At 44.3% G+C, this 57671-nt stretch carries 53 protein-coding genes and 1 other RNA gene (2 of these 54 running past the window's edge); 35 read left to right on the forward strand and 19 right to left on the reverse strand.

All coding sequences use genetic code 11. From position 1 onward, the window contains the following. A protein-coding gene (gene dinB, locus QZX97_RS06405; protein WP_295655527.1) for a DNA polymerase IV crosses the window boundary here: on the reverse strand, window positions 1–404 show its 5' portion. Its footprint begins 781 nt before the window's first position; only the first 404 of its 1185 coding nucleotides appear in the window; its start codon is at window positions 402–404; its stop codon lies off the left edge, out of view. A 74-nt stretch (window positions 405–478) separates the two neighbouring features. On the opposite strand from dinB, the gene QZX97_RS06410 reads away from it, so the two are divergent. From QZX97_RS06410 to QZX97_RS06455, 10 genes are all read left to right on the forward strand, one after another. Then, window positions 479–1069 carry a 2'-5' RNA ligase family protein gene (locus QZX97_RS06410; RefSeq protein WP_295655528.1) on the forward strand — a complete coding sequence of 197 codons (591 nt, stop codon included), beginning with the start codon at window positions 479–481 and terminating at the stop codon, window positions 1067–1069. Between the two features lie 98 nt (window positions 1070–1167). Continuing rightward, the gene (locus QZX97_RS06415) at window positions 1168–1797 is read left to right on the forward strand and encodes a sigma-70 family RNA polymerase sigma factor (RefSeq protein ID WP_295664473.1); all 630 of its coding nucleotides are present in this window, start codon (window positions 1168–1170) and stop codon (window positions 1795–1797) included. Further along, a complete protein-coding gene (locus tag QZX97_RS06420; protein ID WP_295655531.1) occupies window positions 1794–3089 on the forward strand; it encodes a hypothetical protein in 1296 nt (431 codons plus the stop codon). The genes QZX97_RS06415 and QZX97_RS06420 overlap by 4 nt, the downstream gene beginning before the upstream one ends. Before the next feature lie 6 nt (window positions 3090–3095). Continuing rightward, the gene (locus tag QZX97_RS06425) at window positions 3096–3638 is read left to right on the forward strand and encodes a YceI family protein (protein ID WP_295655533.1); all 543 of its coding nucleotides are present in this window, start codon (window positions 3096–3098) and stop codon (window positions 3636–3638) included. Between the two features lie 20 nt (window positions 3639–3658). Beyond that, complete coding sequence (locus tag QZX97_RS06430; RefSeq protein WP_295655535.1) at window positions 3659–4579, forward strand: DUF5777 family beta-barrel protein; 921 nt, start codon at window positions 3659–3661, stop codon at window positions 4577–4579. 131 nt (window positions 4580–4710) lie between these two features. Further along, an RNA gene (gene ffs / locus QZX97_RS06435) (signal recognition particle sRNA small type) lies at window positions 4711–4810 on the forward strand. A 106-nt stretch (window positions 4811–4916) separates the two neighbouring features. After that, window positions 4917–5876 carry a YpdA family putative bacillithiol disulfide reductase gene (locus QZX97_RS06440; protein ID WP_295655538.1) on the forward strand — a complete coding sequence of 320 codons (960 nt, stop codon included), beginning with the start codon at window positions 4917–4919 and terminating at the stop codon, window positions 5874–5876. Between the two features lie 77 nt (window positions 5877–5953). Next, window positions 5954–7027: a DUF3667 domain-containing protein gene (locus QZX97_RS06445; protein ID WP_295655540.1), complete on the forward strand. Its 1074-nt coding sequence runs from the start codon at window positions 5954–5956 to the stop codon at window positions 7025–7027. A 65-nt stretch (window positions 7028–7092) separates the two neighbouring features. Beyond that, complete coding sequence (locus QZX97_RS06450) at window positions 7093–7308, forward strand: hypothetical protein (RefSeq protein WP_295655542.1); 216 nt, start codon at window positions 7093–7095, stop codon at window positions 7306–7308. Window positions 7309–7387: 79 nt separating this feature from the next. Then, on the forward strand, window positions 7388–7924 hold the full coding sequence (locus tag QZX97_RS06455; protein ID WP_295655544.1) for a DUF1572 family protein: 537 nt from the start codon (window positions 7388–7390) through the stop codon (window positions 7922–7924). Between the two features lie 52 nt (window positions 7925–7976). Here the strand turns inward: QZX97_RS06455 and QZX97_RS06460 are convergent, their stop codons facing one another. Beyond that, complete coding sequence (locus QZX97_RS06460; protein ID WP_295655546.1) at window positions 7977–9185, reverse strand: acyloxyacyl hydrolase; 1209 nt, start codon at window positions 9183–9185, stop codon at window positions 7977–7979. 137 nt (window positions 9186–9322) lie between these two features. Further along, window positions 9323–10294 carry a YafY family protein gene (locus QZX97_RS06465; RefSeq protein WP_295655548.1) on the reverse strand — a complete coding sequence of 324 codons (972 nt, stop codon included), beginning with the start codon at window positions 10292–10294 and terminating at the stop codon, window positions 9323–9325. A gap of 94 nt (window positions 10295–10388) precedes the next feature. Between QZX97_RS06465 and QZX97_RS06470 the strand changes: the two genes are divergently transcribed. From QZX97_RS06470 to QZX97_RS06485, 4 genes are all read left to right on the forward strand, one after another. Further along, window positions 10389–10598: a hypothetical protein gene (locus QZX97_RS06470; protein WP_295655551.1), complete on the forward strand. Its 210-nt coding sequence runs from the start codon at window positions 10389–10391 to the stop codon at window positions 10596–10598. A gap of 587 nt (window positions 10599–11185) precedes the next feature. Continuing rightward, a complete protein-coding gene (locus QZX97_RS06475; protein WP_295655552.1) occupies window positions 11186–11662 on the forward strand; it encodes a (2Fe-2S)-binding protein in 477 nt (158 codons plus the stop codon). Then, window positions 11659–13773, forward strand: a complete 2115-nt coding sequence (locus tag QZX97_RS06480) for a xanthine dehydrogenase family protein molybdopterin-binding subunit (RefSeq protein WP_295655554.1) — start codon at window positions 11659–11661, stop codon at window positions 13771–13773. Before QZX97_RS06475 ends, QZX97_RS06480 begins: the two co-directional genes overlap by 4 nt. A 35-nt stretch (window positions 13774–13808) precedes the next feature. Beyond that, on the forward strand, window positions 13809–14390 hold the full coding sequence (locus tag QZX97_RS06485) for a hypothetical protein (protein WP_295655555.1): 582 nt from the start codon (window positions 13809–13811) through the stop codon (window positions 14388–14390). Window positions 14391–14409: 19 nt separating this feature from the next. On the opposite strand, the gene purU is transcribed toward QZX97_RS06485, so the two are convergent. From purU to QZX97_RS06500, 3 genes are read right to left on the reverse strand one after another with little or no spacing between them, the layout of a single operon-like run. Further along, on the reverse strand, window positions 14410–15237 hold the full coding sequence (gene purU, locus QZX97_RS06490; RefSeq protein WP_295655557.1) for a formyltetrahydrofolate deformylase: 828 nt from the start codon (window positions 15235–15237) through the stop codon (window positions 14410–14412). Window positions 15238–15296: 59 nt separating this feature from the next. Then, window positions 15297–15977 carry a DUF6250 domain-containing protein gene (locus QZX97_RS06495; RefSeq protein ID WP_295655559.1) on the reverse strand — a complete coding sequence of 227 codons (681 nt, stop codon included), beginning with the start codon at window positions 15975–15977 and terminating at the stop codon, window positions 15297–15299. A gap of 11 nt (window positions 15978–15988) precedes the next feature. Next, entirely contained in the window at window positions 15989–18736 is a 2748-nt protein-coding gene (locus tag QZX97_RS06500; protein WP_295655560.1) for a hypothetical protein, read from the reverse strand. 239 nt (window positions 18737–18975) lie between these two features. On the opposite strand from QZX97_RS06500, the gene QZX97_RS06505 reads away from it, so the two are divergent. Continuing rightward, window positions 18976–20256, forward strand: a complete 1281-nt coding sequence (locus QZX97_RS06505) for a PAS domain-containing protein (protein ID WP_295655562.1) — start codon at window positions 18976–18978, stop codon at window positions 20254–20256. On the opposite strand, the gene QZX97_RS06510 is transcribed toward QZX97_RS06505, so the two are convergent. The 3 genes from QZX97_RS06510 to QZX97_RS06520 all read right to left on the reverse strand — a co-directional run bounded on the left by QZX97_RS06510 (window position 20251) and on the right by QZX97_RS06520 (window position 22766). After that, a complete protein-coding gene (locus QZX97_RS06510; protein ID WP_295655564.1) occupies window positions 20251–21120 on the reverse strand; it encodes a flavin reductase family protein in 870 nt (289 codons plus the stop codon). The two genes, QZX97_RS06505 and QZX97_RS06510, sit on opposite strands and share 6 nt — an antisense overlap. After that, the gene (locus QZX97_RS06515; protein WP_295655566.1) at window positions 21114–22121 is read right to left on the reverse strand and encodes a fumarylacetoacetate hydrolase family protein; all 1008 of its coding nucleotides are present in this window, start codon (window positions 22119–22121) and stop codon (window positions 21114–21116) included. The genes QZX97_RS06510 and QZX97_RS06515 overlap by 7 nt, the downstream gene beginning before the upstream one ends. Before the next feature lie 471 nt (window positions 22122–22592). Then, window positions 22593–22766 carry a hypothetical protein gene (locus QZX97_RS06520; protein ID WP_295664475.1) on the reverse strand — a complete coding sequence of 58 codons (174 nt, stop codon included), beginning with the start codon at window positions 22764–22766 and terminating at the stop codon, window positions 22593–22595. A 174-nt stretch (window positions 22767–22940) separates the two neighbouring features. Between QZX97_RS06520 and QZX97_RS06525 the strand changes: the two genes are divergently transcribed. From QZX97_RS06525 to QZX97_RS06535, 3 genes are all read left to right on the forward strand, one after another. After that, complete coding sequence (locus QZX97_RS06525; protein WP_295655568.1) at window positions 22941–24098, forward strand: homogentisate 1,2-dioxygenase; 1158 nt, start codon at window positions 22941–22943, stop codon at window positions 24096–24098. 131 nt (window positions 24099–24229) lie between these two features. Beyond that, a complete protein-coding gene (hppD, locus tag QZX97_RS06530) occupies window positions 24230–25354 on the forward strand; it encodes a 4-hydroxyphenylpyruvate dioxygenase (RefSeq protein ID WP_295655570.1) in 1125 nt (374 codons plus the stop codon). A gap of 19 nt (window positions 25355–25373) precedes the next feature. Next, window positions 25374–27161: an aromatic amino acid hydroxylase gene (locus tag QZX97_RS06535; RefSeq protein WP_295655572.1), complete on the forward strand. Its 1788-nt coding sequence runs from the start codon at window positions 25374–25376 to the stop codon at window positions 27159–27161. Window positions 27162–27197: 36 nt separating this feature from the next. On the opposite strand, the gene QZX97_RS06540 is transcribed toward QZX97_RS06535, so the two are convergent. Continuing rightward, window positions 27198–27539 carry a hypothetical protein gene (locus tag QZX97_RS06540; protein ID WP_295655573.1) on the reverse strand — a complete coding sequence of 114 codons (342 nt, stop codon included), beginning with the start codon at window positions 27537–27539 and terminating at the stop codon, window positions 27198–27200. Between the two features lie 992 nt (window positions 27540–28531). On the opposite strand from QZX97_RS06540, the gene QZX97_RS06545 reads away from it, so the two are divergent. Beyond that, window positions 28532–29563: an acyltransferase gene (locus QZX97_RS06545; protein WP_295655575.1), complete on the forward strand. Its 1032-nt coding sequence runs from the start codon at window positions 28532–28534 to the stop codon at window positions 29561–29563. A gap of 48 nt (window positions 29564–29611) precedes the next feature. Here the strand turns inward: QZX97_RS06545 and QZX97_RS06550 are convergent, their stop codons facing one another. Together QZX97_RS06550 and QZX97_RS06555 are read right to left on the reverse strand one after the other, a co-directional pair. After that, window positions 29612–31144, reverse strand: a complete 1533-nt coding sequence (locus QZX97_RS06550; RefSeq protein WP_295655577.1) for an ATP-binding protein — start codon at window positions 31142–31144, stop codon at window positions 29612–29614. 7 nt (window positions 31145–31151) lie between these two features. After that, entirely contained in the window at window positions 31152–32288 is a 1137-nt protein-coding gene (locus QZX97_RS06555; protein WP_295655579.1) for an FIST N-terminal domain-containing protein, read from the reverse strand. A 496-nt stretch (window positions 32289–32784) separates the two neighbouring features. Here QZX97_RS06555 and QZX97_RS06560 point away from each other — a divergent pair, with 496 nt between their 5' ends. The 6 genes from QZX97_RS06560 to QZX97_RS06585 all read left to right on the forward strand — a co-directional run bounded on the left by QZX97_RS06560 (window position 32785) and on the right by QZX97_RS06585 (window position 38070). Further along, window positions 32785–34026: a nucleotidyltransferase family protein gene (locus tag QZX97_RS06560; RefSeq protein WP_295655581.1), complete on the forward strand. Its 1242-nt coding sequence runs from the start codon at window positions 32785–32787 to the stop codon at window positions 34024–34026. Window positions 34027–34105: 79 nt separating this feature from the next. Further along, a complete protein-coding gene (locus tag QZX97_RS06565; protein ID WP_295655583.1) occupies window positions 34106–35014 on the forward strand; it encodes a serine kinase in 909 nt (302 codons plus the stop codon). Continuing rightward, window positions 35004–35423: a lasso peptide biosynthesis B2 protein gene (locus QZX97_RS06570; RefSeq protein ID WP_295655585.1), complete on the forward strand. Its 420-nt coding sequence runs from the start codon at window positions 35004–35006 to the stop codon at window positions 35421–35423. The genes QZX97_RS06565 and QZX97_RS06570 overlap by 11 nt, the downstream gene beginning before the upstream one ends. A gap of 10 nt (window positions 35424–35433) precedes the next feature. Next, complete coding sequence (locus tag QZX97_RS06575) at window positions 35434–37326, forward strand: asparagine synthase-related protein (RefSeq protein WP_295664477.1); 1893 nt, start codon at window positions 35434–35436, stop codon at window positions 37324–37326. 250 nt (window positions 37327–37576) lie between these two features. After that, window positions 37577–37717: a hypothetical protein gene (locus tag QZX97_RS06580; RefSeq protein WP_295655589.1), complete on the forward strand. Its 141-nt coding sequence runs from the start codon at window positions 37577–37579 to the stop codon at window positions 37715–37717. A 200-nt stretch (window positions 37718–37917) separates the two neighbouring features. Then, complete coding sequence (locus QZX97_RS06585; protein WP_295655591.1) at window positions 37918–38070, forward strand: hypothetical protein; 153 nt, start codon at window positions 37918–37920, stop codon at window positions 38068–38070. A gap of 13 nt (window positions 38071–38083) precedes the next feature. On the opposite strand, the gene QZX97_RS06590 is transcribed toward QZX97_RS06585, so the two are convergent. Further along, the gene (locus QZX97_RS06590; protein ID WP_295655593.1) at window positions 38084–38362 is read right to left on the reverse strand and encodes a PqqD family peptide modification chaperone; all 279 of its coding nucleotides are present in this window, start codon (window positions 38360–38362) and stop codon (window positions 38084–38086) included. 78 nt (window positions 38363–38440) lie between these two features. Then, entirely contained in the window at window positions 38441–38965 is a 525-nt protein-coding gene (gene cysC / locus QZX97_RS06595) for an adenylyl-sulfate kinase (protein WP_295655594.1), read from the reverse strand. 241 nt (window positions 38966–39206) lie between these two features. Between cysC and QZX97_RS06600 the strand changes: the two genes are divergently transcribed. Then, window positions 39207–42038, forward strand: coding sequence for a hypothetical protein (locus QZX97_RS06600; protein ID WP_295655596.1), 2832 nt, complete (start codon window positions 39207–39209; stop codon window positions 42036–42038). A gap of 87 nt (window positions 42039–42125) precedes the next feature. Here the strand turns inward: QZX97_RS06600 and QZX97_RS06605 are convergent, their stop codons facing one another. Next, window positions 42126–42929 (reverse strand): polysaccharide deacetylase family protein, encoded by an 804-nt coding sequence (locus QZX97_RS06605; RefSeq protein WP_295655598.1) that lies wholly within the window; start codon window positions 42927–42929, stop codon window positions 42126–42128. Window positions 42930–43250: 321 nt separating this feature from the next. On the opposite strand from QZX97_RS06605, the gene QZX97_RS06610 reads away from it, so the two are divergent. The 3 genes from QZX97_RS06610 to QZX97_RS06620 all read left to right on the forward strand — a co-directional run bounded on the left by QZX97_RS06610 (window position 43251) and on the right by QZX97_RS06620 (window position 46048). Then, window positions 43251–44453 carry a cytochrome c peroxidase gene (locus tag QZX97_RS06610; protein WP_295655600.1) on the forward strand — a complete coding sequence of 401 codons (1203 nt, stop codon included), beginning with the start codon at window positions 43251–43253 and terminating at the stop codon, window positions 44451–44453. Window positions 44454–44564: 111 nt separating this feature from the next. Further along, window positions 44565–44972, forward strand: a complete 408-nt coding sequence (locus QZX97_RS06615; protein WP_295655615.1) for a hypothetical protein — start codon at window positions 44565–44567, stop codon at window positions 44970–44972. 62 nt (window positions 44973–45034) lie between these two features. Then, the gene (locus tag QZX97_RS06620) at window positions 45035–46048 is read left to right on the forward strand and encodes a phytanoyl-CoA dioxygenase family protein (protein WP_295655602.1); all 1014 of its coding nucleotides are present in this window, start codon (window positions 45035–45037) and stop codon (window positions 46046–46048) included. A gap of 76 nt (window positions 46049–46124) precedes the next feature. Here QZX97_RS06620 and QZX97_RS06625 read toward each other — a convergent pair whose 3' ends face one another. Next, on the reverse strand, window positions 46125–46928 hold the full coding sequence (locus QZX97_RS06625; protein WP_295655603.1) for a WecB/TagA/CpsF family glycosyltransferase: 804 nt from the start codon (window positions 46926–46928) through the stop codon (window positions 46125–46127). Between the two features lie 382 nt (window positions 46929–47310). Further along, window positions 47311–49857: a zinc-dependent metalloprotease gene (locus QZX97_RS06630; protein ID WP_295655604.1), complete on the reverse strand. Its 2547-nt coding sequence runs from the start codon at window positions 49855–49857 to the stop codon at window positions 47311–47313. 172 nt (window positions 49858–50029) lie between these two features. Here QZX97_RS06630 and QZX97_RS06635 point away from each other — a divergent pair, with 172 nt between their 5' ends. Next, window positions 50030–50389, forward strand: a complete 360-nt coding sequence (locus QZX97_RS06635) for a hypothetical protein (RefSeq protein WP_295655605.1) — start codon at window positions 50030–50032, stop codon at window positions 50387–50389. Between the two features lie 9 nt (window positions 50390–50398). Here the strand turns inward: QZX97_RS06635 and QZX97_RS06640 are convergent, their stop codons facing one another. Continuing rightward, on the reverse strand, window positions 50399–50896 hold the full coding sequence (locus tag QZX97_RS06640) for a molybdopterin-dependent oxidoreductase (protein WP_295655606.1): 498 nt from the start codon (window positions 50894–50896) through the stop codon (window positions 50399–50401). Between the two features lie 160 nt (window positions 50897–51056). Between QZX97_RS06640 and QZX97_RS06645 the strand changes: the two genes are divergently transcribed. The 5 genes from QZX97_RS06645 (at window position 51057) to QZX97_RS06665 (ending at window position 57534) form a co-directional block, all read left to right on the forward strand. After that, the gene (locus QZX97_RS06645; protein ID WP_295655607.1) at window positions 51057–52220 is read left to right on the forward strand and encodes an acetamidase/formamidase family protein; all 1164 of its coding nucleotides are present in this window, start codon (window positions 51057–51059) and stop codon (window positions 52218–52220) included. Between the two features lie 764 nt (window positions 52221–52984). Continuing rightward, the gene (locus QZX97_RS06650; protein ID WP_295655608.1) at window positions 52985–54022 is read left to right on the forward strand and encodes a hypothetical protein; all 1038 of its coding nucleotides are present in this window, start codon (window positions 52985–52987) and stop codon (window positions 54020–54022) included. Window positions 54023–54031: 9 nt separating this feature from the next. Continuing rightward, on the forward strand, window positions 54032–54526 hold the full coding sequence (locus QZX97_RS06655) for a hypothetical protein (RefSeq protein WP_295655609.1): 495 nt from the start codon (window positions 54032–54034) through the stop codon (window positions 54524–54526). A gap of 71 nt (window positions 54527–54597) precedes the next feature. Further along, a complete protein-coding gene (locus QZX97_RS06660) occupies window positions 54598–56580 on the forward strand; it encodes a M1 family metallopeptidase (RefSeq protein ID WP_295664479.1) in 1983 nt (660 codons plus the stop codon). Between the two features lie 90 nt (window positions 56581–56670). Further along, window positions 56671–57534, forward strand: coding sequence for a universal stress protein (locus QZX97_RS06665; protein WP_295664481.1), 864 nt, complete (start codon window positions 56671–56673; stop codon window positions 57532–57534). Window positions 57535–57597: 63 nt separating this feature from the next. On the opposite strand, the gene QZX97_RS06670 is transcribed toward QZX97_RS06665, so the two are convergent. Continuing rightward, the coding region annotated (locus tag QZX97_RS06670) for a hypothetical protein (protein ID WP_295664483.1) crosses the window boundary (this coding region is incomplete at its 5' end): on the reverse strand, window positions 57598–57671 show 74 of its 1485 nt. Its footprint extends 1411 nt past the window's final position.

Here is a 57671-nt window from a genome sequence, read left to right on the forward strand (position 1 = left end):
GTATCGCGTATCACCTTTTGGCGAAGTTCGGTGGCTATCTGGTAGCAATTGTGAAAACGCTCCATCCCGGTAAGGTCGATATAAAACTCATCTACTGAGGCTTTTTGGAAAAGGGGCACCGCGTTAGCGATTATTTCGGTTACCTGCGCCGAAGCTTCGGCATACTTTTCGTACGAACCATGTAAAAATATGGCTTCCGGGCATAATCTGTAGGCCTGTGCCGATGGCATGGCCGAGTGGATACCGAATTTACGTGCCTCGTAACTGCAGGATGCCACCACGCCCCGCTCTTTTGAGCCACCAATAATCACGGGTTTACCGATGAGCGATGGGTCGAACTTTCGTTCTACCGAAACAAAAAACGAATCGAGGTCGATGTGGACGATCTGGCGCTTTATATCCATATAACAAATGTAAAAAAAAAGATTTCCAAATGCTAATAATATTAGTAATTTAGTTCATCGAAAAGCAAAAACCCATGGAAAAAGTAAAAGCAATCAGCGTCGGTGGTATCAGCGCGTCCATCTACTCCGATTATATGTTGGTGATACCACCGCCCAATGAAGTGAAGGAAATGATACGTAAATACAAACTATCCTGCGCAAAAGTAATAGGCCATTATGATGGCATGCACAGTATTGCCCATATCAGTGTAACGGGCCAGCACCGGCAAATGCCGGTAACTATGGGGCAAAAACTGGATTGCTACCAGCGTGCACTTATCCGGCTAAAGCCGATAGAACTGAACATCAACGGTTTTGGTAATTTTATGCACGGTTCATCTGGCGCTACCATTTATGCTAAAATTGAGATGAATACCGAGGTGAACCGCTGGTTTGAGCAACTGAAAAGGGTATTCGGCGACAGAAAGACCATCGTACCGCATATAACCATTGCTAAAAATATACCGTTATATGCCTTTAAGGCACTTTGGCCACATTTTGTAAACCGTGAATATAGGGAACGCTTTGTGCCCGACAGGTTGACCACCTTAACCCGCCCCACATTTTATACCGAAGGTGAATTCTGGCGTGTTTTTAAGGAATTGCATTTTACCAAAATAGTTTAGCTAAATTTATTTTTAATTAAGATGGCAACCTTCTACCGTATCATTTCCGTAATGCTTGTAGATAAGGATTACAGATTAACTGATTCGTCGAAACCTACATGGGCGAAGAGGAATTAAAGCAACTAATTGACGGGTGCAGGCAGCATGACCGGAAAAGCCAAAAAATGCTATATAAGGCGTTGTATGGCTTTGCCATGGGTATATGCTTGCGTTATGCCGGCAACCGATACGAAGCTGCCGAGATTATGAACACGGGCTTTTTTAAGGTAATGACCAATATTCAAAAATATGATAACAACAAGCCTTTTAAAGCATGGCTTGGCCGCATCATGATGAATACATCAATCGATTATTACCGGGCCAATTTAAAGGTGGCCTATACCGAAGAACTCGACCACGCCATACATATTGGCGAGCGTGAGGTGGCAACAAGTAAATTAGGTTATGATGAGTTATTGTTGCTGATACAAAGGTTACCTGAGGCTTACCGTACGGTTTTTAACCTGTTTGCCATTGATGGGTATACGCACGAGGAAATTGGTGAATTACTGGGCATAAACCCCGGTACTTCAAAATCTAACTTGCATAAGGCAAGGCAAAAATTACAGAGAATGATTGCAGAACAGGAACTGAGCGGCGGGGCGGGCGAAATGCGAAATTCGTCCATTGTAGCCATCAGGCATACGGCTGTAAAAGATTTATATTTAAACAAAGGTTTTAGGCCATGAGCAGTATAGAGGAAGACGGATTAGACAAGTTGTTTAAAAAGTGGCTAAAGGAGCCCGGGCGCGTTGCGGAGTACCGCGAAGCTGATTGGGACGCCTTCGAAAAAATGCTGGATGAAAAGGATGAAAAAAGGCCAATCGTGTTTTGGCTGCCTATCATCAGCGGTATTGCGGCATTAATTGTATTGGGTTTTGGCTGGTTCTATTTTCAATCGAACAGTAATACTGTGCCCAAGCAGCAAGTTGCTGTACGCCCTGTAAATAAAAATAACAACCAAGCTTTAGCGCAGGTGAATGCCGGCACTGATAAAAAAGACAATACCGGTTTAAGCGGCGGGCCCGAACATCAATTGGCAGATGGCGCTAACAATATCCCGCCTTCGGTAACCCGTGCCGGTGATGTGGCACAGGTAGTAAAAAATTACCGTAAAGGCAAATCGTTCTTATCCTTATCCGGTACTGCTGCCCGCCGCTTAACTACCGGTTTGACTGATAATGTGAAAAAAGATGTGGTTAATGATGTGGAACCTGAACCTTTCCCATCAGGTTGGAAAAACGATATAACTGCTTTAAGCGAGCAAAATATCCCCAATGGTGAGTTGATAGGCGCGAATAATTTACCTGCATTGCCTGTTGCATCGGAGGCTGCGATTACTGATATTAAGGATGTTGTTAAAGGGACTAATTTTAACAAAAACCGCCCGCAATACGCCATCACGGTTTTGGGCTCGTCCAATATTAACGGGGTAGGTTCGTTCAGTCAGGCGCAGGTGGGTACCAATTTGGGTTTGCTGTTTTCGGTAGGGGTATCTAAATTTAGCTTTAGCACCGGTGCCATATATGCCAAAACACCATACACCGCCAACGCTTCAAATTATAATGTAGGCTATCCTGCCAAACATACGCCTGATAACATCAGTGCCGATTGCCGCGTGTTGGATATCCCTTTGAACGTTGATTACCGGGTATACAGTAAAGCGAAAAATCAATTCAGCATAGGTTCGGGCCTATCATCGTACATTATGCTCAACGAAAATTACAATTACACCTATTCGGGGCCCTATGCTCCATTATATCCTTCGAATCTTAGTTTAACCAACCAAAACCGATACTTTTTAGGGGTGCTGAATCTGGATGCCACCTATCAGCGAAAGCTCAGCGCCAAACTCAGCTTTGATGTGCAGCCCTACCTTAAAATACCATTAACAGGTATTGGCGCGGGCGACGTAAAACTGCAAACGGCCGGGGTAGCACTTGGCCTGAGCTGGAACTTAAACCGGCTTTTTAAACCGTAGACAGATATGAAACTCATCAGTATTTTACTTGCCTGGATAACAGTTTTCCAGACAGGGCAGGACATCTATGTCTGTAAAACCGCGAAAGTATCGCTATTCTCATCGGCCCCGGTCGAAGATATATCGGCAACATTAACAAAGGGCGCATCGGTGTTTAACGCCAGCACCGGTGAACTTGCTTTTAGCGTGCCGATACGCTCGTTCGAGTTCCCGAAATCGTTGATGCAGGAGCATTTTAATACCGAGTATATGGACAGCGATAAATTCCCGACAGCAACCTTTAAAGGGAAGATAAACGAGCATGTGGACGTTACCAAAGACGGTACAACGACCATAACCGCCACCGGCGACCTGACCGTACACGGCGTTACCAAACCAAGAACGGTTACCGGCGGTCTGGTGGTAAATGGCGGCGTAATTAGCATGACATCCACTTTTACGGTGAAATGTGCCGATCATAACATCACCATCCCAACTATTGTATTCCATAACATTGCCGAAACCATTAAAATGGATGTATCGGCAACTTATAGTCCCTACAAAAAATAATAAACAAACAGCTAAAAAAAATGAAGAAGTATTTGATATTATTAGCCCTGCTTGCGCTTACCACAGGCTTAATGGCCCAAAAAGGTGATACAGAAAAGAAACCCGGCTCTACCGACGCGTTATTGAGTGCGTTAAGTACCGATAGCACTAAACAAGCCGACATTACCTTCCGTTCAACGCGGCTTATCCTATCGCAAACTACCGAAACGATACACAAAAATACGCTGAACTTTATGGTGATACACCGTTTTGGCGATTTTTCGGGCACCAATGGTGGCGGTCAGATATTTTATGGTCTGGATGCTGTAAACGACGTGCACATCGGTTTTGAGTACGGCATTACCGACAATCTGAATGTTGACCTGGGCCGCAGCACCGTAGGCCGCCTGGTAAACCTTGATTTAAAATATGCCTTATTGAAACAAACTACCGATAACGGCATGCCGGTATCGTTTACCTTGTATGGCGGCGCGGCGGTAAATACTTATGGGGTATACACTGCTTTTGGCAACAGGATGAATTACCTGGCGCAGGCTATCCTGTCGAAAATTATTGCGCATAAGTTATCACTGCAAATTTCACCTACGTATGCGGATGATACAAGACCTAACCCCTATGTGCCCGGCAACGAAACTAACATTTTTTCGGTATCGGCGGCGGCACGCTTCAAATTCGCAAAACATGCCAGCGTGATTGTTGATTACGCGCATCCGTTTTCTGATTTCAGGAACAACAACAGCGCCTTTCACGACCCGCTGGGTTTTGGTATAGAAGTTGAAACCGGCGGGCACGTATTTACCATCAACGTTACCAATTCGCGCTCGGTATACGAAAACAACTACCTAAGCAATACACAGGAAAGTTATTCGGCGGGGCAATACCGCATTGGTTTTACTATTTCGCGTATATTCGATTTTAACCATAAAAGTACTTATAAGTAATTGGTTGAGTGGTGAGTTGTGGATAGGTGAATAGTTGAATAAATTGATTGTCTGCCCGCTATGCACCACTCAGCGCAAGCTTTTGTAAAGTTTTTATTAGGACAAAGGCAAATTTTTCTATATTTGCCCCGGGGTAAGTCTTTTACGACCAGCTCCTCTTGAACTCCCCCAGGGTGGGAACGCAGCAAGGGTAGAGGGTTGTAGCGGTGCGATAAAAGGTGCTTACCCTTTTTTTATTTTTCTTTTTTTCGGGACATATGCCAGGCGGCAACTTCTTCCCGATAGCCTTCACTGATTTTTATTAGTAAATTGCAGGCCTAATCGTATATTCATAACAATGCTTGATATTTTTATTGTGGGTGCCGGCCCTATTGGTTTGGCTTGCGGCTTAGCCGCTCAAAAAGCCGGTCTCAGTTTCGTAATTGTTGATAAAGGTTGTTTGGTCAACTCCCTGTACAACTACCCATCCACCATGACCTTCTTTTCCACTTCCGAGAAGCTGGAAATAGGCGGCATTCCATTCGTATCCAACAATGTAAAACCGGTGCGTGCCGAGGCATTGGAATACTATCGCCGTGTAGCGGTATCCAATAATATGCCCATCAACTTATTTGAGGAGGTACTGAACATTGCACACCAAGATGGTGTCTACACCATAAGAACGGCTAAAACCGAATATCAGGCAAAATACGTTATCATTGCCACAGGTTTTTATGATATAGCCGTTAAACTAAACATACCCGGCGAAGATCTGCCCAAAGTAAAGCACTATTACCAGGATCCGCATTACTATGCCATGCAAAAGGTATTGGTAGTGGGGGCGAGCAATTCTGCGGTCGATGTAGCTTTGGAAACCTACCGCAAAGGTGCCGGGGTAACCATGGTGGTGCGCGATGCTGACATCAGTACGCGCGTTAAATACTGGGTACGGCCCGATATCATCAACCGGATAAAAGAGGGTAGCATTAAGGCTTATTTTAACAGCTCGCTGAAGGCGGTGCGCCAATACGAGGTTGACATTGAAACACCCGAAGGCATCGTAACCATTCCCAACGATTTTGTAATGGCCATGACGGGCTATAAACCTAACTTCGAATTTTTAAAGAAGATAGGTATCAACCTTTCCGCAGATGATAATTTGTTGCCCCAGTACAACCCCGAAACCATGGAAACCCATTTGCCCGGCCTTTACCTCGCCGGTGTGGTTTGCGGCGGTATGGATACGCATTTATGGTTTATCGAAAACTCGCGCGTGCATGCGGAGATGATTATTGGGGACATTGTGACCAAACGATAAATTTTACTGCAGGCAAGCAAATTTCATTGTTTTAAATCAGCTATTTACAATTGATTATTTTCGATTATCTTTAGCTGATGAAGAAACATTACCGGCACGAAAAAGACTGTCTGAACTGCGGAGCTGAACTACAAGGCCATTTTTGCCATGTTTGCGGGCAAGAGAACCTGCAGATAAAGGAGAACTTCGGGCACCTGATGAGCCATGCCATTGCCGATTACTTTCATTTTGATGAAAAGTTTTTTCACACCATGAAACCCCTGTTGTTTCAGCCGGGCAAACTAACGGTCGATTATATGGCCGGCAAGCGTACCCAATACCTACACCCCATCCGTATATACATCTTTATCAGCTTGATTTTCTTTTTGCTGTATTTCAGTAACGACAGCAAAGTCGAAAAAAAGTCGGTTACCGTAAGACCTTTTAACAAAGAGCATTTTTTAGATAGCCTGAGCAAAGCCGTGGGTAAAGACGGTTTGGACCTTGGGATAACACATATCACAAAAGAACAATTAAAAAGCGGCCTGGTCGATGTTAAAGTCAGTGCTGACGGCAGGGATACCAATATAACAATAGGACCACCATCCCTCAAAAGGTTAAGTGAGATTGGCAGCAGTACTAAAGACACCAGCTATGAGCAATATTTGCAATCGCAGCAAAAACTTGCCCCTGCCGACCGCGACGGTTTTATAAGCCGTTACTTCGAGAAAAAGAACCTGGAATGGAAAAGCAAGGGGCTAACACCCCGGGAAGCGGTATCAGAGTCGTTTAAGCATAATTTCCCTAAATTGATGTTTTTCCTTGTTCCCCTTTTTGCGGTGTTGCTGAGGTTAGTATTTTGGAAGAACCATAAGTTTTATGTGGAGCATCTCATCTACGCATTTCACCTGCATTGTTTTTTCTTTTTGTTTTTAACCCTGGTGATGCTGATAAAAATGGCCTTGCCGGTTTCATGGTCGGCTGTGGGCGGTTGGGTGAGTTTTTTGGCTACTGTTGGGGTGATATGGTATGTTTACCGGTCATTAAGGGTGTTGTACCACCGCAGCCGGTGGCGTACCGTTAGCAAGATGATTGGTTTATCGTTTATGTACATGATAACCTTCTCTGTTTGTGTAAGTATCTTTTTGGTCATAGTTGCCGCTTTCGGTTAAGTTTATTTTTAATTAAAACATTGTCGGTTTAGTTTGGTTATCAACACATAACAAACTAAATAAACATGAAAAAGATATTGTTTTTATTAGCCTTTGTAACCCTCACGATAGGTGCAATGGCCCAACAAAAAGTGGTAAAAGACGAAGTTAAAGTTAAGAAAACCACTACCCCAATGCAAAAGGTACATAATGTGTTCAGTAAACACAAACAGTATAGCGGTACAAAAACCAAACACGTTAAAAAGGTTGAAAAAGCAGTAACGGTAAAAAAAGAAGATTGAGAAAAAGGGGAAGCGAAAGCTTCCCCTTTTTGTTTTTTGCTGCAGTTTAAAGTAATTTTATGGCAACAATAAAGGTTGCATGCAAAGCATTGGCGAAAACTACCTGTTGAACAGTAAGAAATTGTTTGCCTATTATAAATCGTTAGGCGATAAGGCTATTGAGCGCACCAGCGAAGATGACCTGCATTGGCAGTACAATGCCCAATCAAACAGTATGGCCGCCATTATCAAACACATGGCAGGTAATTCGTTATCACGCTGGACGGATTTTTTGACTACTGATGGCGAAAAACCATGGCGCAATCGCGATAATGAGTTTGAAGACGAGCACTTGTCGAAAGCAAAACTCATTGCTTACTGGAACAAAGGCTGGCAATGCCTTTTTGATGCCATCGACCCGCTTACACACAACGACTTATTAAAAACCATTTATATCCGCGGCGAAGCGCATACGGTTATTGAAGCTATTAACCGGCAGTTGGCGCATTTAACTATGCATGTGGGGCAAATTGTTTTCATCGCTAAAATGATAGCGGGGGATGATTGGGTTTCGTTAACGATACCCAAGGGGAAGTCGAAAGAGTTTAATAATCAGAAGTTTGGGGGAGTGAAGTAAATATATCCCGGATTGCGAAACAATTCCTCATTTGCACATCCGCACATTAAAGTCAATCCCTACTTAACTTAACCCTATACAATATCCCAATCCCCACATAATCGGCTTCCGTTCGGTGCAGGTATTGTTTTGCTTCGAGGGCGAACGAGGGCGTGATAAAGTATTTGCCGCCAAAATCCCAATACCAGTTTGGTGGGTCGGGGTGAAAACCTTTAAGGCCCTGATAAGCATTAAAGTGCAGGTATTGCCCATAATTGATATCGAATACTACGCGGCCTAAGTAAATATCGGGGCCGGCGCTTATGCCAACCGTCCAACGGTCATAACTGCTGGCCAGCTCCTGGAAGGTGGCATAAAAATGGTTAATGGTTTGTATGGTATCGAGCGTGGTGTAATAATATATGGCATCGGCACCCAGTTTAAAGCCAAACAACGAGTTAAAACGGTAGGTGTAGCCAGCGTAAAAACCCGATTTGTACAGGTGCGAAGTAGCAGTACGCTGGTACTGGCTTTCGGCAGGGCTAATACCCTGATTAGTTTGAAAAAGTCCCCGCCGCCCGATATTAGCACCAAACTCAAACGAGTGTTTGGCAAAGGTTTTATACTTTTCGTTAGTTTGCGAGGTGCCCGGGCCCGCTTTGTCGATATCATGGTCGATGCCGATGGAGGCGTTCAATACATTCACCCCATCGTTGGGCAGCTTTACCGCGGCGTTCGAGTAGTGGTAAATATCGATACCGGCCAATAGCCGGGTGGTTTTTGAAACCGGGGTAACTACTTTTAGCCCCGCCTGGGCTGTAAAGTTGATATGGCTGCCAATTAGCGGATTGTTATCGGTATAATAGTCTTGAGTAGCATACGCGAAACCAAAGCCGGGTGTAACCCTTACGTCGGTAGCGCCAATGTTGAACAGCGAGATATCCAAACGGCTTGTCAGCCCGAATACATTGCCCAAAATACCCGTGCTGCCCGGCTGTTTAACCAAATATGCACCATCCAACTGACGATAGGAGGCTGCGAAGCTGATGCGTTTTACCCTAAACATGCGTACCCAAGGGGCCTCGTTATTGGCCATGTTGAGGTGATAAGTAGCTTCGACGCCATAAAACTGGCCTTTTAATGTATTCCCCTCGCCCGAAAACATTTGCAGGCCATATACCGGCGAAAATTCAATACTGTTTTGTTTGTCCTGCGCGCGGGCATGTTGTAAAGACAGGCAAGTAAAAATGAAGAAAGGAAAAAAGGTAAATTTTTGGTCCATAGGTACGCTAAATCAACATATAACGGACAAATATGAATAAATGTTTGGGTATATGGGTTTAGGCAGTGTATTTATTATAGGATGTTATTGCCACGAAGGCACAAAGACACGAAGTTTTTATTTTGTGACTTGGCGTCTTAGTGGCTCGAAATAAACTCACGTTCAGATAGTTGTTTGTTGATACCGGCCAGTATTTTTGCGATCTTGATTTTTAAGAGTTCGTTGCTCACAATCTGGGCCATATCGGCAAACATGATGAACCAGCGGGCAAAACCTTCTATCGAATTGGTTAAAAAGGTCATTTCCAGATAGTCGCCATCTTCCTTTTCGGATACGAAACCCATGTAAAATTTTTGGTCGTTGATGTGCGGTATGATGGATTTTTCTATCCGGATAACGATGGTTTGCAGGTCGTTCTCTTTACCAACTTTACCTAAATATTCTTTCAGGGTGGGGTGTTGCCCGGTAAATAAATCATCTGATACCATGAGACTTTGTATCCGGTCGATACGGAAATCGCGGTAGTCTGAACGTAATCGGCACCAGGCAATCAGGTGCCAAAAGTTATCGGCATAGAATATCCCAACCGGCTCCATATCGCGTTTTGTTCGTTCCTGGCTGTGGTTGGCAAAATATTGCAGGCTAAGCACCCGTTTTTCGGATATCCCTTTTAAAATATTCTGAATAGGGTTTATTCCCTCCGGTTTATTACCAACGCGCCTGCTTTTCAGTACTTCAATTCGCTGGTCTATCTGTTCCAAAAAATCCTTATCGGCACTGCGCAATACCGCCCTTACTTTGTACATGGCCGATTTATAACTTTCTTCCGTTGTGGCATCCGTCAGTTTTTCCATAAACTTTTCGGCGGTAAGGAAAGCTGTCGCTTCTTCTTTGGTAAACATCACTGGCGGCAGGCGGTACCCGTCCATAATGGAATAGCCCACACCGGCCTCGCCAATAATGGGGATGCCGGCCTCTTCCAATGTTTTTACATCCCGGTAAACGGTGCGCAGGCTGATGCCGAAGCGTTCGGCAATATCATAGGCCTTTACCACCCGCCTCGACTGGAGCTGGATTAATATGGCGGTAATACGGTCGATGCGGTTCATGGTAATAAAGCTAAGCAATTATAGCTTAAACACAATAATAGGGCGGCATTTTCGTATACCATAGTTAACAACCGACACACCACAATTGTTCACGATGAAGAAATTCTACCTCTTTTTGATCCTCATTTCGGCGGCTTTGGTTTGCCTAAACATCAGGTGCGCCAAAATCAATAAGGACCAGCCCTGCGGCATATACCAGCAAAACCAAAGCCAGTTGTTTAAAAGTACCGATAGCCGCTGCTATTACCTCGATAATTCGGGAAACAAAGTTTATGTAAACAACTCGAACTGCACTTGTTTTTAGCCTCATCCAAACCCTCTCCATCCCGATAGCTATCGGGATCAATTTCGAATTTATTTTGATTGATAATGATGCCCTACTTTTTGCTAATATCATCGAAAAAGCGTATATTGTATGGATGTTAGCCACAAAGGCACGAAGACACAAAAGGTGGTTTAAAGGTTAAAATATTTCTTACTTTTTCCCCCCTTTATTTGAATCAAGAGCCGAGAATCAAGAGTCAAGAAAAATCGAAAACACCCATAAATACCCATAATGATTAGCAAGGCGCATGGAGCTATGCGCAAAGCGTCAAGAAGCAAGAGGTAATTTTTAGATTGTAACAAACACCCATAAATACCCATGATGAAGACGGAATCCCGATAGCTATCGGGAGGAAAATGGAAGATGGAAAAGGAACCGGGAAATTCGAAATCAAACATCCGACATCCGAAATAAAAAAATGAAACACCCATAAATACCCATGTCAGCATTTGCACATAGGCACATTAAAAAATTTGCACATTGTAATATTATGGTTTCCTAACTAATGTGGTATTGGTAAAGTGTTTTTAAGCACTTATATTTGGAAGACAAAAAATTAACCTTTTATGGCCAAATACACGCTTTCCGTCAACAACAAAGCCATGTCTGTTGAAGCTGATGAGGATACCCCGCTTTTATGGGTATTGCGCGATCATTTGAATTTAGTTGGTACCAAGTACGGTTGCGGTATTGCGCAATGCGGTGCCTGCACGGTGCATATCAACGGTGCGGCGGTTCGCAGCTGCCAGTACCCGGTAGCGGCGGTTGGTGCCGGCAAAGTGTTGACTATTGAGGGCCTGAGCCCGACAGGGACGCACCCTGTGCAATTGGCCTGGGAAGAAATGGACGTGCCGCAATGCGGCTACTGCCAGGGAGGGCAAATTATGGCGGCTGTGGCCCTGCTGAAAACGCACCCCAACCCCACGGATGACGACATTGATAAGTTGATGACCAATATATGCCGCTGCGGTACGCATTACCGTATACGAAAGGCCATACACCTGGCAGCCGGTAAAATGACCCCTAAAGCAGCAAAAGTATGATAGGCGAAACTGTATCGAGGCGTAATTTTTTAAAGATTACCTCTATAGCCGGCGGCGGGATGCTGATCGGTTTTAACTTTTTGAGCGATAACTTATCGGCCGCTTCGGTTGCCGACGCGGTATTTTCGCCAAACGCGTATATCACCATCAACAGCAGCGGCTTGGTAACGCTGATGGCGCCCAACCCCGAAATTGGCCAGGGTGTTAAAACCGCCTTACCGATGATATTGGCCGAAGAGCTGAACGTGAAATGGGACACCGTTGAAGTGGATATGGCACCACTCGACCCGAAATTTGGTTCGCAGGTGGCAGGCGGTAGTGGTGCTATTCGTGGTAGGTTTATGCCGATACGGAAAGCAGGTGCTACGGCCCGTGTGATGCTCATCAGTGCTGCGGCCCAGCAATGGGGCGTTGCCGAAACAGATTGCTATGCCGAAGATGGTTTTGTGATCAATAAAGCATCGGGCAAAAAATTGGGTTATGGCGAGTTGGCAGCTAAGGCCGCGACCTTGCCGGTGCCTGCAGATGTCGCTTTGAAAGACCCTAAAGATTTCAAGATTATTGGCACCCGTGTTCATAATATCGACAATAAAAAGATAATTACCGGGCAACCGCTGTATGGTATGGATACACGCAGACCGGGTATGCTTTACGCGATGGTGGCCCGCCCGCCCGCTTTTGGTAAAGCAATCAAATCGTTCGACGATACCGAGACCCGCAAGGTTGCGGGTGTTAAGAATGTGGTGATGGCACATGGTGTAGTGGCGGTATTGGCTACTTCGACCTGGGCCGCCAAAAAAGGCCGCGATGCGTTGGTTACTGTTTGGGAAGATAAAAGTCCCGGCGAAAGCACGGCGGACCATGATGCGCAATATACCAGCCTCATTATCACCAAAAGCGACAGGCCCGGCCGTGTTGATGGCGATGTGGACGCGGTTTTTGCCAAAGGCGGCAAAGTGATAGAAGCTGTGTACGAGTTGCCAAACCTGGCGCACTCGGCCATGGAGCCGCTCAACTTTTTTGCCGATGTAAAGGAAAACAGCGCCGAATTATATGGTCCAACACAAATACCTGCCCGTATGCGCCAGGAAGTTGCCAAAGCACTGAATATACCCGAAGCCAACATTACTTTGGGCATGCCACGCCAGGGCGGTGGCTTTGGTCGTAAGCTACAGGCTGATAATGGTGTGGAAGCGGCGCTGATATCGCAGGCTGCCAAAGCACCCGTGCAAATGATGTGGACCCGTGAGGATGATATGCAAGGTGATTATTACCGTGCAGGCGCCATGTACAAAATGAAAGCGGCCATCAGTGCTGATAACCAGATAGAGGCCTGGCATTTGAACGGTGCTTCCTTAGGCGGCGGTTCGGCTATGGCCGATAGTTTCCCGGCGGCATCGGTACCCAATTTCAGGGTAGATACGCATAGTTTGCACTCCAATATTCAAACAGGGCCGTGGCGCGCGCCTACCAGCAATATCGTAACTTTCGCCGATGAAAGCTTTATGGATGAGCTTGCCCATGAAATGAAAAAGGACCCGATTGCTTTCCGTTTGGAACTGTTGGACAAAGCCGCTAACACTCCCGTAGGTAAAGTGGGTTACGACATCAACAAATACCGCAGCGTGGTTGAACTGGTGGCCAAAATGAGCAACTGGGGCAAAGGCTTGCCTAAAAATGTATATCAGGGTTTTGCCGCGAGGTTTTCGTTCAGCACCTATGCCGCCCATGTGGCCGAAGTTACCAATACCAATGGGGTGCTGCGGGTAACCAAAATATACAGTGCCATTAACTGCGGCCGCGTGGTTAACCTGAGCGGTGCCGAAAACCAGGTGCAGGGCGCTATTTTGGATGGTTTGAGCCATGCCTTGTTCAGCAAAATTACCTTTGATAAAGGGGCGGTGAATGAGAAGAACTTTAACACCTACAAGTTTATGCGACAAAAGGACGCGCCGATAGAAGTGTTGGTACAGTTTGTACCGACGGAAGACGCCCCCACAGGTTTAGGCGAACCGGCTTTACCGCCGATAGCCCCTGCGGTGGCTAATGCTATTTTTGCTGCTACAGGTAAAAGGTATAGGAAGTTGCCTTTTGAGTTGGGGAAGGCATAATAAGTTAAAAGTAGGAAAATCAACCGCTGTCGTTTATGACTAAAGAAGAATTTTGGGCTTGGTTTGGCGACAATAGAAAGGTTTTAGAAAAATTTATATCTGAAGAGCCTCGTGACTATGCTATTTATGAAGCACTTACCGATAAGCTCCAGGAATATAGTGATTTATTGATCCCAGAGATCACAATGAATGGAGTTGGCGGTTATGTTTTGATCATAAGCTGTGATGGGATAGCAAAAGGTATACCTTTTGTTGAAAGTTTGGTGGACGATACAGTAGATTTTCCAAATTGGGAAATATTGAAATTCAGACAACCGGCCCCAATGAAACTTATACCAGTAAACGGCTTGGTTCTAAAAAGGAATAGTATTTTTTTAGAATGGGAACAGACGACCGATCTAAAATACGATGTTGTTTTTTTTACTGAAAACTATGACAGGAGTAACAAGAACTATGATGTTGGAATATTTTTGCATTTAGATCATACCATTGGCGAATATCACTCGATGACTAAAATTGGAAAAGTTGAATTAAAAAGGCTTGGTTTCTTTCAATCCAAAAAGAAATTAAAAACCTTGGATGACTTGAAAGAAGAGATTTACAAGAGTCTAAACTAAACCCGACCAACACATCTTTTTACTCAAACACCACTGTCTTATTCTGATAAACAAACACCCTGTCTTCAAACACCAGGCGCAAGGCCTTGGCTAAAACGGCGGTTTCAATTTCTTTACCTGCTTTTACCATATCGACAGCGGTTAGCGAGTGGTTAACCGGGATGGTTTGTTGAGCGATGATAGGGCCTTCGTCCAGTTCATTGGTAACAAAATGGGCGGTGGCGCCTATCAGTTTTACGCCGCGCTCAAAGGCTTGGCGGTAGGGGTTCGCGCCGGCGAAAGCCGGCAAAAAGCTATGGTGTATATTGATGAGTTTCATCGGGTATTGCGCCACAAACTCCGGACTGAGTATACGCATAAACTTGGCCAGCACAATATAATCGGGGTTATGCTGCGCGATGAGCGTAGATATGAGGCTTTCAAACGCCGGTTTGGCTATATCCTGATGCGGTACCAAAAAGAAAGGGATATCAAAGCGCTCACAGATGTTTTGCAGGGTGGCATGGTTGCCGATAACGCATTGCACCTGTGCGCCTAAAGTGCAGAAATAGTTGCGCACCAAAATATCGGCCAGGCAATGGTACTCTTTGGTTACCATTACCACCACCTTTTTTACAGGTGTGGGGTTGATGTTGATGATGGCATCAGGAGGAAGTACGCTTTGCAGTTTTGAGGCCAATGCGGTATCATCGGTGGTTCCGGCAACGTCAAGGCGCATAAAGAACAGGTTTTCGGTGGTATCTACATGCTCTCGCAGCGAAACGATGTTAAGCCCCTGCTGCGAAAGCAAACCTGATATGGCAGCCACCAGGCCAACCTTGTCGGTACATTGTACTACGATGATCATGCGCCAAAGAAAGAAAAAACGGGTGGGAATGGCAAGCCCTTCGATAGAAATGCCGACCGCTACAATTGATATACTTTGAAATTGGTAACAGATTGTCTCGACCATGTCGACCGGAACCCAAAGTACCCCGAGGTTAGCGGTGTTGGATCGGTGTAGGTAAAGTAACGTTCGCCGTCCACCCAAAAACTGGTTACGCCTTTATTCACCACAATTTTGATGTGGTAGGTTTTATTGGGTTGGAGCATATGGGGCTTATCGAGGTACTCCTGTATCAATGGCTTTTGGCCGTTAAAGTATTTGCGGAAGCGGGTGGTTTTGTTGGTATTGCCGCCCATGCCCACGTAGTACAGGTTCACGTCATCGTAAGCCTCAAACTTGCCGTTGCGGGTAAACAGGTTGGGGTTATGCGGGTCGGTAGCCATCCAAAATTGGTTAAAGTCCGATAGACGGTCATTTTTGCCGGTATCCACTAAAACCACTCGGTCGTACTCTATTTGGATATTGCCCGTCAAGACCTTGTTGAGCCATACGGTAACACCGCCTTTAGTATCCAATATTAGGGACTCGTTTTTGGTGTAGACAACGGACGTATTTGCGGCAGGTTCAATCTCGGCTATCCAGGTTTTGGGGTCGAGTGGTTTACTGAAGTCATCTGCATAAATTAGCTTGCCTGGTGTTTGGGCGTAGCTGTGGCTGACGATGAAGAATAAAGGGATGAATAGCTTTTTCAATTTTACCATAGTCTATGAAACTACTTATCCCAAGCCACGTTGTGCTCCGGTATTTTATCCCCGGCCAATTCTAATAGCTCAATGGCATTGAGACACCATTGCGATGTACTGTTGGTGGATACATTCCGTATTTCGTTCAAAGGCTTCAACACCAGCGGGCCATTCAAAGGTTGGGAGTCAAATCGCCCGGCGCCTGGTATACGGGCAGGTACTCCTCCGGCACGGCCGGCTACCGGAACGCCACCACCGCGGCCAAATCCGGGCTGCTGATTAGGCAAAAACTGCTCCCATGCCCTTTGCGCATATTTGGGGTCTTTGGTTACATAATAGGCGTATGCAGGTTCGCGGGCAAAATCGCCTTGCGGTTGCCCTAATTGCCCTTTGTCAGGCCCAAATGCCGCTCTCACTTCTTCCACAGGCGCACCATATAGCGAGGTATATTGCAGGTAAAGCCTGTTCCAGTCCTTATTGTTCAACAGGGGGGTAAGCTCCCAGCACATTTCCATGCCGCCCATCATGGTGGCGAGGGTTAGGGCGCCAATATCTTTCGGGTCGAGTTGGTACATGTGGTTGGTTTTAGGGTCGTAACCCATGCCGGCATCTTTGCCTTTGGCCGAGAAAAGGCCATAAGGCATCTTGGCATAATCGTTAACACCTACCAGTATTTTGTCCCTCCATTTGGTATCGCCTGTGCGTTCCCACTCAGTCATCCAGTTACCTGCGAGGCCTGTCCAGTCTGGTCCGAAACGGGCATGAGTTGGGTATTGGCTTTTCGGCAACAATTCGCGCAGCGGGTCAACATGAGCTAAGCCGCTATCGGCATTCATGGCGGTTTGGTGCATAATGTCGCCTGTGCGCTCGTCGGTAGTGAGGTAGTAATAGTAACGGCGCAACAATGCCTGGCTTTCGCGTACTTCTTTCGACCCATCGCCCCAATGATTCACATTATGGCGCGAACCCAAACCTGCCATTGGCCCTAAGTGATAGCAATCTACTTCGCTGGTATGGCGGGTCATCGCTTCAGCCATTTTGAAGATATCGGCTCTTCCGGTACGCAGGTAACTGTACCAAAGCCATATATCGGTAGATAGTTCGGTATTGTCCCACGCAAAGCCGCCCATATCGTATTTCCAGGCATGGCGTGCGCCATCGTATGAGTGCATCACATCGCCATAGTTCCAAAAACCATACCACTCACGATGATCGATCTCCTGCTGATAAAAGGCGATGGCTTTATCCAACTGGTCTTCAATCCACGCCTTGCCTTTGGTCGTTCGGTCGGGCAAACTCCACATCCCTAAAGCGCCAACTTGGTGTAAATATTGGGGTGTAGCGACCAGCAAGGTGGTATTATTCGTTTCGATAACATTGTCGGCCAATTGCTGATTGGTGGGCATACTGGCATAAGGGTTTATCATTATTTCGCTGGTACGGCCAACACCATATGGCGTGCTAAAGCCGGGCTGTACATCCTCGTAAGTGATGTTCAGGTCGTGCGCGGTAGTATCGTAGTGGCGCAAGTCCATGGCGTCGTTATATGGCGACCACATCCATAGCTTTATCTTGGCCTTTTGGGTATGCGCATCCCTCACTTCCAAGGCTGCAGGATATGATTGCCAAAAGTTTTTCAACGATAAAGCCAGCCCGCCGCTCACATCGCCAACAAAAGCTAAACCTGTGGCGCGTTTTCCGCCGATGACATCCAGATAACTGCTGGCTCCATTGGTTCGCTTTTGTATGTTGAAGCCATCGGCACTGCCTTGTACCAGCTTGTAATCGTTCCAACTGGCCATATTATCGTACAGTATCTTTTGGTCGGGCGCGTCTTTTACATTGGGTATAGGTTTACCGGCAGCCTGGTCATACGAGTATGTGCTTGGCCTGCGCCCATTGAGCGGTTGTACTGGTTCGGCCCAGATGCCATCGCCTTCGCCCGAAAAGCGCACATGGCGGTTTTGCAATTCTTCCCTGAAAGGCACGGTAAAAGTCAGGCCCAAACCCTTGATGAAGTCTTTTTGCTGGTCGCCGTTATAAATAATAGTATGCACCATGCGGATGCTTTGTGTTCCCTGGTAAAAGTATAAGCGCACAATGAATGGGAATAGCGACACATTACCCTGCCCATTAATGAAATTACCCTCAATCCGTACGACAGCACGTATGGGGCCGCTTTGCTCTACGGTTACTGAGCTTATTTTGCTAATGAGTTTTTGCTTTGTAGCTGATGCGTCGATATCTGCGTCCGGCTTATTTTGCAGGATGCATTCCAATTGTCCCGAAGCTGCTATCGTTTTACCGTCAATACTAATGGACGGTATTAATACATTCCCTGTTTTTGCGATATCACAAAGCAAGCTCCCTGTGTTGACGTGGATAATGGTCCCATCATCCGTAACCATCGTCCGTATCGCCATCGACTTTACCCCCTTTACTGTAGAAGCCGTGAGCATCGCACCCTTTAGCGATGAGTCGCTTACAGCGGCAACGGCAGTCCATTTTATCGAACCATCTGGCCAATAAGCCAGTGGCCAGGTTTGTATAGCAATGGTTTTACCATCTGCGCCGGTCAATGTATAGTCGGTATTCTTTTTTACCGAACCTTGCGGCCAGGGTACGCCCCAGCTTACGCCCGTAGCTTTTACAGGAGGGGTGTTTAACCACGATAGTTTAACCGGTTCCGGCTTATTTTGCCCGAATACCATGGGAATGCTCAATAAAATAAAAAAAGCAACAATAGACACCCGCTTAACGTATAGGTTAGGAATCATAATTTTGTTAAATAAAGTACAGGTGATAGGTAGATCAAATATAAAAAGATAATATGGAATGTATCGGTAACTTGTTTATTACCAATATTGATAATTACGAGCAAACACCTCGGGAACATGTTCATTGTTGTGTTACTAAATAGGTGAAGTAAATAGTTTACTTTTTCTGGTCGACGAAAATATTCTGTAGATTTATAGACTTGAGAAGCTATTTTCAACACTCCCTAATTGATAATAATTTGAAGCTGTTTCACCTTTTTTACGAACTCTGGTTAAAACTTATTGGCAAGCGCGAAGAGTTTCCGCTCGAATTTCGCATCTATCATGCGGTGCTCATCATTACCGCCTTAAACTTATCGTACAATATTTGGTTTAAATATTATGTTGGCTTAACCGAGGGGTCATTGCTGGCTGCTATCTTCTTATTGGTTAATATATATCTGTTTTACATTGCTCGCTTTAGCCGGCACGCCGGCAATAATGTATTATTGTTTACCGTTGCCGGTAATTGCTTGTTAATAGCAAACTTTTTCATCAATTCGGGTATCAACGGTCCATCGCTTGTTTATGCGGCTACTTTTGCACTGTTGCTTATTGCTATATCGCCTGCCCACAAACAACGTTTACTCGTGATTGTCAATTTTGCAGTTGTGGCTGCATTGCTTTATATGCAGTATGCCCACTCAGGCTTTTTTATAGTTCCGCTCATCAGCCTGCGCGCCAGGTATGTTGATATTGGCATTGGCTATCTATTTGCTATCGGCATTATTTATTTCGCCATGCGCTATGCCCGTAAAAACTACAATCTCGAAAAATCATCAGCCGAAGAAAAAGCGCGATCCATAGTTGAACAGCAGCAGTTTATCATCGACCAAAATACTGAATTAGAAATCCTTAACGAGCGCTTTGGATATGTTACCAAAGCAACTTTTGATGCCATTTGGGATTGGGACATGGCAACCAACGAATTATACTTGGGCGAAAACTACGAAACTATTTTCGGGTACCCCGATGATGCTACTCGCGAAAAGAGTCAAAATTATTCGTTATGGCAAAGCAGAGTGCACCCTGATGATACAAAACGGGTAGTAAAAACCCTGCGCGATGCAATTAAAACTCCTACCAAGCAGTTTTGGCAGGAGCAATACCGCTATTTAAAAGCAGACGGCACTTACGCCTATGTAATGGACCGCGGTTATATGATACGCAACGCCGACCAAAAAGTGGTAAGAATAGTTGGTGCCCTGCAGGACATTACCTCATTCAAAGAACAAGAGTTTCGAATCATCCAGCAAAACGAGAGTTTGAAAAAAATAGCCGATATTAACTCTCACGAGCTTCGCCGACCGGTCTCTACTATTTTGGGCCTGCTGCAATTGATTGAAAACGAAGATGTTAAAAATGAGTTGCACAGTCAGTTGTTCGAATACATCAAAATAACCACATTGGAGTTGGACGACATTATCAAAAAAGTAGCCGATAATACCGACGCCTCGAAAACGCCCCAAGCGCTACTATAAATCAGCGGCCAACAAAAGCAATAACGCTTCATCAGGCTTTCCCCCGGCAATCATGCTTTGCGCCGCTATGTGTAATTCCCTTTCAGTTAAACCGACAGGATTTTTGTGTTCTTTAACATAAACGTCAACAATAGCCTTGTCGGGAAAGCACGTGAGGTTGCCTAACTGCCCCAAATCATTCCCGGTCAATATCTTTGAATGGCGAATTGCTTCGGGTAACGCATCTATCCCAATACCAATCTGTGTATTTGGTTTAGGCACCTTAAACAGGTTTTCTCTATTCGCCCGGCAATACCAGTCGCCGCCCATGCGGGCCACAAAATCGGTTTTCAACTGGTCAATTTTACCGTTCGTATCCAATATGCTTTCGCTGATGTGCATCAGCTTGATTTCGGCTATTACCAAATTCCCTGCACCACCTTTATCGCCTAATGGTATCACCCTGTTCACAATGCACTCAAACTGTACGGGCGCTTCGGCCACACGCGGCGGTTTTATCAGTTGCGATGGCAGTTCCGTAAAGCCGGCTTTGACAAACTCGTTCACACCCTTCGGGTACTCTACGCTCGCCAGCGATGTTTGCTGCACCATATCATAACTCACCAGGTTGATTACACACTCCGGCACCTCTAATATATTGTCGAGCGTATGCTTGGTGGTATTGTCGCGCCCTCTTCGCGACGGCGAGAATACGCATATCGGCGGGTTGGTGCTGAAGAGGTTGAAAAAACTAAAGGGGCTTAAATTTACGTGCCCGTCCCGGTCAACCGTCGAAGCGAAACAAATCGGTCTCGGCACAATGGCATGTTGCAGATAGTTTTGCCGGTCAGGTAAAGAGAGGTCGGCAACGTTCAACGTCAGCATACCTTGATCTTCTTTTGGTCCAATATCGACCAATCCGAATGTGCCCTGCGGATGGTATTGCTCAATATGCCCAACCCGGTAATTTCCATGTCGATAATGTCTTCGTCCTGCAGCCATTGGGTCTTGTAATTCGGGTCGTGCAGCAAACCGGTGCCGTTTAGTTCCAAAAAGCAGCCCGTGCCTACCGTGCCCGAACCAATCACATCGCCGGGCAACACATCGCAACCGTACGAGCAGCGTTCAATAATTTCGGCAAAAGTCCAGTCCATGTCAGCCATCGTACCGTCGGATACCTCGATGCCGTTCACCCGGCATTTCATTCTCAGGTCGTAGGCATTGCCGGTATGGCCCGACTTGGCAGGTACTTTATAAGGCTCCAATTCATCCGGCGTAACCAGCCAAGGCCCAATCACTGTCGAAAAATCTTTTCCCTTCGCAGGGCCGAGGTTTAGCAGCATTTCTTCCATTTGCAAGGTTCGCGCACTCATATCGTTCATAATCATATAGCCTGCTATATAATCGTCAGCATCGGCGGCCTTAATATTACGACCCTTTTTATTGAGTACAACAGCTACTTCCAATTCAAAATCAAGCTTCTCAAAATGGTCGGGCATACACTCAATTTCGCCGGGCCCTTGTATGCTGTTATGGTTGGTAAAATAAAAAATGGGGTATTCGTCAAACTGGGGTATCATCTCCACCCTGCGGTTACGGCGCGCGGCGGCTACGTGCTGACGGAACGCGTAGCCATCCCTGCACGATGAAGGGTGTGGTACAGGTGCAATGATTTCAAAAAATATTTCTTCCTTAGCAGCTAACTTATCATAGTTAATATCGTGCGCTACCTTTTTGGCCAATAGCATAATTTCTTCGCCGCCCTGCAAAAATTCGTTCATGTTATCGGGTATCAGCTTATTGCAGCTGTTCAGGTTGTAGATGTGCCCGTTCACAAAAACACCCAGGTGTTCACGGTCTTCAGTTTTGTACGAAACTAATTTCATATCGAGGTCGGTTTATTGGTTAATCGTAAGGTATTCTCTGATTTTAGGTTTTTACGACTTTGATAATCGCCGCCCTAAAACCACCGGAATACATGGGTAAATATGGGTATTTTTACAATCATTTTTCATCCCAAATTATCAAATTCGCAATTTTTATTTTTTGTCGATTTCCGGATTCCATTTCACATCTTCCATCATTATGGGTATTTATGGGTGTTGTGAATTTTTTGTTTCGTACTATTCGATTTTTAAATTCACATCTTCCATTTCACATCTTCCGTCTTCCATCATTATGGGTATTTATGGGTGTTTGTTACAATCTAAAAATTACCTTTTACTTCTTAACGCTTTGCGCTTAGCTCCATGCGCTTTGCTAATCACTATGGGTATTTATAGGTGTTTCATTTTTATTTCGGATTTTTTTGATTTTGAATTTCACATCTTCCGTCTTCCATTTTACATCTTCCATCATTATGGCAACAATCCATACAATATACCATTTTTTGCCCGCATCGGCAAATTATTACCAAGAAAATCCCATTCAAACATCCTGATATAATCAAAAAATCCCTCTTGCAAACCAAACTTTAATAGCTTAAATTTGTTCAACCAATTAGCATGAACGCCAATATCTGTCAATACCATAAACAAGGGGTTATATCCAGTGATGTCGCAGCATCATTCCGCTTTGCTATGCTATCGAAGATTGTCTTCGCCCAATATTCGTGCTAAGCCTGCTTTAGGCCATCCCCGTATTTGTCATTCTGAGCCCGTCGAAGAATAATCAGACAATTTTTCATACAAACCTTTATAACCATTATGCCTATTTATCATTCATTGGGAAATATCCCGCATAAGCGCCATACCGTTTTCCGAAAACCGAACGGCGAACTCTATGCCGAAGAATTGGTTTCCACCGAGGGTTTCTCCAGCCTGTATTCGCTGGTGTACCATTGCTACCCGCCAACCCTGGTAAAAGAGCTGGGCGAACCTTACTCTGTAGAGCCCAAAATAGCCCGGGCCAAACACCTCAAACATACCAGTCTCATCGGCTTCAACATCCAGCCCGAAGACGATTACCTAAAAAGCCGCAAACCCGTACTGGTAAACCAGGACCTGCACATATCACTGGCCGCGCCGCGCAAATCAATGACGGATTACTTCTTTAAAAATGCCCAAGCCGACGAGGTGATATTCATCCATGTAGGCTCAGGAACATTGAAGACCGGATTTGGCGACATCAAATTCGCCTATGGCGATTACCTGGTAGTGCCCCGCGGTACAATTTACCAAATGGAGTTCGATACCGAAGATAACCGACTGTTCATTGTCGAAAGCTTTAGCCCTATCCGTTCGCCAAAACGTTATCGCAACACATACGGGCAACTCATGGAACATTCGCCCTATTGCGAGCGCGATATCCGTCGCCCCGAAAACCTGCAAACACATGATAAGCATGGCGATTTCAAAATACTCATCAAAAAGCAAGGTTTAATATATCCGTACATCTACGGTACGCATCCTTTCGATTTTGTGGGTTGGGACGGCTTCCATTACCCTTGGGCCTTCTCCATTCACGATTTTGAGCCCATTACCGGCCGCGTACACCAACCACCACCGGTACATCAAACTTTCGAGGGCAATAACTTTGTTATCTGCTCCTTTGTGCCGCGCAAATATGATTACCACCCGCAGTCAATCCCCGCACCATACAACCATAACAATGTGGATAGCGACGAGGTATTATACTATGTGGATGGCGATTTTATGAGCCGCAAAAGCGTGGTAAAAGGGCAAATTACCCTGCACCCCGGTGGCATACCGCATGGTCCGCACCCGGGTACGGTCGAAAAGTCGATAGGCAAGGAGCGCACCGAAGAACTGGCCGTAATGATAGACCCCTTCCATCCGCTAATGGTAACCGAAGATGCGATAAAAATAGAGGACGAGAATTATTATAAAAGCTGGAGTCACTAAAAAAATAAAAATCATGTCATTGCGAGGCACGAAGCAATCTCAGAGAAAGGTAAACGCCCTGTACAGTTCGCGACCCGTCTCAGCGATTGCTACGTCGTTCCTCCTCGCAATGACAAAAAGGAACACAACCCATGGAAACACAAATTCTTCAAAATAAAACAACAACGGCAGATTTCCTGCCCCTAAACGGTACCGACTACGTGGAGTTTTATGTAGGCAACGCCAAACAGGCGGCGCATTATTATAAAACTGCCTTCGGCTTTCAAACCCTGGCCTATGCCGGGCCCGAAACAGGCTTACGCGACCGTGCTTCATACGTTTTGCAACAAGGCAAAATACGTTTAGTGCTCACCACACCCTTACATTCCGACCACCCAATTGCCGAACACATAAAAAAACATGGCGATGGCGTAAAAGTACTGGCCCTTTGGGTGGATGATGCTTACGATGCTTTCGAGCAAACCGTTAAACGTGGTGCCACACCATACCAACAACCTCAAACCATCCGCGACGAGTATGGTGAGGTGCGCACAAGCGGTATTTGCCTTTATGGCGAAACCGCGCACCTCTTCATCGAACGCAAAAACTATACAGGCGTTTTCCTGCCGGGATACAAAGCCGCGACATCTGCTTATAATCCTGCAGACACAGGCCTATTGTACGTAGACCATTGCGTGGGCAATGTAGGCTGGCACAAAATGAATGATTGGGTGAATTTTTATGAGGAAGTGATGGGGTTCCGCAATATCCTCACCTTTGATGATAAAATGATATCCACCGAGTACTCCGCGCTGATGAGCAAGGTAATGAGTAACGGCAACGGCTACGTTAAATTTCCGATAAACGAACCAGCCGAAGGCAAAAAGAAAAGCCAGATTGAAGAATACCTCGAATTTTACGAAGGCGAGGGTGTACAGCATCTGGCCCTGGCCACGCACGATATTGTAAAAACCGTTACCGAGCTGCAAAACCGTGGCGTAGAGTTTTTAACCGTACCAACCACCTACTACGACGAGTTAACCACGCGTGTTGGTAAAATAGATGAAGATTTGGAGCCCTTAAAGCAACTCGGCATCCTTGTCGACCGTGATGATGAGGGATACCTGTTGCAGATATTCACCAAACCTGTGGAAGACAGGCCAACCGTGTTTTTCGAGATTATTCAGCGCAAAGGGGCAAAATCTTTTGGTGCGGGAAATTTTAAGGCACTGTTCGAAGCCATCGAACACGAGCAGGAGTTGAGAGGGAATCTTTAAACGAGTACGATATACAACTATGTCCGACAGCGATTTTAACGACTTTAACAACGCGCAGGTGGCGGCCTTGCCCAAACATCTGCGCCAATACATCGTGCCGCAGCATTATCAGCACTATACCCCGGTCGATCATGCCGTTTGGCGATACGTGATGCGGCAAAACTATAGTTATTTAAAAGACATAGCCTACTATCCTTATATCCCGGGTCTCGAAAAAGCCGGCCTCACCATCGAAAAAATACCAAACCTGCAAGAAATGAACGATGCTTTGGGTAAGATAGGTTGGGGCGCGGTAACGGTTGATGGTTTTATCCCGCCAGCAGCCTTTATGGAATACCAGGCTTATCGTGTATTGGTAATAGCTGCTGATATCCGTACGCTTGCCCATATCGAGTACACACCGGCGCCCGATATCATTCACGAGTCTGCAGGCCATGCACCCATCATTGCCGATAAGGATTACCACGAATACCTGAGTTATTTTGGTTCGATAGGGGCAAAGGCCATGTATTCTGCACAGGATTATGAATTGTACGAGGCTATCCGCGCACTTTCCATCCTCAAAGAAATGCCGGATGCCAATCCCAAAGCAACTGAAAAAGCCGAAAAGCAGGTGGCTTACTGCCAGGAGAACATGGGCGAGCCATCCGAAATGGCACTGTTAAGCCGCCTGCACTGGTGGACGGTGGAGTATGGCCTTATCGGGACGCTGGAAAACCCCAAAATATACGGTGCCGGATTGCTATCCTCTATCGGCGAAAGCGCTACCTGTATGGATCCCGCGGTTACCAAACTTTGGTACAACAAGTACACTGTAAATTATCCCTACGATATCACCAAACAGCAGCCGCAACTCTTCGTTACCGAAAGTTTCCAAAACCTCATCACCGTACTCGAAGAGTTTGCCAATACCATGTCGTTCAGGGTAGGGGGCAGTTATGGTTTGAAAAAGGCTATAGCTTCCAAAAACGCGTGTACAATAGTGTACAGCTCAGGCTTGCAGGTATCCGGCGTATTTACTGATACGGCTTATACCAATGATACTCAACCCGGCATGGTCAAAACCACCGGGCCCACCATATTATGCTATGGCAACAAGCAGTTGCCCGGGCATGGCAAAAACTTCCACAAAGATGGTTTTAGCTCGCCTGTTGGCAAGCTGAGAGGACATAATAAACCCTTAGAAAATTTTAGTTTGCCAGGTCTCGAAAAAATAGGCATAACCGAAGGCCAGGAGGCGAAGCTTGAATTTGATTCGGGTATTGTGGTAAACGGTATGGTTAGGAATATCCATGTGCAAGGCGTTAAACCTATCATTATCACATTCGAAAAATGTACCGTTACCGGGAAAAATGGCGAACTCTTGTTCGACCCGAGTTGGGGAGTATACGATATGGCCGTTGGCGAAAGTATCGTGTCAGTATTTAGCGGCGCTGCTGATAAAGATGCCTATGAAGATTCGGTTTATGTGCCAAAAACAAAAACGCATCACGCTAAACTTGATGTCGCAACTGTCGCCCTGCACCATTTATATTGGCAAGTGCGTAATTGCCGCCAAACACAGCGTGATGTAGATATATTGCCTTTGATATGGCAACGCTTAAAAACCGATTACCCCAACGACTGGCTTTGCGCTCTCGAAATATTGGAGATTCTCGAACAAGAGGAACAATACTCAGGCACAGCAGAAAACATCCGGCAGGCGCTGCAAACCAAAATGGTACAACAGCCCGAATTGCGAAAGCTGATTAAAGATGGCTTGTATTTGATAACGAACCCGGCCGAGCAAAAGCTGATGGTAAAATAGCCCTAAATATTTCAGGGCCGTTTTTATCGGTATACCTTATACGTAAGCCGATACGTGGGTAGTCTTTATAGTCAGGATAAAGGTTTTGCCAACGCTTATTTTCACTTGTTTGTCCTGCAACATGGTTTTGATGGCCTCATCGCCCTTTAAGGCTTCGTAAAGGTCGCGCGCCACTGCCGAACCGCTGATGTTATTGGTTACCCTGCCGTTTTCCATAGCGATATTGAACGAGTAGCCCGACTTTCCGCGGTCGCCCGCCGATTCAAAATCGGTAATGTTCAATTTAAAACTTTGGTCTTCGTTCAGGCTTTTTTTCAAATGCAAACGAATAACGGGGATGTATTTTTTCCAGGTGGTTAAATATTGTCTTTCTTCCATGCTATCCTACAAAGGTATCATATAAAAATAGAATGCCACTACTTAATTTGCGTGGTGCCTTAAATGCAGCTTAATGGCAAAAAAACCGACACAAAAAAAGGCGGACACCAAACAGGTAACCGCCTTTATTATGAAGCTAATAATTTATTAGTTTTCCATTGCTTTGTGAGTGTGCTCCCTCTTAGGTGTAACAAACAGAGGTAAAATAATAACAGCAAATAACACTACAAATTCTAATACAGTTGTCATGGTTTTAATTTTTAATTGTTTTAAATTCTTTTAATTCTAATTTTTTTGAACCCTTGTCATCTTCACTTGATAGGTTGATGACACGCATTCTCGAGAGGGGGTGCGCTAAAAACATGCCACTAAAAATACGGTTGCCAAAAGCCTGGTTTTGGCAATAATTGGCGATTTTTAAAATTGCCTGAATTTTTAAAATAGGATAAAAAATGAGGCATTTTTCAAATTTTTCTATTCATTTTAACTTTTTTGGTCAAAAAAAAAGATCAAAAAACAGAAAAACACCTTTTTTTAGGTAAAAATCAGGTTCAATATCAAAAAAAAATCAAATTGGGATTAAAAACGGACATTGTGCTTTTTATAAAAAAGTTAACAGGCTAAACATCTCATCTTAGAAAAATATCGCTCGGGCATTTTGATCTTCCGGCTAATCGGCAAGCTCAATAAAGCTGAAATATTTCCGCTTAACTATTTTAAAATTATTTTACGACAATTTGTCATAAAACATGACATTTGATAATTTTAAGACATTTTGGCTGAAAAAAAACTGCCAAAAGCCTGTCAATTACCGATTTTTGACCAAAATCTATAATGTTTGCTAAAAAAATGGGGTATGCCAAATAATTTTATGGGAAACATAAAAAGTGAGTACTATTATTGTCATTTTGTGATTTTGAGGGTCGCATTTTAAAAATTAAATAAAAATCAGACCCTTGCGATAATTTTCCTAAATTGCTGCTCAATTATTGATGGAACTACAAAAAGACTTTAAAGTAAATAATTTCGACTTGTTAAGGTTACTGGCAGCCACCGAAGTTATATGCGGCCATTACTACGACCATATCAGCCACGCCGGCAATCACCGGCTTATCGATATCATGTTTTCGTTCCCGGGTGTTACCATTTTCTTTGTGATAAGTGGTTATTTGATTTCCGCGTCGTTCGAACGTAATAGTCAATTTAGTAATTACATCCGTAACCGTATCCTTCGTATCTATCCCGGTTTGTGGGGTGTTATATTTGTCACGTTAATAGCCATATCACTAACTGGCATCAGCTTTATAAACAAACAGGCTATGGCCTGGCTGCCCGCGCAGTTGGCCGGCATTATATATACGCCTGGTTTCTTAAATAATTACGGATTTGGCTCGTACAACGGCAGTTTATGGACCATCCCCGTCGAGCTGCAATTTTACTTAGTATTACCGCTCTGCTATCTCTTCGCACCAAAAAAGTTAACCAATTATTGGTTTTCCGTCCTTTTTATCGTGTTCTCGGCCATCTATTTTATTTATCAGCTCGATAATTTTGGCCACGTAGTCAATAAGCTGTTACAATACTCCTTTTTGCCACACTTTTATATGTTTTTGCTGGGCGTAATATTCCAGCGCCTGCGCATTTTTCAGTCAAAGTTTATTTATGGTAAGGCGCTATACTGGTTGGTCGGCTACCTGTTGATATGTCTGCTGCCCCTCGGCGACTATTTTAACACTATCGCTTTTGCATTTGCCAAAAATATCATTTTAGGTTTTACAGCGATATCCATGGCCTATACTTTACCCCAAACGGCCAAAAAGCTGCTCCGCGGTAACGATATCTCGTACGGCATCTACATTTACCACGGCCTGCTGTTAACCATTATTGTACAAATGAAATGGCAGCCAAACATTAACCTTGCAATGGTTATCGCGGCTGCCTATGTATTAGGCTACCTTTCGTGGATATTCATCGAGAAACCTTTCATCAAACGCAAAAAGCAAACCATTAAGGCAGGGGTTTAGTTTACTTTAAAGGAACCAGACACGGCAGTAAAAAATCTATTAAGCTTATTAAGCCCCCACTTGCGCATAAGCGGCTATCTTACGATAAAGCTCGTCGGGGTTAAACGGTTTGCTGATATAATCGTTCATGCCCACAACAAAGGCCTGGTCTTTGATGTCCAGCATGGCCGATGCGGTAAGAGCAATAATGGGCAGGTCCTGATACTTTTGACCGGCCAGTTTGCGTATGGCAACGGTGGTTTGGTAGCCATCCAGTTCGGGCATTTGTAGGTCCATCAGTACCATATCGTAGTCGTTGGTTTGTACAAGGGTGAGCGCTATCTCACCGTTTTCGGCAACGTCGCATTCCACATCCCAAAGCTTCATGTATTGTTTGGCCAATATTACGTTTATCTGGTTGTCTTCGGCTATCAGCAGTTTAACACCTTTTAAGCTTTTGGTTTCAACACGCAATTGGTTGCTTGGGTTGTTGCTCATAAACTTCATCGGGCTGTTCTTTATTTTCAAGGTAAAATAAAAAACAGAGCCCTTGCCCAATTCGCTCTTCACCTTGATTTCGCTACCCATCAGTTCGAGCAATTTCTTGGTGATAGTAAGCCCTAAACCGGTGCCACCAAACTTACGGGTAGTATCGGCGGCGGCCTGCGTAAAGCTTTCAAATATATGGTCTATTTTTTCCGGTGCTATGCCTATTCCGGTGTCCGATACTTCAAAATCTATCAGTGTATAACCTTCCAGCTTTTTGTTGAGCGATGCCACAATGGTAACCTTGCCCTCTTTGGTAAATTTTACGGCATTGCTAATCAGGTTGGTCAATATCTGTCCAAGCCTAACAGGGTCGCCTTTTACTACATCAGGTAGGTCATGGTCAATCAGTAACTTTAATTGGATGTCTTTTTCGCTGGCCTTTTGCAAAAGTGCTAACCTGATATTGCTTACCAGGTCTTTGATGCTGAAATCTGCTTCTTCAAATTCCACCTTACCGGCTTCAATTTTGCTGAAATCCAAAATGTCGTTGATCAGTACCAACAGGTTTTCGGCCGAAAATTTTAACAAGCGCAGGTACTCCATTTGCTCGGGCCGGGGCTCCATTTGAAGTAGCAGGTGCGTAAAACCAATTACCGCGTTCATCGGTGTCCGTATCTCGTGGCTCATGGTCGACAGGAACTGCGATTTGGTCATGGCAGCCCGCTCGGCTATTTCTTTCGATTCGATGAGTTGTGTTTCCAACTCCTTTGCCTTGCTGATCTGTTTCTGCAAAAACTGGATAATATGGATTAGGTCGTTCTCGTTCGAGCCGTTCATGTCCATTATCGAATCGGGCGAAAGCGAACTGATTGCTTTTTTTATCTCCGATATCGACTGTTGTTTTATTTCGTTTTCTTTATAAAGGTTGTTATAAACCTCCTGATACTCGCGTTCGCTAATAGTAAAAGCATGTTCAGATATTTTTTTGGCTTTCTCAAAAGTATGGTAAGAGTTGCTGATGCTCTCCAAAAACTCTTGAATAGCAGGATCATCCAAATACCCTTCGGGTAATTGTTTTTTTATCTGCTTGCCTAAAATAGGGTGAAACTCCATACCTTAATTATAGTTCGGTAAACGTTGTAATGGTCATGGTTTGGTTGTGCAGTTCGCATTGGCTGCTTTGGTTAAACGGCGATATTTCGCCATATGAGTAAAAACCGGTAATAGCCGTATTTTTACCTAAAACCTCTTTTGCCGCTTCAACTTCTTCATCGGTCCTGTCTTGCAATATCAATTTACGACCAACACAACTGATTAATATGGCCAAATCGGGGTCATGGTCTTTAATGCTTTTAAACGAACTTTCCGCGGCTGTCGCCGAAGCTTCTATCAGTTTGTCGAAATTTGCTTTCATCAGCCTTACCTTGCTTCCTTCGGGCAGGTTGCCGGCAAAAGTCATCGATTTTTCGTCCTCGCTCAAACTTAATATAGTACGCACCAGGTTTTTGTCCGATCCGTTTATGCGGATAGATAGCGGGAACAACAGGGCCGATCCAGGTAGTTCGTCCACATAGTCGCCTAAATATTGTTTGTAAAGGTCCAGGGCGTTTTTATCATCTATTTCGTATAATACGTTTTTGTCCGACTTGGTAATCACACGCTCGTGTCCAAATTCGTCCCATCCGCCAAACGAACCATGGCCAATAGCCAGGTCCTTACCATAAAAACCAACAGCAATCACATTGCCTTGCGATGGAACTTCGTTTAGGCTGGTAAATGTTTTTTCAAACCTCGCGGCGTCGCCCGCTAACCCACCGGTAACAGGCACATTGTGTGGATTATCGTTGTTAAAGCCATCAACCAGTTCGCTGCCGTTTATAAAAGCACCGTCCGATATCGCGAATATGCAATTCAGGTCTTCACCTGCCAGTTGTTTCATAAGGAAGTTACCTGTTTCAAAACTGTTGCTGTGTTTACTGATGTTTGTTTTTACACATTTAACTTTTGTTTTTTCAAATTGTATGGCTGTTACAACAGCACTGTTATCGTAAACGGAATCGTTAATTATTTCGCCCGCAGTCGACGAGAAAACAACATCAGCTTTAGGGTAAGTAGCCTTTAAATGGGCATATATTTCTGGCTTTGTTATAACTTCGGGTGCACCAAATACCAAAACCAATTGGCACAGATCAGGGTTTAATGCTGATGGGAAATCCTTCCATGCATTGTTTAAAAAATGGTGTTGTCTGGTCTTCATTTTAGGTTTAGTTTAAATCGTTCTTATATCGGGGCCTCACAATTATAATAAAACTACTGAATATTTATTGAATCAAACCAAGTTTCGGAAAAAAAATTAATTTTTGATTAATCATTTAATTTATTTAACCTTCTGTTTCCAAAAATGCGTATCAACAACAGACGACTTTCTTTAATAAACATTTAGCAAATCTAATTTATTTAAACTCTAATTGGCCCTAATTCGTTTCGTGGCTGCCTCTGTACGGGCATTGTTTCTTGATATGTTTGTACGCAAAAAATAAAGGAAAGTTATTGTTGTTTATGACGTTGTTTTCCAAATTCTTGTGAAAAAGAGCCCCATCGTTTCGCCCTGAAATTAAGCCCGCTCGATAGATCCCGATAGAAAGACAATTTATATATTGTGTTGATAATTTACCGAAAGTAACTACATTTAACTCGGCGTTAATTATTAATTAAGCGGCATATCCCCTTTTTGACTGAAAAAACAACGACTCATGATTGCTATTGATGAAATTAAGAAAAATCATGGTACCGAAATGGCGGCAATTATATTGTGCTGCCGTTTTTTTTTCAAAACATCAACTATCGATGAGTTAAAGGGTTTTATTTCCGATAACGACGTTGATTGGTACGCACTTGTTCGTTTGGCTTTGAAACACCGTATCAGGCCAACCATTTATAAAATCCTTCATTTGCTAAACCTTCCGCCCGACATAAAGGTCCTTATCTACCATCAACAAACGGAGATCACAAAGCTAAATTGGAAACAAGCTATAGAAACAGAGCGGCTTATTTTGCTTCTGGCCCAAAATGGTATCGAAGCGGTTCCTTACAAAGGGGCGGCTTTTTCAAAACAATTTTTTGGCGATTTGATTTCGCGGGAAAGCAGCGATATCGACCTCGTTATCAAATCACAAGACTTAGAAAAGGCGATAGCTATTTTCAAAAATGATGGATACCTGCCCGAAATTGATCATGTATACAAATATTTGGGAGAAGCTTATTGTTCTTATTATAAAGATTACAACTTAAATAAGTTTAAAAATGGTATAAGGGAGTTTCATGTTGAATTACATTGGGCTATTGGCGAAAACTACCTTAACATCAACAAAAATGTAAATGCTTTTATTAACCGGTGCAATAGCCAAATTGCATTGGTCAAATATCCTGTTAAGGCCTTGAGCCAACCCGATCACTTTTCGGCAATATTGGTTCACCATGGCATAAAAGATACATTCAGATATCTAAAAAACATTGTTGATCTATGCCAGGCAATACAACAACTCGATGTGCAAAAGGCAATGACTTCAGTAAAAAGCGATTTTGAAACAATCAAATTGTCAAAAGTATTGGCTGTAGGTAATTTTCTTTCCATTCAGTTAATGGGGGTTGCAATGTATCAGCCGCAGTCATTGTTAAACAATAACAATACAACAGATACTTTTTTTATTAACCAATTATGTTCAGGTAATGTTTTGGGGGCAGAAGATACAAGTAACGTGTTTTTATGGATAAAACGACGAGCCCTGTTGCAGGATTCATCACTGCAACAATTTAAATTCTATTGGGTGTCGTTAAAATACAGATTTATACCTGGAGAGGCTGATTTTGACGTGATACAGTTACCCAGGCTTGTTTTTTTTATATATTACTTTATGAAACCCTTCAGGTCGTTGATAAAACCACTTGACACGGTGGAAAAGAAACAAAAATTGATACCTGCCGATCAACGTTAATGAGTTTTATACATTCATTTTTTGTTATTTGCATGCGGATAGAAAATTGGCCTTAAATTCGCGAGGATTAAAAAATAATATGTTGAGCTACACGTATTGGGGTTTCGGCCTGCACATTGCATCGCAAATAGAGTTTCCTGAGTTCGTGCCTGTAAAGTTTGCTGAAGCGGATGTTGAAATTCATATTGCGTCTGTACCCAGGGTTTTAGGCGAAAAAAAGATTTCTCCTGCTGGTTTTAGCTATATCCAAAACGATACAGAATTACTATTGGAGATAAATGATGTAGCTACTTATTATGCCAAAAATGGCGATACCATCGTCATCGAACCTCGTGCGGGTTTAACCGAAATGCGTGAATTGCGAATATTTGTTTTGGCCACCATATTCGCGGCAATTTTAACACAGCGCAAACGCTTACCCATGCATGCTTCCGCCATATTGCACAATAGCGAACTGATATTGATTTGTGGTGATTCAGGTGCAGGTAAGTCAACCACGCTGGCCGGACTGATAAAAAAAGGCCACCCTGTATTTAGCGATGACGTAGTGGTAATGGGGCAAGATGGTCTGGCAACAGCGTCTTATCCCATGATAAAACTTTGGGAAGACGCTCAGGATAAGCTTAACCATGATTTGTTTGACGACAGGTCATTCACCATAAAGCCTGGTATGAACAAGTACGGGATCTTTTTTCACGATAAATTTGATATAGGCAGTTACCCCGTGAAAAAGATGCTGATATTAAAAAAGGCCGACGTGGCCAATATCGAATCAAAGCAGATAACCGCATCGGCGGCCTTCAAAGAGTTGGGCAAGCAGGTTTACAGGCCAATGTTGATACATAACAATGAGTTGAAGGCCTTGAGATTTTCAGTAATTTCGGCTCTGGCCAATAATGCAACGGTTTATCAAATAACAAGGCCAGCTACGTGTAATGTAAACGATTTGGTCAATTATGTCGAAAACATGATTTACAATGAAGCCTAAAAAAAGCATCGACGATTATCTGTTTTTTGGCGAAGCCTGGTTTTTTTTAGCCATAGCCCGGTTGATGCTCGTTTTTTTGCCATTCAAAAAAATAGTGCCGGTATTAGGCACGAGGGGAAGCGCCCTTGAACCCGAGTCTGAAAATGCCGAAGCCATATTGGCAAATATTAAATTAGCTGTTCAGCGAGGATGCCGTTATTCGCCTTGGCGCACAAAATGTTTTGAACAAGCCCTGGCAGCTAAAATGATGCTAAAAAGAAGGAATTTTGTGAGTATAGTTTTTTTTGGGGTTTATAAGGAAGATGGCAATAAACTTAATGCCCATGCCTGGCTGCAAAGTTGCGGCCAGGTTATTACAGGAGGGGGCAATCTCGAAAAATATACCGTGTTGAGTAGTTTTAAAAGTTAGGTAAGTTGTTATGAGCGCGATATTTGGTATCATCAATAAAAACGGCAGGCCTGTTGAGCAGGAAATCACCAATAAAATGCAGCAAGCCATTGCTCACCGTGCAACCGACGGTAAAGGCCTATGGAATGAGGCAAATGCCGTGCTTGGTTTTTGCAAGCTTATTATTTATCCCCAACAAAAAGACGAACAGCTACCAATAGAGGCCGGCGATATTGCTTTTACTGCCGATGCTAGAATTGATAACCGCGATGAGCTGTACAGCAAACTCAACCTCGATAAACAGCAATGGCAAAACGAAGCAGACTCATACCTGATACTAAAAGCTTACCTACACTGGGGCGAAAAATGTGTGGAGCATCTGGAAGGCGAGTTTGTTTTTGCTGTTTGGGATAAAGTAAGCCAGCAACTTTTTATGGCAGCTGATCAAATAGGTTTTCGCCCGGTGTTTTATTATGACAGCCCCGATACCTTCATTTTTTGCAGCGAGATAAAGGGTGTGGTGGCAGCTAAAACTACGCCCAACTATTTTAACGAGGAGCACTTGATAGAATATCACTTTCGTCAAAGCGACCCTGCGCAAACCTATAATAAGGAAGTATTTGCATTATGCGGGGGCAACACACTCAAATTACTTAACGGTCAAATACAAAAAAGTAAATATTGGACACTGGAAGACCGCGGGCGATACAATTTTACAAGTGATGAAGATTGGATTGCTTGCCTGCGCGATTTGATGTACAAAGCAGTTGAAAAGCGCTTGAACCCCGATGTGCCCATTGGGGTTACGTTGAGCGGGGGTTTAGACTCAAGTAGTTTAGCCTGCATCTTATCGGATTTGTTGGCAAAAAAAAACAAGCCCTTGTATGCTTTCTCTTCCGTTTTACCTTTAAACCATGGCGGTATCGAACAAGATGAAAGACAATACATCGAAATTGTAAACAAACATTGCCCTAACATCTTACAAACCTTTGTCGAAGCCCCTGGTGTTGGCCCTTTTGATGATGTTGCTGCTGCTTTTGACAAAGACGAAAGCATACCCAATGCGTTTTTTTATATGGACCAGGCTCTATTGCTTGCCGCACAGGGAAAAAATATCCGCAATTTGTTCACCGGTTTTGGTGGCGACTTTTGGGTGTCGTGGAAAGGTAATTCCGTTGTTTATTTGTTGATGCAGCAGGGGGAATATAAAACTGCATTTGCTTTGCTCAAAAGTCTGGCTAAAACCAACGATGCCAATTTGCAGTCGCTTACAAAATCCGACTGGCTGTTTTATACACAGGCATGGCAGCAATTGCGAAAATTAAAACCCAAACCAAAGGTAGATTGGCAGCTCCAAACGGTATTAAGGCCCGAGTTGGTGAATAAATACAAACATGGGTTTGATTTTTCGCCCGAGGCAGACCAACGCATAGCCATGCGTAATCTGCTACAATCGGGTAATATTGCTCGCTTGCTGGGGACGTTTGCTAACCGAAACGGAAACTATGGAATGGGTACCGCCGATATAATGTTTGATAGAAACATAATGGAGTTTTTGATTGAAGCTCCTGTAAACGTATTTAACTTTAAGGGCTATAAACGCGGTTTGATAAGGCATGCAATGGAAGGGGTTTTACCACCCGAAATACAATGGCGAAAAGATAAATTACCCTATAATCCCGATTTTTCCCGCCGAAGCATAAACGGCCGCGATAAACTTTACAAGATTATTGCGGCGAAGCATTCTAACTGGATGTTTGACAAGTACTTTTCCAAAGAGATTATCGATAATTATTTTGACGCTATTAAACCTTTTGCAGGGTTTAGCAGTCCAACGAACATAATAGGTATTAGGATAACACAAGCGGGTATAACGTGCGAGGTTTTGAACTATTTACACCAAAAAGGATTTTTTTTTGAATAATTGTATCAGGTAGTGTTATAATTCAAAAAAAATCTGTAACTTTACAATCATACAGATAGAGATTTTGTAACGATTCCCCTACTTATAATAAACTATTTATGAAGCTTCATGAGTATAATGCACGATGTAAGTTTTAATTTCTTCCTCGCATATGGATTATGTTTAAAGATTTTTTAATGCGTATAACTTTTATCTAGTGACTATCACATAATTAATAAACAATAAATTAACCACACTAACAAAAACGGCTATGGAAACCATCACTACAATTGAGAACAACAGCACTCAAGTTAAAGAAAACTGGAGCAAACCCGAGATTAATATTATTTCGGTCAATGAAGAAACATTAGGTTCAGGTACGAACGGTTCAGACTCGATGAATGGTAGTTAAGTGTACTCTAATTTTTATTTTTACCTTTTACTTTCTCGTTGGACTAACTTATATTTTAAAGGTTTTTTATTATATCTTTGTTAATCTGTTGAGATAGTATTTTGTTTAGTCATTTTCATTAATAGGCACTTACTTTTTCGTAAGCCTATTTTTTTGCCCGTTTATTTAAGGTTTGTTTGAATCTTTATCTTGGTTTTATTATGGATAATTACAGTATCGCAAAAACAAAGGATTTAGCACCAGAAAAAGAAGCCTGGAGTAAACCTGAAGTAGATATTACTTCCGTAAATGAAGAAACATTGGGTTTAGGTGTTGACGCAGAAAAAGTCATTCATTTCTTGTCATCTAGCTAAGTTATAGTCTGCTTTATTTCGCGGTTATCGCTTTTTGATCGAGCATGTCTTGCAGGTACGCCAATGTATCTGTAGTGCAAGTGTCTTTGTCAATGTTAAAACGACTGGTAAGGTAGCTTATTAAAGCTTCAACTTTGACAGGTTGTTCTATCTGCTCCCAAATTACCCGGCCAACCTTGTTCAGGCTGATATAATTTCCACCCTCCAAATCCATCATTACCATTTCATCACCAACCTCACTGGTCAGCAGGTTTTTCGTATCCCTTTGTATTACACTATTTAAGTTTATCATTTTATCCTGTCAATATATCTGCCTGTGTCAACCTGTTTCTTAAGAGCTAAGCTTAATTTGCGGTAGCAAATTAAGGGGTTATTTCCTATGAGCTAAAATAAATTGGTATAATTTCTTTGCCGATTCATCGGCGGTCTCCGCGTCGGTACGGATAACCAGGTCCGCATTTAATGGGGCTTCAAAGGGGTCGTTCACGCCGCTCAGGTTGCACACCCTATCCGGATCGGTTTCGGGCAATGCTGCCCTTTTATACAATCCTTTAGTGTCCCGTAACATCAACGTCCCCATGTCGCAGTCAATATAAACAGTTCTTACATCGTGGTATTTCAGCGCAAGTTCGGTTCTGATGTCTTCATAAGGATTGATAGCGCAAATAATACTGATAATGCCATGCTGCGAAAATTTACTGGCCACAAAACCCAGCCGTCTGATGTTTTCGTTCCTATCCTGTCGCGAAAAACCCAAATCCGCACAAATCGCTTTTCTGTATTCATCCCCATCTATAATTTCGACGGCAATATCCTCACGCTTTAGCAACTCTTTTGTTTTATAAGCTACCGTAGTTTTGCCGCTTCCGGATAATCCGCACAATTGAACAATCATTATCTACCTGTTTTTGAGAGTGCCCAAAGGTATGGGTATATCCGAGACGTTATTCAATTTTGCCATCCCCAAATATATTGTTAAGCTTCAGTTTAACCAACCCTGTTCCAACTATCATGTAAAAAAATCGCAAATAAAATTAGGGCAGGTTAATGTTTTTAATTGTGGATTTATTTATGTTTATACTGTTTAAACCAATTATCAAACTTTTAGTCAAACAGCTACCATTCCTATCTCAACAATGCGAAGAATAACTTTTCTCGTTAAGCTGGTGCTTCTGCTTAACTTAATAACAGGTATTGCGCTGGCTCAGGCCCCTGCGGGCAATATCAACACTATCGTATCAAAAATTGGCACATATAACAGTTTGATGCCCGTCGAAAAAGCTTTTTTGCAATTCGATAAGCCCTATTATTCTGTTGGCGATACGGTTTGGTTTAAAGGTTACCTCACCACCCAAGCTATTGGCTACTCACCATTGAGCAGCCGTCTTTATGTGGAGTTGCTAAATGATAGCAATGCCGTTGTAAAACGTTTTGTTTTCCCTGCCGATTACGGGCTTACCTGGGGAAACATCCCTTTAAATGCCGCTTACGTGCACGAGGGCACTTTTACCATACGTGCTTATACCAACTGGATGCGCAATTTTGGCGATGACTATTTTTTTAAGCAAAGTTTTTATATCAACAACCAGGGCGATAATACATGGCTGGTCAACGTACGTCCGTCCATAACCCAAGCTGATGGCAAGGATAATGTGAAACTTGACTTAAAGTTTACCAGTCTTGATGATAAGACTGCCGGTCTGCGCGATCTGCAGTTAAAAGTAATGAATGGCAAAAAAGTGCTTTTGCGCAGTGCGGCACAAACAGCAGCGGATGGCACCATGAATGTCGATTTTAACTTGCCCCCGCAAACCAGTTTGAAAAATTTGAGCGTGATTGCACAGGATAAATTGGACAAAACACGCGCCGCGTTGATTCCCGTTGAGGTTAACCGTCCGCAAGATGTTGACATACAGTTCTTGCCCGAAAGCGGCTCGCTTGTTACAGAGGTACCGTCGCGCATTGGCTTTAAAGCTATTGGCGAGGACGGCAAAGGGGTTGATGTAAAAGGCGTGATCATGGATAGCGACAATAACCAATTGACAGAAATCAATACACTACACAATGGCATCGGGTCATTTGATATGACACCGCAGGCCGGCAAAACATATACCGCGCAGTTTACCTTACCCGGCGGAGCTAAAAAAACAGTGCAGTTGCCCGTGCCCTTAAAAACAGGAACTGTATTACGGGTAAAAAACACAATGGACAGGGATACAATGACAGTATCTGTATATAATACAACCGAGCAAACAACAAATCCTGGTAAATATTACCTGTTAGGCATGGCAAGGGGAGTAGTGTGCTATGGAGCTACATTTACATTTAGCAGTAATTACTTTTCGGTAAGGGTACCTAAATTACTGTTTCCTACCGGTACGGCTCATTTTATTTTGTTGAACCCCGAGCAGCAACCGGTTAACGAGCGGGTAACTTTTATCGATCATCACGACAATTTTAAAATAGAATTGAACACGGATGCAAAGTCATTCAATCCGCGCGATAGTATACCGGTGCATATTTTGGTAAAAGACGAAACTGGCCAGCCTGTTGTGGGGAGTTTTTCGATGGCAGCAACGGACGACAGTCAAGTAAAAACAGAGTGTTCAGTGTCCGACAATATTGTTTCGCATTTATTGCTGGCATCGGATTTGAAAGGCATTGTTGAAGACCCTACATACTACTTTCAGCACGATGAACAAAACTGGAGAGCTTTGGATGCTTTGTTGCTAACACAAGGTTGGGTAGGTTACGACTTAAAAAAAATAGACCAGCCGGTAAAACCGGAATTTGCTGCCGAAACAGAATTTATGGTAAAGGGCACGGTTACAAATCTGTTTAACCGCCCGGTCAGTCATTCAAATGTGATGCTATTGTCCAAAGGCGATCAGGTTTTCTTTAAAGATACTACGACCAATAACCTTGGTAAATTTGTTTTCAATAAGTTTCCACGGATAAATAATTCAACGTTCATCATTTCAGCACGTAACGAACGCGGAAAAGTAGTCAACGGAGGTATCAGTATTGACGAAAAAAATCAAACTTCGGCTAATGTTGGCAATAGTACGTTATTGGCCCCGTGGAATGTGAATACCGATACCACAGTGTTGAACTATGTTAAATCGAACAAAAACTACCACGCTATTTTGGATAAAGAATTGTATGGCATAAATGGTAAATTGCTTAAAACTGTCGATATACGTTCGCAGGCAGTAATCAAAGGTTCGCATAACCTGAATGGTCCCGGTACGGCTGACCAAACCCTCGGCGAAGACATAATGGTAAATGCCGGTAAAGCAACCTTGTTGGATGTGATACAAAGCAAAGTGAGTGGCTTTAGGCAAGGCTTTTTTAAAGACAGCCTGAAGCACATGAACCTGGAATACTTTATTAAGGACAAACGCGTACGCTTCGTTTTTGACGGTGTTGACCTTGACCGTTTCTACGAGCCATTTGGTGGAATGGCCAACGAACATTACGAATATCAGAAACAATATCTGGACTACATTTCGGCCGAAGATATATTAGGGATAGAAGTTTTGTACACCCGCAATGCCATGTACAATGCGCAAAACATAGAAAACACGACTGATTTATTGGCAGCTACGGCAACGGGCCCGCCTGGTTCAGACTTTGCATACCTCGAAATAACTACCCGTGCCGGAAGCGGGCCCTTTATACAACGCGCAACAGGTATATATCTGTATAAACCCCTGCCGCTTGCCGAATACAAACAATTTTACAGGCCACGCTATCCGGTAAAAAGCACCTCCGTCAACAATGCTGATTTACGTTCTACCATCCATTGGGAACCGAATGTTGTTACCGATAAGAATGGTACTGCAACCGTATCCTTCTACGCTGCTGATAAGCCAACGCATTATACTATCATATTTGAGGGTAGTGATATGAACGGCCACGTGGGGTATCAAACAAAAACCATCACTATTAGTGGTAATACGCAGTAAATAGTGTAATTAGATAAGCTGGGATAGCTTGGAGCAGCGCGAAATGGGAAAAGTAGAATGGTTTAAACGCCATATTTACTTTTTCCATTATTTCTTTTGCACTTCCTTTATCTTCTCTGCAACATCAACCATCGGGGCAACCCAAATGTCTTTTTCGTTTTGTTTAAGATAATGTAATAATTTGGTGTGCTCGCCACGGTTTTCATTGATGTTGTGTCCACCACCAACGCCGTGGAAAAGGAATACCAGCAGTGTATGCGTTTGTTGCGCTTTTTTTACCAGGTCAATCATATATTCCGCGGGCTTGTCTTGTATTACATAACAGTCTATATTATCCAGGTCAACGTGATCGGCAGTTTGCAGGCCACCTGTTACTCCGCGCGCACCAACAAAATCATTTCGTAACCCGGTATAAAAATTTACGCCGCCAATTTTCAAATCGCCGCAAGGGTAGGCAAAGGTGCGCTTGTCTTTCCCGTCAATAGCCTTTAGCAGGATGTTGTTTGCCCTTATTTCCTGCACGGCCCTTGTTACGGTGTACTTGCTCAGGTCGCCATCCGGCGTTACAAAACCGCGTCCAGGCAAACTGCCATCGCAAGGGTGAAACAAAGAGTGATTGCCCAGTTCATGCCCGTGTTTGGCTGCAAGCCGCCACTCATCCAACCTTTTACCTACTACAGAAGAGTTGCCTATAATATAAAACGTTCCCTTCAGGTTCACCGAATCTAAAGCAGGTACTACATTGTCAAGGTCTATATCAATGGCATCGTCATAAGTAAGCACCACCGCGCATTGTTTGTTGTTCCAAACGGTAGTATTTTTAACGAACGACGTATTAATGCCCATAACTATAAACAATACAGCCACCATCGTTATTTTTTTCTTTTTCATGATATCAGGGTTAAAAATTTTGTCTTTTGGATAGTCATTTAATGGTGTTGCATGTAACGCTCTCCTATTATATTAATTCAGATACATTGGATTCAGAACTTGAGTATTTGATACAATAGCTGTATCACTTTGTATTAGCGGTTTTAAGTGGCTTGGCGATGGTAATTTATCAACCCAACAGCTGTAAATATCTTACATATTTATAAAAAATGCAATCGATTTCATTAAATGATTTTTTGAGGTGTTGGATAAATAAAATAATTCCGCTTGACCGTAGGAAATTGTCAGCAAGAACATCCAATGATTAAAGAACCGATAATTATGCGCCCTAATAAACTATTTGTGTTTGCTGTCCTCGCAGCTTTTGTGCTGTTTACATTTTTTCAAGCCTGTAAAAAAGGCACCGATACAACGCTTATAAATACTTATCCTGCAGTGCTGGCCGCTTTTGGCAGCAACATCGACCTGAATAATCTTTCAAACTACACCGGTCAAACCATTCCGGCGTATATTACTAAGGATAATTCGGCAGCCGACCCGGTTACCAACGCCGGAGCCACGTTGGGCAGGGTACTGTTTTACGATAAGAACTTGTCGGTAACCAATACCATAGCATGCGCGAGCTGTCACAAACAGTCGATGGCTTTTGGCGATAGTGTGATACAGAGTTTAGGTGCCAATGGTTTAACGGCCCGCCACTCCATGCGCCTGGTAAATGCCCGTTTTGCACAAGAGGTACGTTTTTTTTGGGATAAACGCGCAGCCTCACTCGAAGACCAAACGACTCAACCAATTCAAAACCATAACGAAATGGGGTACAGTGGTGCCAATGGCGACCCGGGCATCGGTGTATTGATAGCCAAGTTACAGGCTATACCTTATTACAACGAACTGTTTAAATTTGTATATGGTGATTCCGTAATTACCCAAACGCGTATGCAAAATGCGATGTCCCAATTTGTCCGCAGCATCCAATCTTTCGATTCGAAATTTGATGCAGGCATGGCAGTTGCCAACAACCTTAACCAGGATTTTTCCAACTACACCGCGCAGGAAAACTTGGGCAAGCAATTGTTCCTCGCTCCGCCTGCCCTTCCGGGTGCGCCCGGCGTACCAATTTTGGGGGCAGGTTGCCAGGGCTGTCACCGTGCCCCGGAGTTTGATATCGACCCTAATGCTGCCAACAATGGTATCATCAGTGTTGCAGGTAATCCGTTGTTGACCGATATTACCAATACCAACCCGCCATCATTGCGTAATTTGCTTAACCCGGCAGGTAAGCCTAATGGCTTGTTTATGCACGATGGCAGTATCAACAGCCTTGCAGGGGTAATCAATCATTACAATCTTATCGCCATAAATCCGATTAATACGAACCTCGACCCCCGGCTTGCCAACGGTGGAAAAGGACAATCGCTCAACTTAAGCCAACCACAAAAAGATGCCATTGCAGCATTTTTGGCAACATTGAGCGGAAACGATGTTTATACCAATAAAAAATGGGCGAGTCCGTTTTTAAAATAAGTGGTTTTTAAATATGACTTTGGTCATTATAGGCTATGATAGCCATCATTTGTTTATGTGGTATAATTGAGCAACTTTGCAACTCATGGGCACGTTAAACAAATATTGTTGATGAAAAAAGTTGTTGTTACCGGTTTAATCGCAGGGCTGATATTGTTTATCCTAAGTTATGGAGGGCTGTTTTTGGCTATAAGATTCTTTCCATCGCTTTTTATCGAATACAATAATCCGTTGTTTAATTCAAACGGCAGCCGCGATGTGCTTTTTTACATGCATGCTTTTATTATCAGCCTGGCTTTATCGTGGTTTTGGGACAGATTTAAAGCTTTATTTAAAGGCCCATTCTTACTAAGGGGAGTAGAGTTTGGTCTGGTTTACTCTGTTGTGGCCCTGCTGCCGGTCATGTGGATTTCTTTTAGTTCCTTAGATATTACACTGACTATGGTGGCAAGCTGGTTTGTTTACGGCTTATTACAAGCCATTGTAGCTGGTGTGGTGTTTGCCAAGTTAAATCCCTGATAAATATTCTTGCGAAAATCCCGGTATATTATTTATTTTTATCATAAATAATAAGCCTTTTTATGCCGGTATCCGAAATAGTCCCTTCATCCGAAATGGGGAAGATAAAAGTAATGCACTTGAAACGTTATTGGAGCAAAGCGCTGTTAAAACGCAATGGTAAGCTAAAGCAAGATGCGCTTCAGGAAGAGTGGAACCTCGACACCATATTGCTCCACACCCTGGGCCTCGGACTGGAACAAACCTCCAAGTACGTTTATCAGGAAGTTCCCGACTTTGAAAAATTTGAAGACTGGATATTGGAAGTTACCGGTGGCCCTGATGATGAAAAAACCAGACAGTTTAACACCTTGTTTTTGGAGACCACTACTCGTGGCGAACGAAAAATTGAGGAGGTATTAACCAGGGATGACCTTGATTTTTGGAATGAAAATGGGTACTTGATTGTCAGAAATGCCGTAAGTAAAGAAGATTGCGATGCTGTCATAGCGGCTTTGTGCGATTATATTGGGATTGATAGGAATGACCCCACAACCTGGTACAATCATCATCCGGCCCAACAAGGTATCATGATTCAGCTTTTTCAACATCCTGCTTTGGAAAAAAACAGGCAATCTGCCAAAATCAGGACGGTTTGCGAACAGCTTTGGCAGCGCACGGATATTTGGCCGACTACCGATAGAGTAAGCTTTAATCCACCCGAAACACAAGCTTATCCATTTCAGGGTCCGAGATTACATTGGGATGTAAGTATTGATTTGCCTATACCTTTTGGTTTGCAGGGTTTGCTTTATTTGGCGGATACTGCCGAAAACCAAGGTGCGTTTACACTAATACCGGGTTTTCAACATAAGATAGCTGATTGGGTAAACAGTTTGCCTCCTGACGTCAATCCGCGATTCCAGGACCTTTATGCATTAGGCCCCAAACCCATTGCCGCCAATGCCGGCGATTTTATTGTTTGGTTACAGGCGCTACCACACGGCAGTAGCCCGAATACCTCAAAATTGCCACGGTTTGTACAATATATTACCTATAAACCGGTAGACGAAGGGCTTAGCAAAGTTTGGAAATAGACAAGCTTAATTAGCCAAAGATTTTAAAAGAGGTGTATTGGCCTAAAGAATATCCGCAAAAGCTGGCGCAGAGGCGTTAAATTACTTTTTCGTAAGCAGAAGCCTGAGGTGTCATCTGTATGATTTTCGCTTCCGGCTTTGTTGTCATCGCAGAGAATTTTTTAACCATCATTTGATAGATGAATACCGGGCCATAGTACATATAGCGTTTCCACATACGTTTTGGTTCTTTTACCAAACGTACAAACCACTCTAATTTAAGGTCAATCCACAATTGCGAAGGGCGTTCAACAGTACCCGCATAAAAATCGAATACGGCACCTATTGAGCAAATGGTTTTTGCGTTCAACAATTGCTTGTGTTTAGTAGCCCATTTTTCTTGTTTTGGAGCAGTCATGCCAACAAACAAAACATCGGGGTTAAATTTGTTTACCGCGGCAACCATTTCAGCATTTTCGGCGTCGGTAAATTCAGGTTTGTAAGCAGGCGAGAAGGTTCCAACTTTAACATTTGGATAGTCAACAGCCATACGCTCACGTATCAGGTTCAGCGTTTTTTCAGATGAACCTAAGTAAAAACAGCTGCCACCTTCGTTATTCAGCTTGTTAAGCAAAAATTTGTGGATATCGGCACCGGCAATTTTTTCAATTTTTTTGCCGTTCATCATTTTAGCTGCGGCAACAATGGCCACACCATCCGGCAATAAGATATCCGAACCCATCAGTGCACTTTTAAACTCTGCGTCTTTTTCGGCCATTACATAGGAGTATTGGTTGATGGTATTGATCAAACATTTTGAATCAAAGTTGTACTGATCAAGCGAGCCTGAAAAGATGTTGTAGTTGAACATTGATGTGGTTTGATTTGCTAAAGTTGTCATAACGGAAAAATTGACCTGTTGCTTAATTGCAATAAAGAAGGCAACAATCGTGCTTCCATTGAAACATTCTGGAAAGCGCATCCGTATAAAGAGGGAAAAGCGCCTCTGAATGATATTGAGGCTATTTTCAACTCACTTTTTTTTACGAGCTAAATTTTCTTCAGGCCCGATACTTCCCTAAACTTTTTTTAGTGGGGAAATATTTCCATAATAAAGTGTGGTTTTTAGCGGGGAAATTGCACCCAAGACGAGTCTAAAGGAAGAACGAATACAGCAAACGATTATAAAATGGACGTTGGCGTAAGTTATACTCGGCTTGCGGTATAGGCATAAAAAAGCCACCGCAACCTCTAAATAGATTACGGCGGCTTCGTTAGTTTTTTTAATAGTTCTTTATCACTTCAAAATCAAAACCGCCCATACCAATAGGCGCGCCCGGCGGCATTTCGAGTGCCGGCTCCGGCTGGAATTTATCCGGTGTTTTCTCAAACTCCGCTATCTGCGATAAGCCATAATAGATAGATGCTTTGCGTTTATCGTCTGCTCCTGTTAGGCTTTTTGCCATCCACTCTTCCAGTTCATGAATTTTCAGTAAGGCCTCGCCACGCACATTCTCAGCATTGCGGGTATCAGCAGCCATCATCAATAAATATTTTAGGGTTAGGTTGTTCACCAATACCTGCATTTCGCCGGGGTATCCGGCTAAGGGTTCGGCCTTCCAGGTTTTGTCTATCAGCTTATCCAAAACGGCAAACAAACCGGGTTGGCGACTGTCGCGGGCCTGGTATTCAATTAGTCGGGCTGCACGCGGTCCATCCAACAAATACCCCAAAGTGGTGCCCGCAGCAGTTTCAGCCGCGGCAATCGGATCGAACGTTGGCCCGGTATGCCCTGCGAAGGTTTCAACACCACCAGGGTAACCCGTAGGGCGGGGCGGTATCTTTTCTATCAGGCCTTCGGGCAACATCAAAGCATTAGGCGTAATGGTATTCATCATGGCATCAAACGCGCGCCATTGTTCAGCAGGGTCAACCATTTTGGTAGGTTCCTGGCCATCGTTTTTAATGGCATGGGTAAAATACAGGCCACCTATCGATTTTGCCACGGCTTCTAACTGGTAACGGTGCAGCAGGTACATCGGCACCAGCACTTCCTCCAAAGTAGCCATTGGCGCATTCTGACGGATGGCTTTTTCGGAGAAATTATCCAAAACATGCCTCCTTATCGTCATCAGTTTATCCAACTGGTCAATAGGGTTTACGCCATCATCCCATTGGTTCGACATCGGGTGCGCGCCGCCGCCAACATCGGGTATGTATTTAAAGCTCTGTTTCAGGGTTTCTTTCATGATTTTATCCAGCTCGGCATCCTCATTCGCCCCTTTCGGGAAGTCGGAATAACCCCACATAATACTGCGTTTGTCCCAGGTGCCGATACCTTTGGCATATGCTTCTGAAACATCGATGGTGCCGTCTGCCTTAAGGCTAAACCTTGGGAAAGGATAGTCCATTACCGATGCGCGGTCTTTAGGGCTGGCGGCAAAATTATGCGTAAGGCCCAAAGTATGGCCAATCTCGTGTGCTGATAATTGCCTGATACGTGCCAACGCCATTTCTTCCATTTTAGGCGATACCGGTTTGCCATCCTCGTAGGGCTGTAACAAGCCTTCGGCTATCAGGTAATCCTCGCGGTGGCGGTCGGAGCCCAGCGTTACCACGCCTTTAATGATCTCGCCGGTACGTGGGTCGATATACGATGAACCGTAAGAAAACGCCCTTTGCGGGCTGCCCGAACGGTTTACCCAGTTCACCATGTTATAGCGTATATCCATCGGGTCGGCGCCTTCGGGTAGTTCTTTTACAATAAAGGCATTCTTAAAGCCTGCGGCTTCAAAAGCCTGGTTCCACCATGAGCCGCCTTCTATCAGGGCTTTTTTGATGATGGGTTGTGCCCCGCGGTCGATATAATATACAATCGGTTCAACAGGTTCACTTACTGCTGCCGAAGGGTATTTTTTGATTAAACGGTGGCGCTCGATGAATTTTTTAGAGATTGGGTCGGTCATCGGAGCCGAAAAATCCATATATTGGAACGAGTTGAAACCCGAACGCGGGTCGAACTTGCGTGGTTTGTAATTGCTGTCAGGCAGTTCAATAAATGCCTGGTGCAGGTTTACCGTAACCGAACTTGGGTCGGGCGCAATACCACGGCCACCACGACCGCCGCCACCTCCTGCTCCCGCAAAAGTCAGCATGGCTTCAAACTCACTATTTTTTGGAAAGTTTTTGGTATTGTCCATAAACACCGCAGAGCGGGTCTCATCAACACGATAACCGGCACCACCCGCTGCGCCACCGGCACCACCACGGCCACGCGTACCTGCGGCCTGCGCACTGCCCGGATTGCCGGCACCGCTACCTAAGGCGTCGCCGATATGCTCGCTGTCGCGGATAAGGAATGGGGTAAAATCGACCAATACCTTATCGCCCTCAATAGCTACCGGTGCAAAACCAAATATCACCGACTTGGCAAACGCGTTCTCCACGTCTTTCTTTTCGTCAGGGTTACCATTAACAGAGCGGTAGTTGTAAACCGGTTCCACCAAAAATATCTTTGGGCCAACCTTTACAAACTTGGTGATGACCGATGATGCCTGCCCGCGTTCCGGGCCGCCGTTGCCAACACCATCAACCAATGAGCTGAAGTACAGGAACTCCTTATTGAACTGGTCAATCTCAAGGTATATCTTACCGCTTTTTTCGTCGTAGTAAAAGTTGAAATAGCCTTCGTACTTTTTAAGGTTTTGAGTAATGGCGGCTAATGTTGTTGCCGGGCCGGTGTTGGAGCCGCCTTGCCTGCCGCCGCCCTGCGCATAGCCGAGCGTTGAAAAACAGACGAGTGCGCAAAAGAAGAGTAATAGTGGTCTCATGTCAGTTAATTTTTGAGGGTTGTTAATGTTACCGACTAATATAACCAATATTGTTAAATAAATTCCATGTTTATTGCGAAAGCTGCATCGGTTGATTGTTTATCATGAAGATGTTACAGTTTGTTAATTAAGCAAAAGGTATTACCTTGTATTACCAAACAACCTTTTCTTTATGAAGAAACGATTTGTTTTGCTGTTGGCGCTTATAGTTACCACCTCGTGTACATTTGAAACAAGTTCGAGCACAAGTATCACTCTTGCCCATTCGGGTACAATTGTTTTTAAAGACGACAAAACCGGTATCAAAAGCATAACACCCAAAGGTTTTTTGATGTTTAATAACGACGGCGATGAGTTGAAAGTAGAATGCGACACGAACGGGAATATCAGTTACCGGCTAAACGACGATAACAAAACCAATACGCTTCAAGGCGAAGAGGCCAAACTGCTTGGCGAAGCAATCAAGTTTTGTATTGCCAATGGCGACTTAAAAACACCACCATATACGCTTACCGACAAGCCGGATAAGTAGCTGTTACCCTTACTTCGCAAAAGCCACATTTATCGCTGTCACCATTTTAATGCACCTGCCTGCCTTTTTCTCGTCTTGCACAATAACGCGGAACGGCCCATCGCCAGTTGGCAAAGGTTTCCCGTCCATCGTATCCGCAAGGATAACGGTACGATCCGTAAAATCCTTGTCCAATTCAACCAAAGCGAAAATAACACGGTAGCCATCGCTCGCATCTACCGATACATAGCGGGTAAGCCCGTGCCCTTTCTTATCGCCCCCCAATATTAAGCCTGCCTTTTGCAGAATGGTGGCCAATATCACGCCCGTATAGCTATGCTCATTGCCATCCTTTTCCTTACGCATAACGGTAGTTTGAGGGAACTGCTTAAGGTCAGCCAATGTTAAGTCATACGGTGTATCAACTTCGCCGCTTATTTTTACGGACGCAATCTGGGCTTTGGTTGAGGCGGGGTTAGATAGGGTCGCTATAATGGCGAAAAACAGACTGAGGTAAAGTGCTTTCATGCAGATTAGGTTTTTGTATTACCCTGCTAAGTTAAATAATAGGCATCGGCTTTTAGCCGATATAACCACCAATCCGTCTGTTTTATGTAACATTTCCAAATCTGTGGGTTCAACAGCGCCTTTTATCGCTATTTTTAGTTGCAATCACAATATCAGCAGCATGGCGACAAACAAACCTACCCAAAACCAACGCAGAGACTTTTTAAAGAACGCGGCCAAAGGCGGCATCGCGGCATTATCGTTAAGCAGTATAGCGGCAAGTGCGTTCAGTGCCGAAAAACACATCAGTAAAGCTGTTTCCGATAGCGGCGATATTGCCGTTAAGCCCGACCACCTTATCCGTTCCGTTCCCGAAAACATGGTTTGGGGTTATTACGGTGCCGATGTGCCGCCCGTTGCCACCGTTAAAGACGGCGATATTGTGGAGATACAAACCATCAACACCACCGGCGTGCCCCGCCGTAACCCTGAGGACTTCTACAAAACCAACAACCTGCCGCTCGACGAGCAGGCGCTCGACATCATCGAGATATACAAAAAGGTAAAGCCAGAACCATCAGGTTTGAGCGGCCACATGCTCACCGGCCCCATCTTTATCGAGGGCGCCGAACCCGGTGATACCCTCGAAGTGCGCATACTGGATATTGTGCCCCGCAGCGGTTTTGGCGTAAACGCCGTTTGGCCCAAAGGCGGCGAGCTTGGCGACGTGGTAACCACTCGCGAGAACTTTGTGTACAAATACGATAAGAAGAAACGCATCGCCTCCTTTAAAGAAGGTATTGAAATACCTGTGAAGCCTTTTATGGGTGTGATGGCCGTATCGCCCGCGCCCGAAAAGGGCAGGGTAAGCTCCATTCCGCCGGGCTATTATGGCGGTAATATGGACCTTAAACACCTGGTTAAAGGTACTACGCTATACCTGCCCGTATCCACCAAAGGCGCGCTGTTTACCACCGGCGATTGCCATGCAGCGCAAGGTACCGGCGAGATCAGCGGTGTGGCCATTGAGGCTTCGCTTTCGCTGACCGTGAAGTTCATCGTTCGCAAGGATATGCATATCAAACAGGTGCGTGCCGAAAGCCCTACCCATTTTATCCTCTTGGGCCTCGACCCCGACCTGAGCAAAGCCATGAAGAACGCCGCCACCGAAGCCGTCAACTTTATAAAGGACGACCTGGGCTTTACTTTTAACGAAGCCCTGTCCATCTGCAGCACCGGCGTCGACTTTGAAATTACCCAGTTAGTCGACCAAACGCTTGGCGCCAATGCCATGGTACCTAAGTCTATCTTTACCAACAAAACCTTTCCGTATTGGAATAGTTAATGTATTGATTTACAGATATTAATGAAAAAATAAATTCCGTTGGGGGGGGGTAAAAGTTGGAAGTTTACAAACTCTTTCCCCCTCAATCATTCAACAAATCAATCCCTCAACCATAAAGCAGGGGGGGGGGAAATAGTAGGATTATTGTAAAACGTCTTTACGCCTGCCACTTCCAACTGCCACTGCCACTTCAAAAGCAGGGGGGAAAAAGTAGGAAAAAAATAAGCCTTTCTATTCCATCCAACCATCACCCACCATACCAATGACTTCCCGATAGCTATCGGGATGACCCAATGACCAATGACTACCAGCAGGGGGGAAAAAGTAGGAAAAAATAAACCTTTCTATTCCATCCAACCATCACCCGCCATACCAATGACTTCCCGATAGCTATCGGGATGACCCAATGACCAATGATTCACACCAGGGGGGGGGGAAGTAGGAAAAAATAAACCTTTCTATTCCATCCAACCATCACGCGCCATACCAATGACTTAATGACCAATGACTACCAGCAGGGGGGAAAAAGTAAGAAATATTTTCAACTTTTTTGCTTCCTGCTTCCAACTTCAAGCCTCGCGCTCAATTCTATACAATATAAGAAGAATCATTGATACATCAAATAAATACTCGTAGTTTAGATACAAATATCTGTCCGAAACCTTTAATATCTCATCAAAATCCACTTAAATTTATGCATGAAAAAGTTGCTTTACTTGTTGCCATTTATTATCCTCATTTGCTGCAATAGGCAAAAATCAACAATGAGCAAAACACCCTTATCAGCAACAACCAAACCCGCCGCTAAGCAATACGATCCCGATAACGACAAACAATACACGCCACAACAACTCGAAGCATTTTTAGACAGCGTCGGCCATCTGCCCACCAAACCGCTTGCCGATAAAGTTGCTTTTTACGCCGATTCCGTTTTTAAAAGCCAAAAGCAAATGGATACCATTATCTCTCCTGCAGATATGACCATCCTTAAACATGCCATCCGTAAAGGTGTGATGGCGGTGAGTACCGCGAGGCGAATTTTTAGAAACAAAGACATCGATAGTGCCTGCAATGAGAAGGATATTTTTTTAACTTATAAACCCGGCCTTATCCCGGTGGTCTTTTATCCCTTCGATAAAAACAAGAATGACTTTAACGAATATGCCATTTGCATTGGCGACCCGGGACATTGTCCCAATGCTGCCCTATATTTTTTTAAAGGGAACAAAATAATTGCCCTTCAAGATGGTTATAACCGCTTTGGAACTGATGACGGCCATTATAAAGATACTGATGGCAAAACAGTTTTTTACAGAGTACAAGAATTTGCCGAAGGTTCCGGTGTTGGTTGGTTTAACTACTTTTTTTATAAATATGATGGAGATAAACTGATTCCAGTACTAAACGAATTACAGAACGGCAATGTACAAGGCCCATTGGGCACACGCGTGATATGGCTGGAGAGTACCATTCTGAAAACTAACCCATTAACCATTAAGATGGTTTACAGCCAGTTTGGGATGAAAGACGATGCGACCATTCCTCGTGAGTCACTTATCATTAACGATTCCACTATTGTGCAATACCTTTGGGATGAACATACCAAAACCTTGCAAGGGCAATACGCTAAGTCGAAGATTAGCAAGGCGCGGATATTGTCGTACTACTTAGAGCATAACGATTTCTTATTTATGAACAGCTATTACAGCACGCTAAAAGCAGCTCTGCGCGATAAAGCAAAAAGCAAACTGATACTGGAGTATTTGAATAAGGTTAAGAATATTTACTGTGGACAACAATAAATAGATAAAATGAAAAATTTGATGTTGATGATAATCTCCTTGATGTGGGGTACCCATACCGCTTCGGTAAAAAAACAATCAGAACAGAATTATATACAGTTTCAATTTACAGGGCCACAACAGTGCGGGCCCAAGGAATTATTCATTGTTAAACGGAGTGTCGACTTTGAAACAATTGAGAAAGTTTTGGGTGAAATTATAACAACTTCGAGCCGACCATTAACAAAGGAAGATAAAGAATATATGTGGAAAGCGATGTTTAATACGGTAATTACCAATGAAAGGACATTTTCGAAATTTGTGCAGTTTATGGATGCAAATCCTACCTTCTATACATCGAAAGAACAAAGCCAGTATTCTATTATTATCAACGGGGCAAGACACCGCATACGCCTGGAATTACAAAAAGAATTCTTTGCCGATTTGAGTAAATATCTCGAAAATGAAAAGTGCGACAAAATGATAATTAGGGAGGTAAACCTTGTTCGTGATGCCACCGAGTAGATTTGCAAACCCGCACATTTACACATTTGCACATTAAATAGTATATTGCTGGTTCAAACATTAAACTGACAATGAAACGCAACCTCATCTGCTTATCACTTATTGCCTTAACTTTTTGTGCCAGCGCGCAGCGCCGCGGCCGCAGGCCCAACACCAACGATACCATCAGTTCCAACTACTCGCCAAAGGAGCTGTTCGCGCCATTGCATTTTACCGATAAGGGCAACGAGTTCCACTCGGCCAATGGCGAGCCCGGCCCAAAATACTGGAAACAAAAGGTGGATTACCTGCTCAAGGCCAGTATTGATACAGCCACCAAGGTACTGAGCGGCACCGAAACCATCAGCTATACCAATAACAGTCCCGATAACCTGAGCTACCTGTGGGTACAGCTCGATCAGAATACTTATAAAGAGGACGCGCGTTCCAATTTTGCCACCGGTGGCGGCGGCAGGGGCCAATACACCAAAGGCTACGAGCTGGCCTCGGTGGACCTGGTAATAGCCGGCAAAACCGAAAAAGCCGTTTACGCCGTTACCGATACCCGCATGCAGATCCGATTGCCGCACGATCTGCCGGCCAATGGCGGTAAGATCGGCATCCTTATCAAATACAAATACAGCATCCCGCCAAACGGTGGCCGCACCGACTTTTTCTCCACCAAAAACGGCACCATCTACGAAATTGCCCAATGGTTCCCGCGCATGTGCGTGTACGACGATACCACCGGCTGGGATACCCTGCCCTTTTTAGGCAGCGGCGAGTTTTACTGCGAGTATGGCGATATCGACTACTCGGTAACCGTACCCTCCAACATGATTGTAGCCGGCTCGGGCGAACTGCAAAACCCGACCGAAGTACTCACTGCCAAACAGCTAAGCCGCCTCACCGCGGCCCGTGCCAGCGATAAAACCGTGATGATCCGCACCGCCGAAGAGGCCGCCGACCGTACTTCGCACCAAAAACCAAGTCCAACGCTCACCTGGCACTTCAAAATGTTCAATACCCGCGATGTTGCTTTCGGTACGTCGAACGCCTACATCTGGGATGCCGCGCGCATCAATTTGCCGGGCGGTAAAAAGAGTTTGTCCATGTCGGTTTACCCTGTAGAGAGCGATTGGGGCCGGTCGACCGAGTACCTGAAAGGTTCTATCGAATATTTCTCATCCAAATGGTTTGTATACCCTTACCCTGTGGCCATCAACGAGGCGGGCCATGCAGGTGGGATGGAATACCCGGGCATATTGTTTGACGGCATGGGTGCAAAAGGCGAGGGGCTGTTCTCGCTCATCGCGCATGAGATAGGCCACAACTGGTTCCCGATGGTGGTGGGCAGCGACGAGCGCCGCTTTGCCTTTATGGACGAGGGCTTTAACACCTTTATCGATATTTATGCCAGCGATGTATTCAACAAAGGTGAGTACGCCCCCAAACGCGATGGTGAATACGCCCCCAACAAAGGCAACCCTGCCGACGAGATACAGCCCACCATTAACGACCCCAAGGCGCCCACCATTATGACGGCTGCCGATGCCGTTGGCGGCGAATACCGCCACCCGATAGAGTACTTTAAACCCGCTTTCGGTCTGGTATTGCTGCGCGAGCAGATATTGGGAAAAGACAGGTTCGATTACGCCTTCCGTAACTATATCCACAAATGGGCCTACAAACACCCCCAACCTGACGACTTTTTCCGCTCCATGGAAAGCGGCGCGGGCGAGGATCTGGGTTGGTTTTGGAAGGAATGGTTTTACAACAACTGGAAGCTGGATATCGCCATCATCGATGCCAAATACGTGGATGCCGCCGACCCTAAAAAAGGCATCAACGTAACCATCGCCAATAAGGAAAAATCGGCCATGCCCTTTACCGTGGAAGCGACTTATAAAAACGGCGAAAAATTCCGCATGCAGTTGCCTGTGGAAACCTGGATACAAACCAAGGCCATCACCTTTGTAATGCCCACCACCGGCGAAGTAGCTACCGTAAAAGTAGACCCGGATGCTGCTTTACCGGATTGTAACCGGGCGAATAATACGTTTACCGTGAAATAAAACCAATATCACGCCGGGCAATGCCCGGCGTCATTATTTTACCCAATGGTTGTGGCGAATTTTACGTTGGTAAACCAAGCCACCACCACCATGGATACGATACTCGTCCCAGTTGATTTTTCGGCCAATGCCGGGCATGCGGCCGAATATGCTTACTATTTGGCTAAACAACTAAAAGCCGATATGGTATTGTGCAATGCGGTTCTCGCGCCCTCCCAAATCCCTCAGGCGGGTGTTATTGTTTGGCCGATAGAAGAATATAATACCCTGTTGGAAGGCAGCAACGACGAATTGACCTTTTTAAAACAAAAGCTCGAAAAAGCCGATACTTCAACGGATTTTAGGCCCGAGATTAGTTTTTTGAGCGAGGCTGGTTATTTACCCGACGTGGTAAACGGCCTGGCAAAGGATATGCAGGTAGATATGACCGTAATGGGCACACATTGCGCCGGCGGCCTGAGCACCTTTATATTTGGCAACCATAGCCGTAAAATGATTGACGCTACAACCGGTCCCTTGATGATAGTGCCCCAAACAGCCCTGTTGCAACCTGTTCGCAAAATAGCCTTCGCTACCGATTTGACCAAAATTGCCGACGATGAGGAGGCGGTGTTTGCTTTGATACCATTTGCAAGGGCTTTAAATGCCGAAATACTGATAACCTACGTGTACAACGGCGGCGACGGTTTTGGAGGTTTTCAGGACCAGATCGATCAGTTTATGACGGTGCTTTCAAACAAGGCCAACTATCCAAAAATTTACTACCGTATTGTTACCGATAGCAATACCGAAGCCGGCCTAGATTGGTTATGCCATCACGGCCAGATAGATATATTGGCGGTAGTGCACCGCCAGCACAATTTTTTCGATAACCTGATAAAAGGAAGTCATACCAAGAAACTATCGGAGGTGGTTGAGATACCGTTGTTGGTTTTATCCGAAACGCGACGATAGTCGGGCTACACGTCATGGGCCAATAACGGTTAAGGGGTATAAGCAATTATACCCCTTATTTTTTTATCCTATGAGGGTCGCTTCCAAAGCGCTTTCCGATGCGGTAAGCTCATCAAACCATTGCTCAATAATATGTG

The organism is uncultured Mucilaginibacter sp. (assembly GCF_903893715.1).
In the GTDB taxonomy this organism is placed as follows: Bacteria; Bacteroidota; Bacteroidia; order Sphingobacteriales; family Sphingobacteriaceae; genus Mucilaginibacter.

Bases quoted from the DNA above. Each gene is read 5' to 3' on its own strand.
- QZX97_RS06480 (WP_295655554.1), top strand. From the start codon at position 11,659: ATGATAGGCGAAACTGTATCGAGGCGTAATTTTTTAAAGATTACCTCT.
- QZX97_RS06425 (WP_295655533.1), top strand. From the start codon at position 3,096: ATGAAACTCATCAGTATTTTACTTGCCTGGATAACAGTTTTCCAGACA.
- QZX97_RS06485 (WP_295655555.1), top strand. From the start codon at position 13,809: ATGACTAAAGAAGAATTTTGGGCTTGGTTTGGCGACAATAGAAAGGTT.
- QZX97_RS06555 (WP_295655579.1), bottom strand. From the start codon at position 32,288: ATGAAGACCAGACAACACCATTTTTTAAACAATGCATGGAAGGATTTC.
- QZX97_RS06515 (WP_295655566.1), bottom strand. From the start codon at position 22,121: ATGAAATTAGTTTCGTACAAAACTGAAGACCGTGAACACCTGGGTGTT.
- QZX97_RS06520 (WP_295664475.1), bottom strand. From the start codon at position 22,766: ATGGTATTGACAGATATTGGCGTTCATGCTAATTGGTTGAACAAATTT.
- QZX97_RS06525 (WP_295655568.1), top strand. From the start codon at position 22,941: ATGCCTATTTATCATTCATTGGGAAATATCCCGCATAAGCGCCATACC.
- QZX97_RS06460 (WP_295655546.1), bottom strand. From the start codon at position 9,185: ATGGACCAAAAATTTACCTTTTTTCCTTTCTTCATTTTTACTTGCCTG.
- QZX97_RS06625 (WP_295655603.1), bottom strand. From the start codon at position 46,928: ATGACAACTTTAGCAAATCAAACCACATCAATGTTCAACTACAACATC.
- hppD (WP_295655570.1), top strand. From the start codon at position 24,230: ATGGAAACACAAATTCTTCAAAATAAAACAACAACGGCAGATTTCCTG.
- QZX97_RS06415 (WP_295664473.1), top strand. From the start codon at position 1,168: ATGGGCGAAGAGGAATTAAAGCAACTAATTGACGGGTGCAGGCAGCAT.
- QZX97_RS06600 (WP_295655596.1), top strand. From the start codon at position 39,207: ATGCGAAGAATAACTTTTCTCGTTAAGCTGGTGCTTCTGCTTAACTTA.
- purU (WP_295655557.1), bottom strand. From the start codon at position 15,237: ATGATCATCGTAGTACAATGTACCGACAAGGTTGGCCTGGTGGCTGCC.
- QZX97_RS06645 (WP_295655607.1), top strand. From the start codon at position 51,057: ATGGCGACAAACAAACCTACCCAAAACCAACGCAGAGACTTTTTAAAG.
- QZX97_RS06500 (WP_295655560.1), bottom strand. From the start codon at position 18,736: ATGATTCCTAACCTATACGTTAAGCGGGTGTCTATTGTTGCTTTTTTT.
- QZX97_RS06445 (WP_295655540.1), top strand. From the start codon at position 5,954: ATGAAGAAACATTACCGGCACGAAAAAGACTGTCTGAACTGCGGAGCT.
- QZX97_RS06545 (WP_295655575.1), top strand. From the start codon at position 28,532: ATGGAACTACAAAAAGACTTTAAAGTAAATAATTTCGACTTGTTAAGG.
- QZX97_RS06615 (WP_295655615.1), top strand. From the start codon at position 44,565: ATGAAAAAAGTTGTTGTTACCGGTTTAATCGCAGGGCTGATATTGTTT.
- QZX97_RS06420 (WP_295655531.1), top strand. From the start codon at position 1,794: ATGAGCAGTATAGAGGAAGACGGATTAGACAAGTTGTTTAAAAAGTGG.
- QZX97_RS06650 (WP_295655608.1), top strand. From the start codon at position 52,985: ATGAGCAAAACACCCTTATCAGCAACAACCAAACCCGCCGCTAAGCAA.
- QZX97_RS06450 (WP_295655542.1), top strand. From the start codon at position 7,093: ATGAAAAAGATATTGTTTTTATTAGCCTTTGTAACCCTCACGATAGGT.
- QZX97_RS06495 (WP_295655559.1), bottom strand. From the start codon at position 15,977: ATGGTAAAATTGAAAAAGCTATTCATCCCTTTATTCTTCATCGTCAGC.
- cysC (WP_295655594.1), bottom strand. From the start codon at position 38,965: ATGATTGTTCAATTGTGCGGATTATCCGGAAGCGGCAAAACTACGGTA.
- QZX97_RS06535 (WP_295655572.1), top strand. From the start codon at position 25,374: ATGTCCGACAGCGATTTTAACGACTTTAACAACGCGCAGGTGGCGGCC.
- QZX97_RS06570 (WP_295655585.1), top strand. From the start codon at position 35,004: ATGAAGCCTAAAAAAAGCATCGACGATTATCTGTTTTTTGGCGAAGCC.
- QZX97_RS06565 (WP_295655583.1), top strand. From the start codon at position 34,106: ATGTTGAGCTACACGTATTGGGGTTTCGGCCTGCACATTGCATCGCAA.
- QZX97_RS06465 (WP_295655548.1), bottom strand. From the start codon at position 10,294: ATGAACCGCATCGACCGTATTACCGCCATATTAATCCAGCTCCAGTCG.
- QZX97_RS06550 (WP_295655577.1), bottom strand. From the start codon at position 31,144: ATGGAGTTTCACCCTATTTTAGGCAAGCAGATAAAAAAACAATTACCC.
- QZX97_RS06665 (WP_295664481.1), top strand. From the start codon at position 56,671: ATGGATACGATACTCGTCCCAGTTGATTTTTCGGCCAATGCCGGGCAT.
- QZX97_RS06610 (WP_295655600.1), top strand. From the start codon at position 43,251: ATGCGCCCTAATAAACTATTTGTGTTTGCTGTCCTCGCAGCTTTTGTG.
- QZX97_RS06660 (WP_295664479.1), top strand. From the start codon at position 54,598: ATGAAACGCAACCTCATCTGCTTATCACTTATTGCCTTAACTTTTTGT.
- QZX97_RS06585 (WP_295655591.1), top strand. From the start codon at position 37,918: ATGGATAATTACAGTATCGCAAAAACAAAGGATTTAGCACCAGAAAAA.
- QZX97_RS06630 (WP_295655604.1), bottom strand. From the start codon at position 49,857: ATGAGACCACTATTACTCTTCTTTTGCGCACTCGTCTGTTTTTCAACG.
- QZX97_RS06430 (WP_295655535.1), top strand. From the start codon at position 3,659: ATGAAGAAGTATTTGATATTATTAGCCCTGCTTGCGCTTACCACAGGC.
- QZX97_RS06575 (WP_295664477.1), top strand. From the start codon at position 35,434: ATGAGCGCGATATTTGGTATCATCAATAAAAACGGCAGGCCTGTTGAG.
- QZX97_RS06655 (WP_295655609.1), top strand. From the start codon at position 54,032: ATGAAAAATTTGATGTTGATGATAATCTCCTTGATGTGGGGTACCCAT.
- QZX97_RS06455 (WP_295655544.1), top strand. From the start codon at position 7,388: ATGCAAAGCATTGGCGAAAACTACCTGTTGAACAGTAAGAAATTGTTT.
- QZX97_RS06605 (WP_295655598.1), bottom strand. From the start codon at position 42,929: ATGAAAAAGAAAAAAATAACGATGGTGGCTGTATTGTTTATAGTTATG.
- QZX97_RS06580 (WP_295655589.1), top strand. From the start codon at position 37,577: ATGGAAACCATCACTACAATTGAGAACAACAGCACTCAAGTTAAAGAA.
- QZX97_RS06510 (WP_295655564.1), bottom strand. From the start codon at position 21,120: ATGCTGACGTTGAACGTTGCCGACCTCTCTTTACCTGACCGGCAAAAC.
- QZX97_RS06640 (WP_295655606.1), bottom strand. From the start codon at position 50,896: ATGAAAGCACTTTACCTCAGTCTGTTTTTCGCCATTATAGCGACCCTA.
- QZX97_RS06475 (WP_295655552.1), top strand. From the start codon at position 11,186: ATGGCCAAATACACGCTTTCCGTCAACAACAAAGCCATGTCTGTTGAA.
- QZX97_RS06560 (WP_295655581.1), top strand. From the start codon at position 32,785: ATGATTGCTATTGATGAAATTAAGAAAAATCATGGTACCGAAATGGCG.
- QZX97_RS06635 (WP_295655605.1), top strand. From the start codon at position 50,030: ATGAAGAAACGATTTGTTTTGCTGTTGGCGCTTATAGTTACCACCTCG.
- QZX97_RS06620 (WP_295655602.1), top strand. From the start codon at position 45,035: ATGCCGGTATCCGAAATAGTCCCTTCATCCGAAATGGGGAAGATAAAA.
- QZX97_RS06590 (WP_295655593.1), bottom strand. From the start codon at position 38,362: ATGATAAACTTAAATAGTGTAATACAAAGGGATACGAAAAACCTGCTG.
- QZX97_RS06470 (WP_295655551.1), top strand. From the start codon at position 10,389: ATGAAGAAATTCTACCTCTTTTTGATCCTCATTTCGGCGGCTTTGGTT.
- QZX97_RS06540 (WP_295655573.1), bottom strand. From the start codon at position 27,539: ATGGAAGAAAGACAATATTTAACCACCTGGAAAAAATACATCCCCGTT.
- QZX97_RS06410 (WP_295655528.1), top strand. From the start codon at position 479: ATGGAAAAAGTAAAAGCAATCAGCGTCGGTGGTATCAGCGCGTCCATC.
- QZX97_RS06440 (WP_295655538.1), top strand. From the start codon at position 4,917: ATGCTTGATATTTTTATTGTGGGTGCCGGCCCTATTGGTTTGGCTTGC.